The sequence below is a fragment of the Cognatishimia activa genome (genome assembly GCF_017798205.1).
GTDB classification, from domain to species: Bacteria; Pseudomonadota; Alphaproteobacteria; order Rhodobacterales; family Rhodobacteraceae; genus Cognatishimia; species Cognatishimia activa_A.
Genome location: NZ_CP060010.1, coordinates 284,356 through 340,386 on the forward strand (window position 1 = coordinate 284,356; position 56,031 = coordinate 340,386).

Annotated in this window: 54 protein-coding genes and 2 tRNA genes (2 of these 56 cut by a window edge); 24 read left to right on the forward strand and 32 right to left on the reverse strand. The window is 54.5% G+C overall.

Going from position 1 to position 56,031, the window contains the following annotated elements; genetic code table 11:
* Positions 1 to 1,062, forward strand: partial view of a cation:proton antiporter gene (locus tag HZ995_RS01365; RefSeq protein ID WP_209356906.1) — the 3' portion only. Its footprint begins 804 nt before the window's first position; only the last 1,062 of its 1,866 coding nucleotides appear in the window; its start codon lies off the left edge, out of view; the stop codon is at positions 1,060 to 1,062.
* On the opposite strand, the gene cobT is transcribed toward HZ995_RS01365, so the two are convergent.
* On the reverse strand, positions 1,059 to 2,069 hold the full coding sequence (cobT, locus tag HZ995_RS01370) for a nicotinate-nucleotide--dimethylbenzimidazole phosphoribosyltransferase (RefSeq protein ID WP_209356907.1): 1,011 nt from the start codon (positions 2,067 to 2,069) through the stop codon (positions 1,059 to 1,061). The two genes, HZ995_RS01365 and cobT, sit on opposite strands and share 4 nt — an antisense overlap.
* A 95-nt stretch (positions 2,070 to 2,164) precedes the next feature.
* Here cobT and HZ995_RS01375 point away from each other — a divergent pair, with 95 nt between their 5' ends.
* Positions 2,165 to 2,896, forward strand: coding sequence for an adenosylcobinamide-GDP ribazoletransferase (locus HZ995_RS01375; protein ID WP_209356908.1), 732 nt, complete (start codon positions 2,165 to 2,167; stop codon positions 2,894 to 2,896).
* A gap of 94 nt (positions 2,897 to 2,990) precedes the next feature.
* Here HZ995_RS01375 and HZ995_RS01380 read toward each other — a convergent pair whose 3' ends face one another.
* From HZ995_RS01380 to HZ995_RS01400, 5 genes are all read right to left on the reverse strand, one after another.
* Positions 2,991 to 3,497 carry a CarD family transcriptional regulator gene (locus HZ995_RS01380; RefSeq protein ID WP_209356909.1) on the reverse strand — a complete coding sequence of 169 codons (507 nt, stop codon included), beginning with the start codon at positions 3,495 to 3,497 and terminating at the stop codon, positions 2,991 to 2,993.
* A gap of 295 nt (positions 3,498 to 3,792) precedes the next feature.
* Positions 3,793 to 4,131, reverse strand: coding sequence for a ferredoxin FdxA (gene fdxA / locus HZ995_RS01385; protein WP_209356910.1), 339 nt, complete (start codon positions 4,129 to 4,131; stop codon positions 3,793 to 3,795).
* A 45-nt stretch (positions 4,132 to 4,176) separates the two neighbouring features.
* Complete coding sequence (locus tag HZ995_RS01390; protein WP_209356911.1) at positions 4,177 to 4,554, reverse strand: RNA-binding S4 domain-containing protein; 378 nt, start codon at positions 4,552 to 4,554, stop codon at positions 4,177 to 4,179.
* Positions 4,555 to 4,598: 44 nt separating this feature from the next.
* A complete protein-coding gene (locus tag HZ995_RS01395; protein WP_209356912.1) occupies positions 4,599 to 7,334 on the reverse strand; it encodes a helicase-related protein in 2,736 nt (911 codons plus the stop codon).
* Positions 7,335 to 7,349: 15 nt separating this feature from the next.
* Positions 7,350 to 7,859, reverse strand: coding sequence for a tetratricopeptide repeat protein (locus tag HZ995_RS01400; protein ID WP_209356913.1), 510 nt, complete (start codon positions 7,857 to 7,859; stop codon positions 7,350 to 7,352).
* A gap of 118 nt (positions 7,860 to 7,977) precedes the next feature.
* On the opposite strand from HZ995_RS01400, the gene HZ995_RS01405 reads away from it, so the two are divergent.
* From HZ995_RS01405 to HZ995_RS01420, 4 genes are all read left to right on the forward strand, one after another.
* Complete coding sequence (locus HZ995_RS01405) at positions 7,978 to 8,268, forward strand: SCP2 sterol-binding domain-containing protein (RefSeq protein WP_209356914.1); 291 nt, start codon at positions 7,978 to 7,980, stop codon at positions 8,266 to 8,268.
* Positions 8,268 to 9,206, forward strand: a complete 939-nt coding sequence (locus tag HZ995_RS01410) for an alpha/beta hydrolase (RefSeq protein ID WP_245168702.1) — start codon at positions 8,268 to 8,270, stop codon at positions 9,204 to 9,206. The genes HZ995_RS01405 and HZ995_RS01410 overlap by 1 nt, the downstream gene beginning before the upstream one ends.
* A gap of 74 nt (positions 9,207 to 9,280) precedes the next feature.
* Complete coding sequence (locus HZ995_RS01415) at positions 9,281 to 11,113, forward strand: M3 family oligoendopeptidase (RefSeq protein WP_209356915.1); 1,833 nt, start codon at positions 9,281 to 9,283, stop codon at positions 11,111 to 11,113.
* The gene (locus HZ995_RS01420) at positions 11,110 to 11,586 is read left to right on the forward strand and encodes a GNAT family N-acetyltransferase (RefSeq protein ID WP_209356916.1); all 477 of its coding nucleotides are present in this window, start codon (positions 11,110 to 11,112) and stop codon (positions 11,584 to 11,586) included. Before HZ995_RS01415 ends, HZ995_RS01420 begins: the two co-directional genes overlap by 4 nt.
* A 31-nt stretch (positions 11,587 to 11,617) precedes the next feature.
* Here the strand turns inward: HZ995_RS01420 and HZ995_RS01425 are convergent, their stop codons facing one another.
* The 4 genes from HZ995_RS01425 to HZ995_RS01440 all read right to left on the reverse strand — a co-directional run bounded on the left by HZ995_RS01425 (position 11,618) and on the right by HZ995_RS01440 (position 15,248).
* Positions 11,618 to 12,601, reverse strand: coding sequence for a Gfo/Idh/MocA family protein (locus HZ995_RS01425; RefSeq protein WP_209356917.1), 984 nt, complete (start codon positions 12,599 to 12,601; stop codon positions 11,618 to 11,620).
* A gap of 69 nt (positions 12,602 to 12,670) precedes the next feature.
* Complete coding sequence (locus HZ995_RS01430) at positions 12,671 to 12,958, reverse strand: DUF4389 domain-containing protein (protein ID WP_209356918.1); 288 nt, start codon at positions 12,956 to 12,958, stop codon at positions 12,671 to 12,673.
* A 90-nt stretch (positions 12,959 to 13,048) separates the two neighbouring features.
* Positions 13,049 to 13,945 (reverse strand): RNA polymerase sigma factor RpoH, encoded by an 897-nt coding sequence (gene rpoH / locus HZ995_RS01435; protein ID WP_209356919.1) that lies wholly within the window; start codon positions 13,943 to 13,945, stop codon positions 13,049 to 13,051.
* A gap of 268 nt (positions 13,946 to 14,213) precedes the next feature.
* Positions 14,214 to 15,248, reverse strand: coding sequence for an RluA family pseudouridine synthase (locus tag HZ995_RS01440; RefSeq protein ID WP_209356920.1), 1,035 nt, complete (start codon positions 15,246 to 15,248; stop codon positions 14,214 to 14,216).
* Between HZ995_RS01440 and HZ995_RS01445 the strand changes: the two genes are divergently transcribed.
* Positions 15,247 to 15,540 carry a DUF6476 family protein gene (locus tag HZ995_RS01445; RefSeq protein WP_209356921.1) on the forward strand — a complete coding sequence of 98 codons (294 nt, stop codon included), beginning with the start codon at positions 15,247 to 15,249 and terminating at the stop codon, positions 15,538 to 15,540. The genes HZ995_RS01440 and HZ995_RS01445 overlap by 2 nt on opposite strands.
* 137 nt (positions 15,541 to 15,677) lie before the next feature.
* On the opposite strand, the gene HZ995_RS01450 is transcribed toward HZ995_RS01445, so the two are convergent.
* The 3 genes from HZ995_RS01450 to HZ995_RS01460 form a co-directional block, all read right to left on the reverse strand.
* Positions 15,678 to 15,754 (reverse strand) — tRNA-His (locus tag HZ995_RS01450).
* 56 nt (positions 15,755 to 15,810) lie between these two features.
* A complete protein-coding gene (locus HZ995_RS01455; protein WP_209356922.1) occupies positions 15,811 to 16,056 on the reverse strand; it encodes a hypothetical protein in 246 nt (81 codons plus the stop codon).
* Positions 16,057 to 16,099: 43 nt separating this feature from the next.
* Complete coding sequence (locus HZ995_RS01460) at positions 16,100 to 16,318, reverse strand: hypothetical protein (RefSeq protein ID WP_209356923.1); 219 nt, start codon at positions 16,316 to 16,318, stop codon at positions 16,100 to 16,102.
* Positions 16,319 to 16,705: 387 nt separating this feature from the next.
* Here HZ995_RS01460 and HZ995_RS01465 point away from each other — a divergent pair, with 387 nt between their 5' ends.
* Positions 16,706 to 16,894 (forward strand): DUF6324 family protein, encoded by a 189-nt coding sequence (locus HZ995_RS01465; protein WP_209356924.1) that lies wholly within the window; start codon positions 16,706 to 16,708, stop codon positions 16,892 to 16,894.
* Here HZ995_RS01465 and HZ995_RS01470 read toward each other — a convergent pair whose 3' ends face one another.
* On the reverse strand, positions 16,895 to 17,359 hold the full coding sequence (locus tag HZ995_RS01470) for an MmcB family DNA repair protein (RefSeq protein WP_209356925.1): 465 nt from the start codon (positions 17,357 to 17,359) through the stop codon (positions 16,895 to 16,897).
* Positions 17,360 to 17,781: 422 nt separating this feature from the next.
* Between HZ995_RS01470 and HZ995_RS01475 the strand changes: the two genes are divergently transcribed.
* The 3 genes from HZ995_RS01475 to HZ995_RS01485 all read left to right on the forward strand — a co-directional run bounded on the left by HZ995_RS01475 (position 17,782) and on the right by HZ995_RS01485 (position 23,696).
* On the forward strand, positions 17,782 to 19,350 hold the full coding sequence (locus HZ995_RS01475; RefSeq protein WP_209356926.1) for an amidohydrolase: 1,569 nt from the start codon (positions 17,782 to 17,784) through the stop codon (positions 19,348 to 19,350).
* A 136-nt stretch (positions 19,351 to 19,486) separates the two neighbouring features.
* Complete coding sequence (locus HZ995_RS01480; protein WP_209356927.1) at positions 19,487 to 22,387, forward strand: valine--tRNA ligase; 2,901 nt, start codon at positions 19,487 to 19,489, stop codon at positions 22,385 to 22,387.
* A 121-nt stretch (positions 22,388 to 22,508) separates the two neighbouring features.
* Entirely contained in the window at positions 22,509 to 23,696 is a 1,188-nt protein-coding gene (locus HZ995_RS01485) for an MFS transporter (RefSeq protein ID WP_209356928.1), read from the forward strand.
* Between the two features lie 64 nt (positions 23,697 to 23,760).
* Here the strand turns inward: HZ995_RS01485 and HZ995_RS01490 are convergent, their stop codons facing one another.
* Complete coding sequence (locus tag HZ995_RS01490) at positions 23,761 to 24,546, reverse strand: crotonase/enoyl-CoA hydratase family protein (RefSeq protein ID WP_209356929.1); 786 nt, start codon at positions 24,544 to 24,546, stop codon at positions 23,761 to 23,763.
* 108 nt (positions 24,547 to 24,654) lie between these two features.
* Here HZ995_RS01490 and HZ995_RS01495 point away from each other — a divergent pair, with 108 nt between their 5' ends.
* Together HZ995_RS01495 and HZ995_RS01500 are read left to right on the forward strand one after the other, a co-directional pair.
* Positions 24,655 to 25,758: a pyridoxal phosphate-dependent aminotransferase gene (locus tag HZ995_RS01495; protein WP_209356930.1), complete on the forward strand. Its 1,104-nt coding sequence runs from the start codon at positions 24,655 to 24,657 to the stop codon at positions 25,756 to 25,758.
* Between the two features lie 78 nt (positions 25,759 to 25,836).
* Complete coding sequence (locus HZ995_RS01500; RefSeq protein WP_245168703.1) at positions 25,837 to 26,040, forward strand: hypothetical protein; 204 nt, start codon at positions 25,837 to 25,839, stop codon at positions 26,038 to 26,040.
* On the opposite strand, the gene HZ995_RS01505 is transcribed toward HZ995_RS01500, so the two are convergent.
* Positions 26,037 to 27,236 (reverse strand): pyridoxal-phosphate-dependent aminotransferase family protein, encoded by a 1,200-nt coding sequence (locus tag HZ995_RS01505; RefSeq protein ID WP_209356931.1) that lies wholly within the window; start codon positions 27,234 to 27,236, stop codon positions 26,037 to 26,039. The two genes, HZ995_RS01500 and HZ995_RS01505, sit on opposite strands and share 4 nt — an antisense overlap.
* 251 nt (positions 27,237 to 27,487) lie before the next feature.
* On the opposite strand from HZ995_RS01505, the gene HZ995_RS01510 reads away from it, so the two are divergent.
* The gene (locus HZ995_RS01510) at positions 27,488 to 29,380 is read left to right on the forward strand and encodes an ABC transporter ATP-binding protein (protein ID WP_245168704.1); all 1,893 of its coding nucleotides are present in this window, start codon (positions 27,488 to 27,490) and stop codon (positions 29,378 to 29,380) included.
* A gap of 1 nt (position 29,381) precedes the next feature.
* Here the strand turns inward: HZ995_RS01510 and HZ995_RS01515 are convergent, their stop codons facing one another.
* Complete coding sequence (locus HZ995_RS01515) at positions 29,382 to 30,059, reverse strand: TIGR04283 family arsenosugar biosynthesis glycosyltransferase (RefSeq protein ID WP_209356933.1); 678 nt, start codon at positions 30,057 to 30,059, stop codon at positions 29,382 to 29,384.
* Positions 30,060 to 30,125: 66 nt separating this feature from the next.
* Between HZ995_RS01515 and HZ995_RS01520 the strand changes: the two genes are divergently transcribed.
* Positions 30,126 to 30,863 (forward strand): YgfZ/GcvT domain-containing protein, encoded by a 738-nt coding sequence (locus HZ995_RS01520; protein WP_209356934.1) that lies wholly within the window; start codon positions 30,126 to 30,128, stop codon positions 30,861 to 30,863.
* A gap of 78 nt (positions 30,864 to 30,941) precedes the next feature.
* Here HZ995_RS01520 and efp read toward each other — a convergent pair whose 3' ends face one another.
* The gene (efp, locus tag HZ995_RS01525; RefSeq protein ID WP_209356935.1) at positions 30,942 to 31,505 is read right to left on the reverse strand and encodes an elongation factor P; all 564 of its coding nucleotides are present in this window, start codon (positions 31,503 to 31,505) and stop codon (positions 30,942 to 30,944) included.
* A 207-nt stretch (positions 31,506 to 31,712) separates the two neighbouring features.
* Between efp and HZ995_RS01530 the strand changes: the two genes are divergently transcribed.
* A complete protein-coding gene (locus HZ995_RS01530) occupies positions 31,713 to 32,033 on the forward strand; it encodes a DUF6280 family protein (protein ID WP_209356936.1) in 321 nt (106 codons plus the stop codon).
* 58 nt (positions 32,034 to 32,091) lie between these two features.
* Here HZ995_RS01530 and HZ995_RS01535 read toward each other — a convergent pair whose 3' ends face one another.
* The 4 genes from HZ995_RS01535 to HZ995_RS01550 form a co-directional block, all read right to left on the reverse strand.
* Positions 32,092 to 32,655: a cobalamin biosynthesis protein CobQ gene (locus HZ995_RS01535; RefSeq protein WP_209356937.1), complete on the reverse strand. Its 564-nt coding sequence runs from the start codon at positions 32,653 to 32,655 to the stop codon at positions 32,092 to 32,094.
* A 33-nt stretch (positions 32,656 to 32,688) separates the two neighbouring features.
* Complete coding sequence (locus tag HZ995_RS01540) at positions 32,689 to 33,534, reverse strand: hypothetical protein (protein ID WP_209356938.1); 846 nt, start codon at positions 33,532 to 33,534, stop codon at positions 32,689 to 32,691.
* Between the two features lie 71 nt (positions 33,535 to 33,605).
* Entirely contained in the window at positions 33,606 to 34,952 is a 1,347-nt protein-coding gene (locus HZ995_RS01545) for a TolC family outer membrane protein (protein WP_209356939.1), read from the reverse strand.
* A 97-nt stretch (positions 34,953 to 35,049) separates the two neighbouring features.
* Complete coding sequence (locus HZ995_RS01550) at positions 35,050 to 35,703, reverse strand: protein-L-isoaspartate O-methyltransferase family protein (protein ID WP_209356940.1); 654 nt, start codon at positions 35,701 to 35,703, stop codon at positions 35,050 to 35,052.
* A 139-nt stretch (positions 35,704 to 35,842) separates the two neighbouring features.
* Here HZ995_RS01550 and HZ995_RS01555 point away from each other — a divergent pair.
* A tRNA-Cys gene (locus tag HZ995_RS01555) sits at positions 35,843 to 35,916 on the forward strand.
* Positions 35,917 to 36,090: 174 nt separating this feature from the next.
* Here HZ995_RS01555 and HZ995_RS01560 read toward each other — a convergent pair.
* On the reverse strand, positions 36,091 to 36,675 hold the full coding sequence (locus HZ995_RS01560; RefSeq protein ID WP_209356941.1) for a tyrosine-type recombinase/integrase: 585 nt from the start codon (positions 36,673 to 36,675) through the stop codon (positions 36,091 to 36,093).
* A 258-nt stretch (positions 36,676 to 36,933) separates the two neighbouring features.
* On the opposite strand from HZ995_RS01560, the gene HZ995_RS01565 reads away from it, so the two are divergent.
* Both HZ995_RS01565 and HZ995_RS01570 read left to right on the forward strand, forming a co-directional pair.
* Positions 36,934 to 37,407: a hypothetical protein gene (locus tag HZ995_RS01565; RefSeq protein ID WP_209356942.1), complete on the forward strand. Its 474-nt coding sequence runs from the start codon at positions 36,934 to 36,936 to the stop codon at positions 37,405 to 37,407.
* A gap of 11 nt (positions 37,408 to 37,418) precedes the next feature.
* Positions 37,419 to 38,195, forward strand: coding sequence for a hypothetical protein (locus HZ995_RS01570; RefSeq protein ID WP_209356943.1), 777 nt, complete (start codon positions 37,419 to 37,421; stop codon positions 38,193 to 38,195).
* On the opposite strand, the gene HZ995_RS01575 is transcribed toward HZ995_RS01570, so the two are convergent.
* Together HZ995_RS01575 and HZ995_RS01580 are read right to left on the reverse strand one after the other, a co-directional pair.
* Positions 38,192 to 39,352 carry a type IV secretory system conjugative DNA transfer family protein gene (locus HZ995_RS01575; protein ID WP_245168705.1) on the reverse strand — a complete coding sequence of 387 codons (1,161 nt, stop codon included), beginning with the start codon at positions 39,350 to 39,352 and terminating at the stop codon, positions 38,192 to 38,194. The two genes, HZ995_RS01570 and HZ995_RS01575, sit on opposite strands and share 4 nt — an antisense overlap.
* Positions 39,353 to 39,369: 17 nt before the next feature.
* Entirely contained in the window at positions 39,370 to 40,980 is a 1,611-nt protein-coding gene (locus HZ995_RS01580) for a recombinase family protein (RefSeq protein ID WP_209356945.1), read from the reverse strand.
* Between the two features lie 598 nt (positions 40,981 to 41,578).
* Between HZ995_RS01580 and HZ995_RS01585 the strand changes: the two genes are divergently transcribed.
* From HZ995_RS01585 to HZ995_RS01605, 5 genes are all read left to right on the forward strand, one after another.
* Entirely contained in the window at positions 41,579 to 41,854 is a 276-nt protein-coding gene (locus tag HZ995_RS01585) for a helix-turn-helix domain-containing protein (protein WP_245168706.1), read from the forward strand.
* 10 nt (positions 41,855 to 41,864) lie between these two features.
* Positions 41,865 to 42,290, forward strand: coding sequence for a hypothetical protein (locus HZ995_RS01590; protein WP_209356947.1), 426 nt, complete (start codon positions 41,865 to 41,867; stop codon positions 42,288 to 42,290).
* A 76-nt stretch (positions 42,291 to 42,366) separates the two neighbouring features.
* Positions 42,367 to 42,708, forward strand: a complete 342-nt coding sequence (locus HZ995_RS01595; protein WP_245168707.1) for a DUF3768 domain-containing protein — start codon at positions 42,367 to 42,369, stop codon at positions 42,706 to 42,708.
* A gap of 3 nt (positions 42,709 to 42,711) precedes the next feature.
* On the forward strand, positions 42,712 to 43,080 hold the full coding sequence (locus HZ995_RS01600; RefSeq protein ID WP_209356948.1) for a hypothetical protein: 369 nt from the start codon (positions 42,712 to 42,714) through the stop codon (positions 43,078 to 43,080).
* Between the two features lie 200 nt (positions 43,081 to 43,280).
* Positions 43,281 to 43,469, forward strand: coding sequence for a zincin-like metallopeptidase domain-containing protein (locus tag HZ995_RS01605; RefSeq protein WP_245168708.1), 189 nt, complete (start codon positions 43,281 to 43,283; stop codon positions 43,467 to 43,469).
* Positions 43,470 to 43,920: 451 nt separating this feature from the next.
* On the opposite strand, the gene HZ995_RS01610 is transcribed toward HZ995_RS01605, so the two are convergent.
* From HZ995_RS01610 to HZ995_RS01640, 7 genes are all read right to left on the reverse strand, one after another.
* Positions 43,921 to 45,264 (reverse strand): DUF2779 domain-containing protein, encoded by a 1,344-nt coding sequence (locus tag HZ995_RS01610; protein ID WP_245168709.1) that lies wholly within the window; start codon positions 45,262 to 45,264, stop codon positions 43,921 to 43,923.
* Between the two features lie 138 nt (positions 45,265 to 45,402).
* Positions 45,403 to 48,396, reverse strand: a complete 2,994-nt coding sequence (locus tag HZ995_RS01615) for a type III restriction-modification system endonuclease (protein ID WP_245168710.1) — start codon at positions 48,394 to 48,396, stop codon at positions 45,403 to 45,405.
* 11 nt (positions 48,397 to 48,407) lie between these two features.
* On the reverse strand, positions 48,408 to 50,303 hold the full coding sequence (locus HZ995_RS01620; RefSeq protein WP_209356950.1) for a site-specific DNA-methyltransferase: 1,896 nt from the start codon (positions 50,301 to 50,303) through the stop codon (positions 48,408 to 48,410).
* Between the two features lie 37 nt (positions 50,304 to 50,340).
* Positions 50,341 to 51,096 carry a DUF4391 domain-containing protein gene (locus HZ995_RS01625; RefSeq protein WP_209356951.1) on the reverse strand — a complete coding sequence of 252 codons (756 nt, stop codon included), beginning with the start codon at positions 51,094 to 51,096 and terminating at the stop codon, positions 50,341 to 50,343.
* Entirely contained in the window at positions 51,093 to 54,278 is a 3,186-nt protein-coding gene (locus HZ995_RS01630) for a helicase-related protein (RefSeq protein ID WP_209356952.1), read from the reverse strand. The genes HZ995_RS01625 and HZ995_RS01630 overlap by 4 nt, the downstream gene beginning before the upstream one ends.
* 116 nt (positions 54,279 to 54,394) lie before the next feature.
* Positions 54,395 to 55,195: a replication-relaxation family protein gene (locus HZ995_RS01635; RefSeq protein ID WP_209356953.1), complete on the reverse strand. Its 801-nt coding sequence runs from the start codon at positions 55,193 to 55,195 to the stop codon at positions 54,395 to 54,397.
* On the reverse strand, positions 55,195 to 56,031 hold the end of the coding sequence (locus HZ995_RS01640; protein ID WP_209356954.1) for a type IV secretory system conjugative DNA transfer family protein. The gene runs 1,221 nt beyond the window's last position; 837 of the gene's 2,058 nt are visible here — the last part of the coding sequence; the start codon falls outside the window, past its right edge — the gene reads right to left on this strand; it ends in the stop codon at positions 55,195 to 55,197. The genes HZ995_RS01635 and HZ995_RS01640 overlap by 1 nt, the downstream gene beginning before the upstream one ends.

Genomic DNA, 56,031 nt, shown 5'->3' on the forward strand with positions numbered 1-56,031 from the left:
TTCCTTGCAGGTGTGGTCCTCGCTAATTCGGAATTCCGCCACGAACTGGAAAGCGACCTTGAGCCCTTTAAGGGCCTGCTCTTGGGGATCTTTTTCATCACTGTCGGCGCGCAGATCGATTTCCCGACATTGTTTCAGGATCCTCTGAATATCCTCGGGCTGACGCTCTCGGTCATCGCGATCAAAATGGTGATCCTGTTTATCCTGGGCCGCGCCTTTGGCCTGAGGGGGCGCGATCAATGGCTCTTTGCCTTGGCACTCGCACAGGCCGGAGAATTTGGCTTCGTGCTGATTTCCTTCGCCCTGCAAACCAATGTGCTGCCAACAGACCTGTCAGAGACACTCTTGCTGGTCGTCGCCCTGTCGATGCTGATCACGCCGCTTTTGTTCATCCTATATGAGCTGCTCTCAGCGCGCATGCAGGATACAGACGAGGACCACGAGCCTGACGAAATTGACGAGCTCGGCCCTGTGATCATCGCTGGGATCGGTCGGTTCGGCCAGATCGTAAACCGCCTTGTGCGCGCCTCGGGCTTCAAGACAGTGGTCCTTGATCGCAACCTCGAGACCATCGAAACCATGCGCCGGTTCGGCGTCCGCGCCTATGTCGGAGACCCGACCCGCCCTGACCTTCTGCGCGCGGCGGGTCTTAAGGATGCAAAAGTTCTGGTGATTGCGCTCGATGACCCGGCCTCGGCGCTGCGCCTTGTGAAACACGCCCGCAAGGAACGGCCCGACCTGCATATCATCGCCCGCGCGACGGATCGTCCGACCGTGTTTAAACTGTTCCAAGCCGGGGCCAATGACATCGTCCGCGAAATGTTTGACAGCAGCTTGCGTGCGGGACGCTATGTGCTCGAAAACATGGGCCTCACAGAATATGAGGCCGCCATGGCCGAAGAAGCCTTCTATCACCACGACCGCGACGCTGTACGGGAACTCGCGCTTCTGTGGCGCGAGGACATCCCGGGGTCGCAAAACAAACCCTATATCGACAAAGCGATGGAGCTTGAGGCCGAGCTCCAGACCGTCCTCACAGCCCAGATCGGCAAGGACCCTTAGCCTGCAGACACGCCCGCTTCGGCAAAGGTCGCCATACCCGAGTGACAGGCGACCGCGGATTTCACGATATTGATCGCCAGCGCGCCACCAGAGGCCTCGCCCAGACGCATGTTCATCGCCAAAAGCGGCTCTTTGCCGAGGTTCTTCAGCACATTGAAATGCGCCGCCTCGGCACTGACGTGACCGGCCACACAGTGATCGAGCGCGCTACCCTCTTCGGCCGCCAAAGTCGCCGCTGCCGCAGAACAGATGAACCCGTCCAGAACCACCGGAATACGCGCAACCCGAGCCTTGGCAATCGCGCCCGCCATCGCGGCCAGCTCACGACCACCCAGACAGCGCAGCACTTCCAGACCGCTGCGATCCGCGTTCATCGCAACGCCTTCGCGCACAACCCGCGCTTTGGTTGCGAGGCCCGCATCATCAACACCGGTGCCGCGACCAACCCAATCCTCAGCCTCTCCGCCATAAAGCGCATGAGCAATCGCCGCTGCCGAGGTCGTATTACCGATCCCCATTTCGCCAACAACCAAAAGGTCGGTGCCGTCAGCAACCGCGTTCCAACCGGTCAAAAGGGCCTCAACCACCTCGGCTTCGCTCATCGCGGGGCCTTGGGTGAAATCTGCTGTCGGATTGTCCAAATCCAAAGCATGCACGTCCAGCGTCGCGCCTGCCGCCTTAGACAGCTGATTGATCGCCGCGCCGCCGTGCTGAAAGTTCATGACCATCTGCACGGTCACTTCGGCTGGAAAAGCAGACACGCCCTGCGCCGTGACACCGTGATTTCCGGCAAAAACAATCACCTGAGGCGCCTCAATCGAAGGCTTCGCATCCCCGCGCCAGCCCGCGTACCAAACGGCGATTTCCTCAAGACGCCCCAAGGATCCCGGAGGCTTCGTCAGCTGGCCATTACGCTCCTCAGCTGCGCCATAGGCCGCGCCATCAGAGGCCGGCGCGCCCGCCAAAAGGCTGCGGAATTCAGCGAGTGTTGAAAAAGCCTGAGTCATGGTCGTCCCTCTATCCCCCGTAAGTTGACAAGTTCTTTAGCGCAGTGTCAGGTGATCACAAGTCCATAAGGGACATTCAGGTGGAAAGTCACGACATGTCAGCCCCGCAATTCAAAGATGTCGCAACGGCACTGGCGCTGTTGACTAGGTTTCCGGTGAAAGCAGAGTTTGATCGTACTGCACAGGCAAGCTGGGCCTATCCGTTTGCAGGCACCGTTTTGGGCACTTGCGCGGCGCTTATGACGGCCATCGCGATGTGGCTGGGCGTCGATCCGATGCTGGCGGCTGGGATTTATTTGGCGGCGACGGCTTTCATGTCCGGCGCCATGCACGAAGACGGTCTCGCCGATACGGCTGATGGTTTCTGGGGCGGCTGGGATCCAGCGCGCCGTCTTGAGATCATGAAAGACAGCGCCATTGGAGCCTATGGTGTCATCGCCCTGATCCTCAGCCTGATCACCCGCTGGGCCGCAGTCTGGCTGTTGATCGACGGCGGCTGGTGGTTCTTTCCCCTGATCGCCATCGAAACCCTGTCCCGCAGCGCGATGCCTGCCCTAATGCACGCTCTGCCAAACGCGCGCGAGAGTGGCCTCAGCCAATCCCAAGGCCGCCCGGATATGGCAACCGCGGGCCTTGCTATCGCGAGCGCCTCTGTCCTGTCGCTTTTGCTGATCGGTCTCACCACGATCCCGCTGTTGATCTTCGGAGCCCTTGCCGCGACCGGCATAGCCCTCCTCGCCAAGGCGAAAATCGGCGGCCAAACCGGCGACGTGCTCGGCGCGACGCAACAGATCACGGCAATCGTTTTGTTGATGGTGCTCGCCTAAGCTTTCATCTTGCCAAAAATACTCACCGCAAGACCGCGCAACGAAAAACCGCGCCCGAAAGGACGCGGTTCCTCAATTCTTGCGATTGAAAGCTTTATGCCGCGCGCGCGGTCAGAACCTCATCAACCTGCTTGGCCGCCAGCACTTCGTCGCCGCCAGACACAGCTGCAACTTCGCGGGTCAGACGCTCCAGAGCCGCTTCATAGAGCTGACGCTCAGAATAGCTCTGCTCGCGCTGATCGTCGGTGCGGTGCAAATCGCGCACAACCTCGGCAATCGCGATCAGATCACCCGAGTTGATCTTTTGCTCATATTCCTGAGCCCGGCGCGACCACATCGCGCGCTTGACCTTGGCTTTGCCCTTCAGCGTCTTCATTGCCTGGCTGATCACGTCAGGAGAGCTGAGGCCACGCATGCCAATCGCGGTCGCCTTATGGGTCGGCACCCGCAGAGTCATCTTGTCTTTCTCAAAGGAAATCACAAAGAGTTCCAGGTCGATGCCCGCGATCTCTTGTTCCTCGATGGAAACGATCTGACCCACGCCATGCGCAGGGTAAACGACAAAGTCGTTCGGGCGGAATTCGTTCTTTTTCTTGCTCATTCAGTACTTCTTCCTACAAGAGCCAAAACCACGCAGCGAAAGAAACACATGTGCGGAAATCGGCATTCCGCCCAGGGCTTCATTTTGGCGCAAAAAACCATCCGATGGCTCAGGGCCTAAGGGATGGTATCAGGTGGTCCTATTCATATGTCATAAAAACATAGCATAAAAACTGACCAGTTCAAAGCACCCGCAGCATGATTGCCGGTTTATCGGAATACAATCAGGGGGTTAGCTAGATGATTTTTGCCAGAATCATGCCGCTGCGCAGCGAATCGAGGCTGAGAATCAATTCTTAGCCGCCTTCGCCGGGCGCCTCAGAGAAGTATTTCTCCATCTTGCCCTCTTCGCCATCACGCTCTTCATAACCCGGCATCGGGTCTTTCTTAGAGATGATGACCGGCCAGATTTCCGCGTATTTGCGGTTGAACTCGACCCATTTTTCCATGTCAGGCTCGGTATCTGGCGAGATCGCTTCTGCGGGGCACTCAGGTTCGCAGACGCCACAGTCGATGCATTCATCCGGATGGATCACCAGCGTGTTCTCACCCTCATAGAAGCAATCCACAGGACAGACTTCCACACAGTCGGTGTATTTACAGGCGATGCAGTTTTCGGTGACGACATAGGTCATGGGCGTAATTCCTGAGCTTTCGCGCTCTAGCTAATTCAAAGCGGCCTATTCTTCAAGCGGCCGGGATTTCATAAGATCGAGATTGCGTCGATCGCGTTTGGTCGGGCGACCTTTTCCCTCAAAACTCACCCCTGTCGGAGTTTTCTTCTCAGGTTCGGTCATATCAAAATAGAGCGCCTGAGCCTCAGAAGCAGGTCCGCGACGCGTCCCCAAAGCCTCAATACGCGCAACGCGGATACGCTTGGCCTGTGGAAAGGTCAAGACATCGCCAATGGCAACCGAATGACTTGGCTTGCTGATTTTCTGTCCGTTGATGCGAACGTGACCGCCAGAGACGATTTTGGCCGCGAGGGTCCGCGTCTTGAAGAACCGCGCGTGCCAGAGCCATTTATCAATGCGAAGTTTGGCGGGAGCGTCGGTCATCCTGCTGTCCTGAAAGTGGCGCGCCCGAAAGCGCGCCGGTCAGATTAGCTCTTTTCCTTAAGCGCCATAAGCGCTGCGAAAGGATTGTCGGGATCGATGGCTTTTTCTCTCTTGGGTGGACGCGCCTGGAAGCTTTTGGCTTTGTCCTGACGCGGCTTGCCGCCTTGTTTGCCACCGGGCTTGCCTTGACGACGCCCTTTGGGGGCTCCGCCGTCGCGGCGCGTCTTTTGGCCCTGGCCGCTGCGGTTTTGCTGACGCGCGCCGCGGTTGCCACCCCAAGTGAAGGTATAAAACACGTCGAGTTCTGGCTCTGCAGGTGCATCGGCCGCGGCCTCCGCCGGTGCCTCATCCGCCGCTGGCGCTGGGACGTCTTCGGATGCAGCCTCAGCACTCGCCTCAGGCTTCACCTTCGGACGTTCGCCGCGCTCGGCGTTATAGCCCAGACCCTTCATCAGATCCGCGAATTGTTCCAGCGTCATACCGGTGATCGAAAGCATATCCGGATTGGCCTCAAAGCCACCACGGCTGTCCTCGGTACGAAGCATATCGGCAAGCCGTTCCAGCATGTCGATGCGGATCGCCCGCTCGCCTGCCGCTCGGTAGCCCGCCATCGCGTGATACCCTTGCGGCGCGCCCTCACCCGCTGGCACAGTGACCAGGCCCGGGGGCGGTGCTTCTGGGAACTCGCCCAGACCCTTGGACAAAGACCACAACACCAAACGCAGACGCGTTGGCGCAGGTTTCAGCATCAGCGGCATAAAGATCGTGAACTGACCGAACCGGATGCCATGCTTGCGCAGCACGCCGCGGGCGTCCTGATCCAATGCCTTGACGTCGTCGGCCACATCTCCACGCGGCAGAACGCCAAGCGCTTCTACCATCTGGAACGCAAAACCGCGCGCAAGGCCAGACAGCTCTTCATCACGCGACAGGTTCAACAGAGGCTCAAACAGAGCCGCGATCTTGCGGTCGATGAAATGCTGCAGGCGGCGTTGCACTTTCTGTGCCACATCCGGCCCGGCTTCGTCATCGACAAAAACCTCAACCATCGGCTTCAGAGGCTCTGCCCCTGCGACCAGTTTCCCGACCGCATATTCGCCCCACATGAGGCCGCCCTGTTCGGTGAAATCAATTTCCGTATCAGGCGCATTGTAAAAGCGATCTGCCCGCAGATGAAATTGCGGTGCGAGCGCCGCAAGACTGGCCTGACGAAGCGTTTTGCCTTCGGCTCCTTGCGCAGACTTGTCAGCTTGAAATCTAAATCCTTCGAGACGACCGACGAATTCCCCCTCGACGGTCACATCTCCATTTTCATTTACTTCGGCCAAAAGGGCCTCCTTCTGTTTGAGCCGCCGGAGCAGAACCGAGGTTCGGCGGTCCACAAATTTTTCGGTCAATCTTGCGTGTAGTGCATCTGACAGGCGATCTTCTACAGCGCGAGTCTCGTCCCGCCAATAATTTTCGTCGTCAATCCAACCATTTCGCTGCGCGACGTAGGTCCATGTACGTATAAATGCAACTCTTTTGGACAGGGTATCGATGTTCCCGTCCACGCGGTCGATTCGCTTGACCTGACGTAAGAACCAGTCGTTGGGGATCGAGCCGCGTTCATGCAGGTGTGTGTAGATGCCCTCGAGGAGGCTTGCGTGTTCATTATGGCTGATGCCGCGGAAGTCCGGCACACGGCAGACATCCCACAACAAGCGCACGGATTTTGCGTCACTGGCGCGGGCGCGAATCTCGGCCTCGCGGGCCAGAGTTTTCAACGCCATAAGGTCATCCGCTTCGCGCGCCTTGACCAATCGCTCGTCGCTGGTGGGCTCCTCAAGGCTGTTGATCAAGGCATCGATGTGGCCGAACCTAAGATCCGCATTTCGCCAGACCAGTTTGCGTACCGGCGCGAAGCGATGCTCCATGATGGCTTCGGCCACAGGCTCATCCAAGGGCCGCGCTTCGCCCGTTACCCCAAAGGTGCCATGACTCATGCCCCGCCCCGCGCGACCTGCGATCTGGGCCAGTTCATTCGGCATCAAATCGCGCATCCGGCGGCCGTCAAACTTGTTGGTGCCCGCAAAAGCAACGTGGTCGATGTCCAGATTGAGCCCCATGCCAATCGCATCGGTGGCCACCAGAAAATCCACATCGCCATTTTGATAGAGCGCCACCTGGGCATTTCTGGTCCGCGGGCTCAGCGCGCCCATGACCACTGCAGCACCGCCCTTTTGACGCTTCATCAGCTCGGCAATCGCATAGAGGTTATCGACCGAGAAACTCACAATCGCAGAGCGTGGCTGCATCCGCGAGATCTTGCGGCTGCCGGAATAACTGAGCGTCGACATACGCTCACGGCGGATGAACTGCGCCTCTGGGATCAGATCGGCAATGACCCCGCGCATGGAATCCGAGCCCAGAAACATCGTCTCGTGCAGCCCCCGCGCACGCAGCAGACGGTCCGTAAACACATGCCCCCGCTCGGGATCCGCACAGAGCTGGATTTCGTCTACGGCGAGGAAGTCACAGCCCATGCCCTCGGGCATCGCCTCGACCGTACAGACCCAATATTGAGCACGCGGCGGTAGAATACGTTCCTCGCCCGTCACCAAGGCCACCACCGATGGCCCCCGGGCGGCAACGATCTTGTCATAAACCTCGCGCGCCAAAAGGCGTAAAGGCAGGCCAATCACACCGGTGCGATGGCCCAGCATACGTTCAATCGCCAAATGGGTTTTACCCGTATTGGTCGGTCCCAAGACCGCGGTCACCCGCCCCTGCTGCGCCATCGTGTTGCCTTTGAATTAGAGGGTCTGACCCTTTGCGAGCGGCTCAAGCCGCGCCATGGTCTCAGATAGGTCGGGATAGTGGGGATGTATAGTCTGCAAAAGCTCCATCGCCTCAAAGGCATCCGCAGGGCGGCCAATGGTTTCTAGGATCACGCCTAACCCATAGATCGCCTCATAGTGCTGCGGATTGATCGCCAAAGCATGTTCCAGATCCGACAGAGCCATGCCGTAATAGCCCATACGCACAAACGCCCCCGCCCGACTGACCCAGCCCTCGGCGAATTCCGGCGCATGATCGGTGAGGGCCGAAAGGTGATCGACCGCTGCCTCAACCTCGCCGCGCTCCAAAGCATCTAGGCCGCGCTTGAGCAGAAAATCTGCCGACGCAGACCCGGATTTCCGCCACAAAAGCTCGATTTCCCCAGAGATCCGCTGCGCCGCCGTCGCATCCGCCTCACGCAACTCTTGCATCAAGCCCTCTAAACGGTCTTGCGCTGCCGCAACACCAGCAAGTAAGGCAAACATAACTGCCGCCACGGCAAGTTTAAGATTATGTGGTAAGCGAAGCATATCAGTCATAAATGTAACCTGAACGGAGGGATTTACCAGCCTTCTGTGGATCACATCTAAGAAAGGTTGGACCATGAGCGATATCGTGACCAAGGCCGTAGAGGCTCTGACTGAAAAACTGGGCGGCGACGCGTTCGACGGCTCTGCGAAATTTGAAATTGAAGGCGAAGGCGCGATTGTCATCGACAGCGACGGCGTGCGCGCAAGCGATGATGACACCGACGTGACCCTGACGGCAGATGCCGACACCTTCCAGGAAATCCTCGAAGGCGAGCTGAACCCGACCGCAGCCTTCATGGGCGGCCGCCTGTCTGTCGACGGCGACATGGGCATGGCGATGAAACTGGGAAGCGTTCTCGGCTAATGAACCTGTCATCCGCACCCTACCACGCAACAATCCCTGATGAGCCTCATGCCGAGGCCTATTGGGTGAAGACTGCGGATGACATCCGACTGCGCGTCGCGCATTGGGCGGTTCCCAAAGCAAAGGGAACCGTTCTGCTGTTTCCCGGGCGCACGGAATATATCGAGAAATACGCGGTAACAGCCGCGGATTTCGCAGAGCACGGCTATGGCGTCTATGCGCTTGACTGGCGCGGCCAGGGCCTTGCTGATCGTGTGGCGGAGGATCATCGCGTCGGCCACGTAGATGACTTCGCTGACTACCAAATCGACATGGACGCGGCGATTGCAGCTGCCGAGGCTCTGGAGCTGCCAAAACCTTGGTATCTGCTTGGGCACTCTATGGGCGGCTGCATCGGATTACGCGCGCTCTATCGCGGACTGGATGTAAAGGCCGCCGCGTTTTCAGGCCCCATGTGGGGGCTGGGATCCACGGCGCTGGTGCGCACTTTCGGCAAGATGCTTGGCGGTGCGGCAACCAAAACCGGCTTTGGGGAACATTTCGCCCCGGGCGGCAGCAAAGAGATCTATGTGCTGCACGACACATTCCCCGACAACGGCCTGACAACCGACAGCGCTATGTATGTCCGCATGCAGGACCAAGCCCGCGCCAATCCCGAACTGGTGGTCGCAGGGTTTTCCTACCAATGGGTTTATGAGGCCTTCAAAGAAACCGAAGCCTTGGAAAAGATCCCCTCCCCTAGCCTGCCTTGCCTGACCATCGTCGGATCAGACGAAGACATCGTGAACCCTGCGGGGATTGAAAACCGCATGGCGCGCTGGCCCAAAGGCGAACTCATGCTGATCCCGCGCGGCAAGCATGAAGTCCTGATGGATAGCAAAGCCATGCGCGGCCCAGCCATCGCAGCCATGGCAGATCTCTTTTCACAACATTGCTAAGTTGCAGCCCTTGCACCTTAGCCCCCCCTCTGCCTATCTGTGATCCAAGAGCAATTCACAGATGAGGCCCACCGATGTTCACCCTGCCCTTCCCGCTGCCGACTGCAGTGCGTGACGCAAATGCCAGCTCTGGCAGCGAGAACCTTGGCGATCTGCCGGAATGGGATCTGAGCGACCTCTATACCTCTCCTGACGCCCCAGAACTTGAAGCGGATCTGGCGTTCCTGGAAAAAGAATGTTCGGCCTTTGCCGCCGACTACGAAGGCAAACTGGCCGATCTGAGCGCAGATGACATGCTCACTTGCATTGAGCGCAACGAAAAGATCAGCCAGATCTCGGGCCGCATCATGTCTTATGCAGGCCTGCGCTATTACCAGATGACCGTGGACGCGGAACGCGCGCAATTCATGGCGAATTGTCAGGAACAGCTGACCGACTTCTCGACGCCACTGGTGTTCTTCACGCTGGAGCTGAACCGGCTTGAAGACGACCACCTCGCAGGCCTCATGGCCGCAAACGTAGGCCTCGCCCGCTATAAGCCCGTCCTTGATCGCATCCGCGCGATGAAACCGCACCAACTCTCTGACGAGATGGAGAAATTCCTGCATGATCTCGGCGTGGTCGGCGACGCCTGGGAGCGGCTTTTTGACGAAACCATCGCGGGGCTCGAGTTCGACATGGAGGGCGAGACCCTCAATATCGAGGCCACGCTGAACTTCCTGACCGACCCGGACCGCAGCAAGCGCGAAGCAGCCGCCCGCGAAGTTGCCCGTGTGCTTGGCGCCAACATCAAAACTTTTGCCCGCGTCCACAACACGCAGGCCAAAGAAAAAGAGGTCATGGACCGCTGGCGCAATATGCCGACGGCGCAAACGGGGCGGCACCTGTCCAACCACGTGGAACCCGAAGTGGTCGAAGCGCTCCGCAACGCAGTCGTCGCGGCCTATCCCAAACTGAGCCACCGCTACTATGAGCTGAAACGCAAATGGCTCGGCTTGGATACAATGCAGGTCTGGGACCGCAACGCGCCCCTGCCGATGGACGACCCGCGCATCGTGGATTGGGACGAGGCACGCAAAACCGTCTCTGACGCCTATGCCGCCTTTGATCCGCGCATGGCCGAAATCGCAGAACCCTTCTTTACCGATGGCTGGATTGATGCGGGCGTAAAACCCGGCAAAGCTCCCGGCGCCTTCGCGCACCCCACCGTGACCAACGTCCACCCCTATGTGATGCTGAACTATCTGGGCAAACCGCGCGATGTGATGACCCTCGCGCATGAGCTCGGCCACGGCGTTCACCAAGTTCTTGCGGCCGAGCAAGGCGAGATGCTGTCATCCACCCCGCTGACTTTGGCGGAAACCGCATCTGTGTTCGGCGAAATGCTCACTTTCCGAAAAATGCTTGATGCGGCGGAAACCCAGGAACAACGCAAAGTGCTCTTGGCGGGTAAAGTCGAAGATATGATCAACACGGTCGTGCGTCAGATCGCCTTCTACGATTTCGAATGCAAACTCCACGCCGCCCGCCGCGAAAGCGAGCTGACACCCGAGGATATCAACGCGCTCTGGATGTCGGTACAGGCCGAGAGCCTCGGCCCGGCGTTTGAGTTCATGGAAGGCTACGAGACCTTCTGGGCCTATATCCCCCACTTCGTGCATTCGCCCTTCTACGTCTACGCCTATGCCTTTGGCGACGGCTTGGTAAATGCGCTCTATGCGGTTTATGCCGAGGGTGATGCGGGCTTTGAAGAGAAATACTTCGACATGCTCAAAGCTGGCGGTTCTAAGCACCACAAAGAGCTGCTTGCTCCCTTCGGGCTAGATGCGTCCGATCCGAAATTCTGGGACAAGGGCCTGTCGATGATCTCTGACATGATCGACGAGCTTGAGGCGATGGAGGCGTGATTTCACTTGCGCCTCTGTCACGGGATGCATTTGAAACAGTTTCTCATATCGCTTTGCGCAAGGATCAACTCAAGTTCGCCGGCACGGTAGCCGAGGCCTTTGCCGAGCCGGCGGAGCGGTTCGATTTGCACCAAATCCTAAATGGCAAAAGCCCCATTGGGATTTTCAAGATAGACCGCTTCTACGCGCGCGATTATTCTTTCGCACAAGTCGGCGACGTTGGCCTGCGCGCCTTGATTTTGGACGAGCGCGTGCAGGGCAAGGGATATGGTTCTCTCGCTATGAAAGCTTTGGGGACCTATCTTTCGAGCCACTACCCGTCTTCCAAAACCGTTTGGTTAACAGTGAACCTAACAAACCCTATTGCTCGGCGGACTTATATCTCAGCTGGCTTTGAAGACACTGGCACACAATGGCCGCATGGGAATGCAGGTCCGCAAAACATCTTAAGGCTACGGCTGAACCAAGCCTGAACTCGCCCGTTTTGGGCAGCCAGACAGATGCTTAAGTGTTTGTTGCGACCTCAAAGACTTTGTCGATCATCGCCTGCGTCCCGCGAGAAAACTCGAGTGGCACGGGGTAGTCGCCTCCCTCACGCACCACCCGACCAAAGGCCTCGACCTGCAGCTTGTAGTGATCATCTGCAGGGAACCGCTGTGTAGACACCGTGCCTCCACCGGTATGCCCCACCGTGTGTAACTCGACCCGTGCTTCACCAAAAACCCGCGCATTGAAGGGTGCGGTCAGGCGGATCACGCCCTTCTCGCCATGAAACACCATCTCTTGATAGGGATGCATGCGCGTGCTGACATAAGCCGTATACAGCGCATCGCCAAAGCGGCCCTGCACGTCAGCCACCACATCCACCCCGTTCTCGTACCGCACCCGCGCCGAGATTTCGCTGGCTTCAAGCCCCGTCACAAACCGCGCGGACCCAAAGACATAGACCCCGATATCCCGTAGCCCACCGCCGCCAGTTTCGGGCCGATTGCGGATGTTTCCGGTATCTTTGCGATTGTCAAAAGAGAACTTGCCACTGACATGCGTGAGCTTGCCAATCATGCCCTGCTGGACCAGATCACGCGTCAGATGCCACTGCGGATGATGCAGGATCATATAGGCCTCTGCCGCCAGCAAACCCGATTTATCGCGCGCGGCGATCAGCTGATCGAACTCTGCCTCCTGCATGGCAATCGGCTTTTCACAAAGCACATGTTTGCCCGCCTCAAGCGCTTTGATCGTCCAGTCCACATGCATGTGATTGGGCAAAGGAATATAAATCGCGTCGATCTCGGAATCGGCCAGCAGATCATCATAGGACAGATGTACGCGCAGGTTTGGGCAAAAGGCCTGAAACGGTGCTGCTTTGTCCATCGAGGAAGTCGCGAGCGCGGCAAACTCTGCGCCCTCAGCCGCGTGAATGGCCGGCGCCATATAGTTCAACGCAAATTTTGACGCGCCTAATACGCCCCATTTGACTGGTGTCATCTCAGCCCCTCCCAAGATTTGTTAGCGCAATCACACTACACGGGACGGGGCTGAGGTAAAGGCTTTGTCTTATTGGGTGGATTTATCCCAGGGGAAAGGGCGCACCTCGGTGTTGCCGGTTTGGAAATCGACCACATCCTTCATCCAGACGCTAAGGTCTCGACCGATGTCGGCGATCAATTCGTTGCGGCGACCCGCAAAGAGATACCAGAAGAACTGCAGGATCGCGCCAAGGGCCAAAAGCGATTCCGCGACGCCGAAAAGGATCAAAAAGATCAGCATGTGCAGGCCGCGTTTCCACGCACCACCTTTGGGTTTTTCAGTCTCAGAATAGCTGTGTTGATGCGTGTCCGTCATGGCATCCTCCGATGTCAAAGAAACAAGGCTTCTGGCGAGCCGGATTATCTCCGGCTCGTCAAACTTTCTAAATGTACGAAATGCAGTCTCTTAGGCCGAGACCAGCATGCCCTTGTTTTGCGCCAGCTCGCGCATGCGCAGCTGCAGCTTTTCAAAGGCACGGACCTCGATTTGACGGATCCGCTCACGACTGACGTCGTACTGACCGGACAGGTCTTCGAGCGTCACAGCCTGATCTTGCAGACGACGCTGGATCAAAATGTCCTTTTCGCGTTCATTCAGCACATCCATCGCTTCGGCCAAGAGCTCGCGACGGGCCTCAAGCTCGTCCCGCGCCTCATAGTCAGCCGCCTGATCCGCATCTTCGTCCTCAAGCCAATCCTGCCATTGCATGGTGCCTTCGCCCTCAGAGCCGACGGTCGCGTTCAAAGACGCATCACCGCCAGAGAGGCGTCGGTTCATGGAAATGACCTCGTCTTCCGTCACGCCAAGATCATGAGCGATCTGCGCGACGTTCTCGGGACGCATGTCGCCTTCTTCCAACGCGCCAATACGGGCTTTCGCCTTGCGCAGGTTGAAGAACAGCTTCTTCTGCGCGGATGTCGTGCCCAGCTTCACCAAGGACCACGAACGCAGGATATATTCCTGAATGCTCGCGCGGATCCACCACATAGCATAGGTCGCCAAACGGAAGCCCTTTTCAGGGTCAAACCGCTTAACAGCCTGCATAAGGCCTACATTGGCCTCCGAAATCACTTCGGCCTGAGGCAATCCATAGCCGCGATAGCCCATGGCGATTTTCGCTGCGAGACGCAGGTGGCTTGTGACCATTTTATGCGCTGCAGCCGTGTCTTCTTTCTCGACCCAGGCTTTGGCCAGCATATACTCTTCTTCCGGCTCCAAGAGCGGGAATTTGCGGATTTCCTGCATATACCGGTTGAGACCGCCTTCCGGCGTCGGCGCTGGCAAGTTTGCGTAGTTGCTCATGTCCTGTCCCCTTCAATGTTTAAACGCTTAACATCCAGATAGGTACGGCTGTCACACGTTTCAAGCGGGTTAGAGTGAAATTCTTTAGAGAGTATGAACGCACGGCTGGTTAACTTGGAAGTCACGGGCGTGTGTGCTCACACAGACGTGCAATTTGTGTCATTTGGGGGCGCATAAGGGAAGCGAAACTTCCATGCATTAACGCATATCGCTTGTGCGCATTTTACACATCATCAGATTTTGTAAGCCGGCATACGGGCGGAATGTTTCAAGCTTTGGGTTGGGCCAGAGCCTTGATCAGAGCGTTCATATCTTCGGGAATGGGTGCCTCAAAGCGCATCGCATCGCCCGTGACCGGATGCTCAAACCCCAAAACGGCCGCATGTAGCGCCTGACGGTCAAAGCTGCACGCCGCCTGGATGCCCTGTTGGCTCAGCGCCTTTTCCGAGAGCTTGCGCTTGCCGCCATAGGTCGGGTCTCCGATCAGAGAATGACCTGCGTGGGTCAGATGCACACGGATCTGATGCGTGCGACCGGTTTCCAGCCAGCATTCCACCATCGAGGCAACTTCGGGCGTGCCATAGATCTCGACGATCCGAGACCGAGTCACCGCGTGACGCCCGCCCTCAAAGAGCACCGCCTGTTTCTGACGATCTGTTTTGTGACGCGCGAGCTGGGTCGTGATCTTCATGATATTGCCAGACTCAAAATTTACACCGCGCACGCCGCGCAGGCGCGGATCATTTGCGTCAGGCACTCCATAGACGACCGCGCGGTAATACCGCTCGACGGTGTGTTTCTCAAATTGCTTAGCGAGCCCATGATGCGCGCGATCCGATTTCGCGACCACCAGAAGCCCCGAGGTCTCTTTGTCGATCCGGTGCACGATGCCCGGACGCTTTTCGCCACCGACGCCTGACAATGTATCCCCGCAATGATGCAAGAGCGCATTCACCAAGGTCCCGCTCGGTGTACCGGGCGCTGGATGCACCACCATGCCAGCGGGTTTGTCGATGACGATGAGGTCGTCATCTTCAAAGATGACCTCAAGCGGGATGTCCTCTGGACCAATGTGGCTCTCATCCGCAACCGGCACCGTGATTTCCACCTCAGCACCCTCGGCAATCTTACCCTTGGGATCTGTCGCCACCACGCCATTTACCAGCACAGCCCCCTGCTCCATAAGTCGCGCCAAACGCGTCCGGCTCAGCGCAGCTTCTGCTGGCACATCGCGCGCCAAGGCCTTATCAAGACGCGCAGGCGGATTTTCCGCGATCTGAAATGTAACGCGAGCAGACGACATGGATGACACTCCTGAACCGGTCGAACCGGCCAACCTGCGGTTTCTGCGCCAGCTGATCACAGTGCTGACAGTGGTAATGATTGGCGGGCTTGTAGTCGTGGTCGGCCTGCTTGTCACCCGTTTCTACAGTTCGGGCCCCGAGATGCCAGCCAGCATCGAGCTGCCGGATGGGTCAGAGGCGACGGCCTTCACGCGAGGCGACACCTGGTTTGCTGTGGTGACAGCGGACAATCAGATCTTGATCTTTGACGCTATGACAGGGCAGCTCAAGCAAACAATCGACATCAAGTAGGGGCTTTGCCCCTCGGCCTAGCGGCCTTCAGCCCAGAGTATTTTTCGCAAGATGAATGCGGTATTTCTCTTGCCACAAATATCCCCGCCGGAGGCATTTCACCTTTCGACAGGCGCAACGTTCAATTTTGAGAGAAATGGTACCGCCTCCCCGGCTCGAACGGGGGACCTCTTGATCCACAATCAAGCGCTCTAACCTACTGAGCTAAGGCGGCACGTTGGTGACGGCTGACTTAGGCTGTTCGCTTAAGAGCGTCAAGCCGCATTTAGATCATTCTCTGCGGTTTTTTACCACGACGATCAGTGCCAGCCCCAATCCCACGGCCGCAAGGACCTGTGGGGTGATGACATTCACCAGAACTGAAATATTGGCGATGACAGAGATCACGAAATCGCCGGATTGCTCTCCCAACAGCAGATAGACCAAAACCACGAAGCCCAGAAAAACGAATCCCGTCTCGGTGACCTGTCGAAAGACGCGTTGCACAGAGTTGAGAAAGTCGGAAAATCTGGTCATGGCATTGGCCCTTTTTGGTGGGTGCTATTGGGAGAGCGAGAGGTCAGCCTCTGAACAGCCAGAGCACAACACCCAGCGAGATCAGACCCGCCAGACCAGCACTACCGAGCTGTGAGACCAGTGCGGTGATATTGCCAACGACATCCCCCAGGAATGCCATGTTGGATGGGCCAACCAAAAGCGACGCCACGATCGCCAGCGCCAAAAGCGCGATGCCGATCTCTGTTAAGGCGCCAATGGCCTTCTTCGCATTATCTAACATTGTTAGTCCCTCTTTTGTTTTCCGCGGCAGCAAGTTTGGTCACGCATTGCAGCGGAGGTTCCGTGTGACCGCGTCAAATTGTCATAGGCGGATTTCCGCTGGGTCAACAAAATATTGGGGTATTCGCCTATATTTTGTGCAATTTGAAATTTTATCGGCATATTTTGCGGTATTTCGGAAGAAAATTACGCTGCAGTCGCAAAATCTCGAGAGTTATCCACAAGCACGAATCGTTCGCAGATGACCCACGCGTCAGCTTTTACTCCCTCAAAAAGGCGAGTATCGCTGCCTCGCGACCCCAGAAACTCGGCGTAGCGCTATTGAAGCGACGGTGTGAATGCACGATAGTGCGGCGCGCAGCGACGATCGAAAAGGACTTTGCACCCGATGGGCATCAACACAGAACGCGACATGGAAGCAAACCTCCAAATCGGTCCAACCGATCAAGGCTTCGTGCGGATATTCATCGAAGCAGGTGGCGTGGAGATCCCAATGGATTTTGAACCCGAAGAGGCCGAAGAAATCGCTGAAGAGATCCGGGCAGCCGCCGAAACCGCGCGCAAACTTTCAAAATAATCAGCTGTCGTCTGGCAAAGGCGCCAGGCGCGGATCGCGATAGCGTTGCAATCTGCGCGCAGAATCCATCGCGAATTTCTGGATGACTTTCTTGCGGCGTGCAGGGGCAAGTTTGTCTTCGGGCGCCATGCGAACGATTTCCGCGTCATAGGCATCAGCAATAATCAAGCCAGTTTCCGCAGGCAGTAAGTCGGTGGGAAACTCAGTATCCACCGCCCAGAAATAGCGATCACACCACTCCAGATAGCCTTCCCATTTGCTGTCACTCTGAAAATCTGCGCGGCTGGATTTACACTCGATCACCCAAAGCTCGCCCTTTGGGCCAAGTGCCATGACATCCACGCGCTTGCCGCGTTCTGGCACAAACTCCTCAAGCCCCACAAAGCCCAGCGCCCGCAGATGCCGCGACACGCCGCGTGCCAAAAGCTGCCCTGGTTGCAGATCTGTGTCGGTCAGAATACCCATTTCGCGAATGTGAACAATTCGTGAACAAAAATCAACCCACCTTGCGCAGCTCAGCGCAACACCCTAGGTAGACGCTTGGCGGGTTCTGCCCTTCTCGTGATACGGTTGCATTCCGGTGGCCTTAAGCAATTCCGAGGGAGCTGGCTCTGTTTGGATCCTGGTCCACTTACCTGGCGCCCACCTGTATATACAGGTCCTCGGGAATGAGATAACCCCACGGCTGCGATTGCGGGCCCGCCACTCTTGCTTTGCACATGCTGGCATGGTCATCTGCACAAAGACATGACCACATTTCTCACACTTACAGTCGCAACATCTCTCCTTTTTCTGGCAGGCTGCGGCGTCCCATTGGTGCCCGGCATCTAAGCTTGCGCACCAAAGCCGCCTCCTCCTAAGCTCGTCGCGTGTTCAGGAGGCAGCCCATGACCGACATCAAAGACTTTGCCCGCGCCGACGTCCTTGCGCGGATGCCGGAGTATTCCAAATGGTGCCGCCAAATCTGGGACTATGGCGAAACCGCCTGGCGCGAGTATCAATCTGCGGCTTTCTACGTGGACCTCCTGCGGCGCGAAGGCTTTGACGTTGAAGAGGCGAGCGCCGGCATGCCAACGGCCTTCTGCGCCACATGGTCAAACGGCGACGGCCCCACAATCGGGGGCTACGCCGAATACGACGGCATCCCCGGCAATTGCCAAGCGGCAGAGCCGCAAAAAGCCCCCCGCGCAGGTCTGTCTGAGCATGCCGGAGGCCATACAGATCCCCACTCCGCCCTAGGCATCTCGTCGCTTGCAGGCTTTCTTGCCACCAAAGCTGCGATGGAAAAACACAATATCCCAGGCCGGCTCAAGTTTTTCGGAGAACCTGCCGAGAAACTCCGGGGTTCCAAACCGCTCCATGCCGCAGCGGGCTACTACGACGACCTCGACGCGGCGCTGTCCTTCCACCCATTCTATATGGCCCCGCTCTGCAACACCGTGCGCTGGGACACACATTGCGGTGCAGCCTATGGGGTGATCTATGAATTCACCTGCGAAGAACCGGAAACCTGGATGGCCAGCGACGACGGCTCCCCCATCCCTGCCAGCCACGCCTCGGCCCGAGCTCCGGGCGCGACGGATGCGATGGTGCAGATGTACACCAACGCCAAAGCCCTGCGCGAGCACATCATGGCCGCGGGTCAGAGCTGGTCAATGAATGAGACCATTCTCACCCACGGCCAGGCGACGGCGGATAATATCCCCGCCCAGATCGCACAGATCCAATATTTCATCCGCATCTCGGAAATCAGCGACGCCGATCACATCATCGCAGGCCTCGACCATATCGCCGAACAGGCAGCGCAACTCTGCCACTGCACATGGCGCAAACACTGGGTCGCAAAATCGCGCCCAGGTCTCGCGAACCACGCCCTTGCCCAAGCCACCTACGCCAACCTCGAAACCGTCGGCGCGCCGCAATGGGGAGAGGAGGCCAAAGCCTTTGCCCGCCAGATCCAGTCAAACCTTGGCATGGAGCCCATGGCCGAGCCCTTCTCGCCGATGATATCTACTCTCACGCCCCCTCAAGAAGCCGAGGCCAAACTCCGCGAGATCTTGCCGCCTAGTCAGAAAAACTTCACCTCAGACGACTATACCGAATACTGCTGGCACGCTCCGACAGTGCGCCTCTACATCGGTCGCCCTGCGCTTGCCGCCCCCAAAGGCACAGCCTATCCCGCCTGGGCCATGAACGCCCTTGGCGGAGACCCCGCCTGCATCGACCCCATGATCGAATGCGCGGCCCAAACGCTCGCCATGACCGCGCTGGATTGCCTCACCGACCCAAACCTACTCTCCAAAGCCACCGAGGAATTCAAACACCGCACCGGCGGCGGCATTGGCGGCACTGATTGGATCGCGCCCCTTGCGGATTACGCGCCGCCCATCAACTTCAAATGGCCCGAATATGTCACCACAGACCGCGGCCGCGACTGGGTGATCCCTACCCGCTGATCCCCCAGTTTCATCATGCCAAAAATACTCAAATCCCACGTTCCGCCCCACAGGACACACTCGCTGCTTTCCCTCACCCAAAGCATCCGCTAAACACGCGTCGATACACGACACGACCGTATGCAGGATCATCATCATGGCGATGGAAAAAACCTTTAACGCAGCCGAGGCCGAAAGCCGCCTGTTCACCGCTTGGGAAGAGGCCGGGTGCTTCAAAGCGGGCGCGAACGCAAAGCCCCAGGCCTCCACCTATTGCATCATGATCCCGCCGCCCAATGTCACCGGCGTTCTGCACATGGGGCATGCGTTCAACAACACGCTGCAAGACATCCTGATCCGCTGGAAGCGCATGCAGGGCTTTGACACGCTCTGGCAGCCCGGCACCGACCACGCGGGCATCGCCACGCAGATGGTTGTGGAACGCCAACTTGCCGAAGCAGGCAACGCGGGTCGCCGTGAACTCGGCCGCGAAAAGTTCCTCGACAAGGTCTGGGAGTGGAAAGCCCAATCCGGTGGCACCATCATCAACCAACTCAAACGCCTTGGCGCGAGCTGTGATTTCGACCGCACCGCCTTCACCATGTCCGGCGCCCCGGGCGCCCCTTCCGATGAAGCCGACGGCAATTTCCATGACGCGGTCATCAAGGTCTTTGTCGAGATGTACAACAAGGGCCTGATCTATCGCGGCAAACGCCTTGTGAACTGGGACCCGCATTTTGAAACCGCGATCTCGGACCTCGAAGTCGAGAACATCGAGACCCCGGGCCATATGTGGCACTTCAAATACCCGCTCGCGGGCGGCGCGACCTATACCTACGTCGAGAAAGACGAAGACGGGAACGTCACGCTAGAGGAAGAGCGCGACTATATCTCCATCGCCACCACGCGCCCTGAAACCATGCTGGGTGATGGTGCCGTCGCGGTGCACCCAAGCGACGAACGTTATGCGCCTATCGTGGGCAAACTCTGCGAAATCCCCGTCGGCCCCAAAGAGCACCGACGCTTGATCCCGATCATCACAGATGAATACCCGGATCCAGACTTTGGCTCAGGTGCCGTGAAAATCACCGGCGCGCATGATTTCAACGACTATCAGGTCGCCAAGCGCGGCGGCATCCCGATGTATCGCCTGATGGACACCAAAGGCGCGATGCGAGCCGATGGCGCGCCTTATTCTGACGAGGCCGTCAAAGCGCAGGCCCACGCGAAAGGTGCCGAGTTCACCGAAAACGAAGTCGACGCGATCAATCTTGTGCCGGACGACATCCGTGGCCTCGACCGTTTTGAGGCCCGCAAACTGGTGGTGCAGCAAATCACCGACGAAGGCCTCGCGGTGATGACCACCGAGACCTCAACCGATGAAGACGGCAACGAAGTCACCACCTCCGTGCCCATGGTCGAAAACAAACCGATCATGCAGCCCTTTGGCGACCGCTCTAAAGTCGTTATCGAGCCTATGCTGACGGACCAATGGTTCGTGGACGCCGAAAAAGTCGTAGGCCCGGCGCTGGATGCGGTTAAGGGCGGCAAGGTTAAAATCCTGCCGGAAAGCGGCGAGAAGACCTATTACCACTGGCTGGAGAATATCGAGCCTTGGTGTATCTCGCGCCAGCTTTGGTGGGGGCATCAGATTCCGGTTTGGTTTGACGCCGAAGGCAACCAATATTGCGCAGCGACAGAGGCTGAGGCTCAGGCGCAAGCCGGCGAAGGTGTCGTTCTGACCCGCGACCCCGACGTCCTAGACACCTGGTTCTCCTCCGGTCTCTGGCCCATCGGCACGCTCGGCTGGCCGAATTGGTCCGAGGACACCTCGAAATACTTCCCGACCTCCACGCTGGTCACTGGCCAAGACATCCTCTTCTTCTGGGTCGCCCGCATGATGATGATGCAGCTCGCGGTCGTGGATGACATTCCCTTTGACACCGTCTACCTCCACGGCCTCGTGCGCGATGCCAAGGGCAAGAAGATGTCCAAATCCACCGGCAACGTCATGGATCCGCTGGATATCATCGACGAATACGGCGCCGATGCCCTGCGCTTCAGTTCTGCCGCCATGGCCGCGCTTGGTGGCGTTCTGAAACTAGACATGAAGCGCATCGAAGGCTACCGGAACTTCGGCACCAAGCTTTGGAATGCCGTCCGCTTTGCCGAGATGAATGAGGTCTACGCAAATGGCGCGCCAAGCCGTGAGATCCCGCAGGCCAGCGCGACCGTCAACCAATGGATCATCGGCGAAGTCGCCAAGACCCGCGAGACCGTGGACGCAGCGCTTGAAGGCTTCCGGTTTAATGACGCGGCCAACGCGCTCTATGCCTTCACATGGGGCAAGGTCTGCGACTGGTATGTCGAGTTCGCGAAACCTCTGTTGAACTCTGATGATGACGCGATCAAAGCCGAGACCCGCGCAACGATGGGCTGGGTTCTGGATCAATGTATGATCCTGCTTCACCCCATCATGCCTTTCATCACCGAGGAACTCTGGGGCCAGACCGCCAAGCGCGACGGCATGCTGGTGCATGAAGACTGGCCGACCTATGGCACAGACCTCGTGAACGCCGATGCTGACCGCGAGATGAACTGGGTCATCCAAACCATCGAGGCCACCCGCTCCACCCGCGCGCAGATGAACGTGCCCGCAGGCGCGAAAATCCCGATGGTCGTCACCGAGATAACCGAAACCAACGATGCGGCTTTCACCGCCAACGAAGCGCTGATCTTTAAACTGGCCCGCGTCGAAAGCCTCACCAAAGTCGACGCCTTCCCCAAAGGCACCGCCACCATCGCTGTGGACGGCGCGACCTTCGGTCTGCCGCTCGAAGGCGTCATCGACGTGGCCGCCGAAAAGGCGCGCCTTGAAAAGTCGCTTGGCAAGCTGGCCAAAGAACTCGGAGGCCTGCGAGGGCGTCTAAACAACCCGAAATTCGTGGCCTCTGCCCCCGAAGAGGTTGTCACCGAAGCCAAAGCCAACCTACAGGCCCGCGAAGAAGAAGAGAGCAAACTCAAAGACGCTCTCAGCCGCCTCGCCGAACTCGACTAACTCAGAAACGCCCGCCTCACCGCGGGCGTTTTTGCATTTCTGCACAGATCGCCCTGCGTGAGCGCCATTTGCATTGCTGACGCCAGCCGATAGACCTTCGCCAAGATGAAAGGCGCTCTTTATGGCAAAATCTCCGTTTCTCAGCACCCGCGCGACGATCTATCTGGGTGGCGTCACCGCGATCTCGGCGATTGCGACTGACATATTTCTGCCCGCCACAGGCGTCATCGCCCGCGACTATCAGGTTGCTGATTCACAAGGCGCCTTGCTGATCGGGGCGTACCTGCTGGCCTATGGCGTCGGCCAACTCTTCTGGGGTCTTTTCTCGGACGCCTATGGCCGCAAATTCGCACTGCAACTGTCATTGGTTGCCTTTGCGATCACCAGCTTCGCCTGTGCCCTTGCGCCAAGCTTCACCTGGCTCGTGGTCCTACGCACGCTGCAAGGCCTCTCTGCAGGAGCCCCCGTCATCTGCCGCGCCATGGTGCGCGACGCGGCGACCGGAAATCGCGCCGGACGCATCCTCGCGGTCTTGGGCGCAGTCCTTACCGTCTCGACCATGATCGCGCCAATCATCGGATCAGGTCTTCTAATCCTCTTTGCCTGGCCCGCGATCTTCTATGCGCTTGCGCTGTTTTCGCTGGGCTACATCCTCTATACCGCGCGTTACATCCCCGACACGGATGCCGAACGCCGCCCGGAACGCCTGAGCCTCTCATTCATCATTCCCAACGCCCGTCGTCTTTTTGGTATGCGCGCCTTTTCAATCCCGATGATCCAGGGCGGCTTTGTATTCGCGGGCTATGCCGGCATGCTTTCTATGGGCGCGATCCTCACCGAGGCCGCCTATGGCGTAGACCCCGAAGCCTTTGGCGCACTCTTTGCCTTTGCGGCCCTCGCCAATACCGCCGGAGCTCTGCTTACGCGTCGCTTACTTGGCAACCATGACTTGGCCCGCGTAAACCGCCTTGCCATCGCCATGACTGGGATCGCGGCTTTGGCTTGCTTTGCGCTCGTCTTTGTCACGCCCACTCTCGCAGTGTTCTGGGTTGTGATCTGCCTCTATGTCTTTGCCTTTGGTATGATCCTTCCCACGTCAAACACGATGGCAATGGATCCGGCCGGAGACATGCCAGGCTTTGCAGCCTCTTTGATCGGATCCGTTCAGGTGTCACTTGGTGCCGTCGGATCTGCCATTGCGGCCATCATCTTCACAGGAAGCCACCAAACGATCCCGATCCTTATGGCCGCCTTCGGAGCTCTTGCCGTCGCCACAAGCCTACTTCCTGCACAACCGGAAAAGAGCTAATTCATCTTGCCCAAAATACTCTGGGGGAATTGGCCGACAGGCCAAGGGGGCCAAGCCCCGTCCCTCAGAACTTCGGCGCGCGTTTCTGCATATTGGCCATGACGACTTCCATCTGCTCAGGCTTGCCAATCAAGCTGGCCTGAGCGCGGCTTTCTTCCAGCAAAACCTCACCCTCAGAGGCCCCACTCTCTGCGAATGCCACCAAAGCCTTCGCAGTGCGGATCGCTGTTGGGCTTTTCCCTGCGATCTCGCCTGCCAATTCCATAGCCCGCGCCAGTGGGTCGGCGGTGACCTCTGTCACCAACCCCATGCGTTGTGCGTCTTCGGCCTCGATGGGCGCTGCCGTATAAATCAGTTTCCGCATCTCATCAGAGCGCATCAGCTTGGGCAGGATCGCCATGCCGCCCATGTCGGGAACCAAGCCCCATTTCATCTCCATCACCGCAAGTTTCGTTGCAGGCGCCGCAATGCGCATATCCGCGCCCAAAGCGATTTGCATACCACCCCCAAAACAGACCCCATGAAGCGCAGCGATCACCGGCACCTCAATGTCGCGCCAGACCGTACAGACCCGTTGAAACAAGTTGGACTGCCCAAACTCTCGTGGCACCAAAAGGGCCTCGGGGTCTTTGCCCGCAAAGCCTGCAAAGCTCATGACGTCAAGCCCCGCGCAAAAGGCATCGCCTTCGCCTAACAGCACGACACACCGCACGTCGCGATTTCCGATCAGCCCTTCACCGGCCTCAACAATCGCCTCTAGCATCGCCTGATCCAACGCGTTCATCTTGTCGCCGCGGGTCAGGGTGACATGAGCGATATGATCAGAAATTTCGACAGAAACGCGGGACATGGGAACCTCCTAAAGCTCAGGCAACTATCTGAGGATTTTTTCCGCAAGACTAGGCAAACGTCGCGGCAAGCCCTTGTCCATTGCTCCGCAATCCGCTTTTCTCGCGGCATGAGTAGACCACGCTATACCGACCTCGTCGCAAGCCTTCCCGCGACTGTGCCCTTTGTTGGCCCTGAAACGCAAGAACGCGCCATGGGCCGTCCTTTCGCTGCGCGTCTTGGCGCAAACGAGAATATTTTCGGGCCCAGCCCCAAGGCCATCGCGGCCATGGCGAACGCCGCGCAAGAGATCTGGATGTATGGCGATCCCGAAAACCACGATTTGCGTCATGCCTTGGCAGCTTTTCACACGGTCTCGCCCGACAACATAGTGGTCGGCGAAGGTATCGACGGGCTGCTCGGATATCTTGTACGCCTGTTGATTGGTCAAGGCGATGCTGTGGTGACATCCCTCGGTGCCTATCCGACGTTCAATTATCACGTCGCAGGATTTGGCGGCACGCTGCATACCGTGCCCTACCTGAACGACCACGAAGACCTGCCCGCCCTGATCGCCAAAGCGCAAGAAACGCAGGCCAAACTGATCTATTTTGCCAATCCCGACAACCCAATGGGCACATGGCAGAAGGGCGAAGACATTGCAGCCCAGCTTGACCAGATCCCCGACGGCTGCCTTTTGGTTTTGGACGAAGCCTATGTCGAACTTGCCCCCGAAGGCACCGAAGCCGTCTATGATGTGGAGCACCCAAAAGTTATCCGCATGCGCACCTTTTCAAAGGGCTATGGGATGGCAGGCGCCCGCGTTGGCTATGCCATGGGCGCGCAGGAACTGATCGAGAGCTTTGACAAGATCCGCAATCACTTCGGCATGAACCGCGCCAGTCAAGCAGCGGCTCTTGCGGCGTTGGACGATCAGGACTGGCTGTCTCAGACCCGCCAAAAAGTGACCGAAGCACGCGCCACAATCGCAGAGATCGCACGTGCAAACGGGCTGACTGCCCTGCCCTCGGCCACGAATTTCGTTGCCATCGACTGCCACCGCGACGGAGACTACGCCAAGGCGCTTCTCGCGGCGCTCGTGGCGCGCGGTATCTTTGTGCGGATGCCGTTTGTCTCCCCTCAGGACCGGTGCATCCGCCTCAGCTGTGGGCGCCCCGAGGATTTGGCACATGTCGCCAAAGCCCTGCCCGAGGCGATTAAGTCACTCTCTTAGGGCTCACGAAAAGGTGGTCTCGCATTAAGGCAAAACTGAGCTACACTTTACCTTAAGAGGAAAAGCTAAGGATTGCCCATGAAGGGCCCGATGACATCAGCTCCGGATTATCGCGTCGCCTGCCTGTGGATGGGCTTTGTGAATTTGCTCATGGTCTTTGTGACCATCTGGGCGGTCTGGGGTCTGGTCGCGGTAGGCATGCTCGCCTATGCGATCAACCTGTGCATCACCCGCCTCGCGTGGCGCAAAGCCCAGCGCGAAGCAGTCTATGTGAAACGCTAAGCGCCCTCAGCCACGACCCGCGCCGCAGCCGAAAGCCCGCCCGCGCCATGCGGTATGCCCAAAGCAATCATGCCGGCCTCGACCGTGCCCAGCATACCCAGCACCATATGCGCATTGAGATGTCCCATGTGGCCAAAGCGGAAAAAGCCCTCGCCTTTGGGGTCTTCTTCGGTCGACATGCCTAAGCCAATGCCAAGCGTCACGCCGGCTTTTTCCTCAAGCCACGCCCGCAGCTCCGCACCAGCAGGCGCGCCAATATGTGCCGCTGTCACCGCGCAGGACCGATGGGCAGGATCTTTGATATTCAAAGCCATTGGTCCTGCATCGCCCCAGGCATCCACAGCCGCCCAAATCGCGCGCGCGAGAACTTCATGGCGATGCCAAACCGCCTCCATGCCTTCTTCCAGCAACATATCCAAAGCTTCGCGCAGCCCATAAAGATGATGGGTCGGGGCCGTGCCGCCGAAATATTGATAAAACGCCTCTGGATTTGCCCGTGGTTTCCAATCCCAATAGCCGCTCACATGCGCGACCTTCTCCCGCACGGCCGCCGCACGGTCGTTAAAAAACACAAAGCCCACACCCGGTGGCACCATCATGCCCTTTTGGCTGGCGGCAATCATCAGATCCACACCCATGGCGTCCATCTCAAAGCGGTCACACCCCAAAGAGGCAATGCAATCCACCCCCAAAAGCGCAGGGTGATCGCAGGCATCCAAGACGTCGCGCAAGGCGCGCGGGTCTGTCTTGATCGAGCTTGAGGTATCCACATGCGTGATCAGCACCGCTTTGATCTGGTGGTCTTTGTCCGCCTCTAGTCGCGTCTTGATCCGCTCCATGTCCATGGGTTCAAGATGCGGAAAGGGCATCAACTCAACCTCGGCCCCAATACTCTTTGCCATCTCTGCCCAGCCTTCGCCAAAACGGCCCACAGAGGGCACAAGAACCTTGTCTCCAGCGCCCAGAAGGTTACGCAGAGCCGCTTCCCAGACGCCGTGACCATTGGCGATATAAATCGCGGCATGGTGCTGGGTCCCGGCGACAACTTTCAAGTCACGTACGATGGTCTCAGTAATCTCAACCAACTCACCCGCATAAATGTTGGGCGCAGCGCGGTGCATCGCGCGCAACACGCGATCCGGCATCACCGAGGGGCCAGGAATGGCCAAATACGACCGGCCGTTGGACAGACTCATGAAGGGACCTCTTAATCTTATGGGGCGACACTACGCCCTTGCCCTGAAAGGTCAATCTCTTGTCAGCAGGGGCAAGACTCTCTACATCACATCGCAATCAGGCCTTGCGTGGGCCGTCCCTGAAAGAGAACCCATGTCACTGACGCCACCTGAATTTGGCAATCCGAAATCGCATTTGAAGAATGGATCGCAAGCGCATACGATCATCAGGCGCTCCAGACAGCGTTCAACAACGGGGCCTCGATCACCGCGTGACTGACACGACCGACAAGACCGCAGGATCTGCGCCCGAAGAAGGCGAGAGCAGCCGCGTCCTTTTGGGCTGGCTTTGGCGCAATTTCCTCCGCAAACACTTTATTTTTCTGCTTTTGGCGCTGGTCTTCATGATCATCGAAGGCTCTATGCTAGGGGCATTGGCCCGCATGATGCAGCCAATGTTTGATAACGTCTTTGTTGCGGGCGACACCGAGGCTCTCAGTTGGGTCGGACTTGTTATTATGGGCGTTTTTGTCGCCCGCGCGCTCTCATCTATTGGTCAGAAAGTCCTGCTTACCCTGATATCGCAACGGACAGCCGCAGATCTACGCACCCGGCTTCTAGATAAGCTCATGCGTCAGGACATGTCTTTTCACCAACAGCATCCACCTGGCTATCTGATCCAGAGACTGCAGACAGACGTCATGCAGATCAATACTGTCTGGAATACAGTTCTAACCGGTGCTGGACGTGATTTCATTGGTCTTTTGGTCCTCTTGGGCGTTGCCGTCAGTGTGGACTGGCGTTGGACGCTCGTCGCTTGCATCGGTACGCCGGTTTTGGTTCTTCCCTCCGCTTTGGTGCAGAGATTCGTGCGCCGCCGCGCCCGCGAGGCACGCGATCTTGGTGCACGCCTGGCCACGCGTCTGGACGAGATCTTTCACGGTATCATTCCGGTCAAACTGAACCGCCTCGAAGACTACCAGTCCCGTCAGTTCCGAGAGCTCACCGGGTCTCTGGTCACCACCGAAGTCCGTTCGGCCACAGGGGCCGCGACCATTCCAGGCCTGATCGACATCATGGCAGGCCTGGGTTTTCTTGGCGTTCTCTTCTACGGCGGCTCTGAAATCATCGCCGGTGAAAAGACCATCGGCGAGTTCATGACCTTTTTCACAGCCCTAGGCTTTGCCTTTGAACCCTTACGCCGCCTCGGCGCGATCAGCGGGCAATGGCAGGTCGCCGCCGCCTCAATCGAACGGTTGCGCGAGTTGCTTGAGGCCGAGCCGACGTTGAAATCACCGCCCAAACCCCTGAAAACCCCAACCAAAGACCTCGCCATCCAATTTGACGACGTCTACCTGTCTTATGGCGACGCCAAAGTTCTAAACGGCACCAGCTTCACCGCCGAAGCCGGCAAAACCACCGCCATCGTCGGCGCATCTGGCGCTGGCAAATCCACGCTCTTTAACGTGCTGACCCGCCTTGTGGACCCAACCAAGGGTACCGCCCAGATCGGCGGCGTTGCCACCGCGACCATGAGCCTCTCTGGCCTGCGCGACCTTTTTTCGGTCGTGAGCCAAGACGCCATGCTCTTTGACGAAACCCTGCGCGAAAACATTCTACTCGGGCGCAGCAACGTTACAGAACGCCAGCTGGCGCAGGTGCTGGATGCCGCCCATGTCAGTGACTTCGTCAAGAAAATGCCGGATGGCCTCGACACCCGCGTCGGCCCTCGTGGCTCGGGCCTCTCTGGAGGTCAACGCCAACGCGTCGTCATCGCCCGCGCGCTTTTGCGCAATACGCCGATCCTTTTGCTGGACGAGGCCACCTCGGCGCTCGACGCGCAATCTGAGGTTCTTGTTCAGGAAGCGCTTGATAAGCTGTCCAAAGGGCGCACAACTCTGGTCATTGCACACCGCCTCTCCACAGTGCGCGAAGCTGACAAGATCGTAGTCATGGACAAAGGCCGTGTCGTCGAGGAAGGCACACACGAAGACCTGCTGGCCCAAAACGGTGTCTATGCGGAACTTCATGCGTTGCAATTTGCCTCGGATGGCCCAACCGCAGAAGAACGCGCCCGTCAAGGTGCAAGTCGCGGCGAGATCACAAACCCCGAGGTGAAACAGGGCTTTATCGCGCGTCTCTTGTCGCGCCTGCCAAAGCTTTAGGTTATTTGCGGTAGCTTTCCGCCAAATGGTCCGGCGAAGCCCCCAGAAAATAGCGCAAAAGCGTCATCAGGTTGCGCCCGCCACGCTTTAGCCAACCGGCTCGCTCATAGCGCTCCCAGCTGGTCACGGCTTCGCAGGGAATGCCGCGCAACTGACCACGCAGCGCCCGCGCAATCGCCACGTCTTCCATCAAAGGAATCTCGGGATAGCCCCCAGCCGCGCGATAGGCGCTGAGCGGCACCAAAAGACCCTGATCCCCATAGGGCAAGCCAAAGACCTTCGAGCGTAAGTTCGCCCAGCCCGCGACCCATCTCGGGCCAAACCCAGTGGCATCAAACCGCAATCGAAAATATCCGGCCTGCCCTGTTCTCAAATGCGCAGAAACCTTGGCGGACCACCCTGCCTCAAGCAGCGTATCTGCGTGCAGGAACAACAGCCACTCCCCCCGAGCGGCCTCTGCCCCGCGCGCCAATTGCCCGCCCCGCGATGCTTTGCCAGAGACGATCACACAGCCCGCCTCATCAGCAATATCCAGCGTCCGGTCACCAGAGCCACCGTCGCTGACAATCACCTCGCGGATCAGTCCAGCCGACAGCCCTTCCATCAACGCCTCAAGCGTTGCGGCCAGTCCTGCCTCGGCATTCAGCGTCGGAATGATGATTGATAACGGAGCGCGCACGTTTCCCTCTTTTGCACGGGCAGGCACTCTCTATATTAACTTAACGAAAAAGAACAGGATCAAGACATGGCAGACGCGCGACATATCCTTCGGATCTCTGGAAACGACGCGAAATCCTTCCTGCAGGGCCTTGTGACTAATGATGTCGACAAGACAAGCGACGGGCTGGTCTATGCGGCTTTGCTGACGCCGCAGGGCAAGTATCTGGCTGATTTCTTTATGCTTGCTGACGGCGAGGATATCCTCATCGACGTAGACGCGAGCCTTGCCGCGCCCCTGAAAATGCGCCTGTCGATGTATAAACTGCGCGCTGATGTTGCGATCACCGATGCGGACCTCTATGTCCATCGCGGCCTCTCTGATGCGCCTGAGGATGGGCATCTGGACCCACGTGATCCAACCCTCGGATGGCGCGCCTTCCGCGATGTAGCGCAAACGGATGACACTACAGACTGGACCTCACTCTATGTAACCGCCGAGGTCCCCCAGACGGGCGTTGAGCTGCACTCAGACAGCTACATCTTGGAAATGGGTTTTGAGCGCCTGAACGGCGTCGATTTCCGTAAAGGCTGTTACGTCGGCCAAGAAGTCACGGCGCGGATGAAACACAAAACCGAGCTGCGGAAAGGTCTGGCCAAAGTCACGGTATCGGGCGCAGCGGACCCCGGCGATGAGATCACAGCCAACGGCAAACCCGTCGGCACGCTACACAGCCGCGCAGGGAACCAGGCACTGGCCTATCTGCGCTTTGACCGCGCCACCGGAGAGATGCAGGCAGGCGACGCGAAACTAATGCGCCCTTAGTTTCATCTTGCCAAAAATACTCATGAAAAAACCTCCGACGCACGCGCCGGAGGTTTTATTGTTCACCGAAGCCGCGAATTAAGCGCGTTCAGAGTATTCCATAGCGATCGTATCGACCACGATCATCTCGTCCTGCCCCACAAACGGTGGCACCATGACTTTGACGCCATTGTCCAAGATCGCAGGTTTGAAAGAGTTCGCTGCGGTCTGGCCTTTGACAACCGGCTCGGTCTCGACAATCTTGCAGGTCACTTTTTGCGGCACAGTGGCGTTCAACGCCTCAGACTCATAGAACTCGACCACGATGGTCATTCCGTCCTGCAAAAACGGGCGGCGGTCGCCCAGAAGATCGGCTGGCAGCTGGATCTGTTCGTATGTCTCAGTGTCCATAAAGATCAACATACCGTCGTCTTCATACAGGAACTGCTGGTCCTTCTGCTCCAGACGCACGCGTTCGACTTTGTCGGCAGAACGGAAGCGTTCATTCAGCTTGGATCCATTGCGCAGATTTTTCAGTTCGACCTGCGCAAATGCGCCGCCTTTGCCAGGCTTGACGTGGTCGACTTTAACGGCAGCCCAGAGGCCATCGTTGTGTTCCAGGACATTCCCTGGACGGATTTCATTTCCGTTGATTTTAGGCATGTGACAAAACCATGACGAAAGGGTTGATCGGATGTTCGCAGCACCTATATCTCGCCCTGAAAGACGTGACAAGCACGCGTATATCGTTCCGAGCCATGCACCCAACGCATAGAAGCTATGCAACTTTGGGGTACACGAATCGAGTTCGATACGCCATAAGACGCCTCACGCCAAAAACACAAGACCAATAAAACAAAGGACGACGAGATGATCGATTTCGTTGATGGCACTGCTTTTAATAACGAACAGGGCAACCGCTCTCGCAAGCTGTTTGCCGCTGTCGTACTTGCTGCCCTGGATGACGCAATTGCGGATGACAAGAAATACGGGAATGGGCCCGACCAAATCGCCCGTTGGGCGCGCTCTCGCGACGGACGCGAAGTGCTGTCTTGCGCGGGTATTGACCCGAACGAACGCGTGGTCAGCGGCCTGATGGAATTTGTTGGCAAAGGTGTGCGCACCTCTGTCGCTCTGTCCCGCGAAGAAAGCGAACGTCGCAACGCGGCGCTCGAGGCCGAAGCGGCTTAAGTAGCCTTAAAAAGAACTCAGTGTCAGCGTCTCCTTCGGGGGGCGCTTTTTTCTTGGTCTATCCGAAAAGCACGACGGCCCCAAAAAGCTCTAGCCCAACCAGAGCCACCACGAAAACCGTCCGCCAGCGCCGCCAATCATCTTTGATAATCGCAAACCCACTGACCGTCGCAAGTGCCGCCGCCGCAGGCGCGACATAGCCCGCGTGATGGGCGCGATCCCAATAGCTGATCGGACTTTCGTAGATCCAATTGCTCAACGGCCAGAAATGCGCACGGCCGTCGTCGTGATGCAGCGGCAGATCTAAAACCAGATGCAAGATCGCAGCAGCACATAGCGCAATCCCAGCCGCGCTTTGTCGATAAGCGGCAATGCCCAGCAAAATCCCCCAAACAATAAAGGAGTTGTCGATCGAAAAGATCGTTTGCCAAGTCGAACTAAAATACAGTTCTCCGAAGACGACACTTGGCGGGATGTTCAACAGGAACAAAGACGTCCCGGCCATCATATACAGCGAGAGATCCGGCGCCAGACCTCCGAGAACGGCAGAGGCCACCACACGCGCATCGCCCTTGCGGGCAAAGGCGGCCCAGCCGATCAGGATATGAGCGGGTGTATTCATCGGCAGCCATCCCTCAATACGGCTGCCATGGGATTAGTCCATCTGGCGCGATGCAAGCGCGCGATTGATCTCACGGCGCACCAGTTTGCGGACATTGCGTGTGATGCGTTCACCCAGCGGGCCCTGCAGTTCCTGACGCACAATTTCACCGACCAGATCCCGCAGCATCTCTTCGTCCAGAACAGCCTCATAGGGTGCGTCGTCCTGTTTTGGTGCTGACACGACCTCTGCGTCGATCACAGCTTCAGACGCAGGCTCTTCTGGTTGCCCCTCAGCCTCTGGTGCGGAGCGCGCGGTGTCCACGTTCTGACCCCACTCAAGCGCCTCAACTTCGGTGCCGGCATAATCCCCGTCACCCGCGGCTTCGGGATCAAACTCCATCTCGGAATAGCTGCGGACAGATTGCCATTCCACAGCAGGCATGACTTGCGCGTCTTCGACAGCTTCGGCAGTTACCTCAGGCTCTGGCGCCTCTTCGGAAGCGGCCTCTGGCGCGTCCTCAACGACCTCTTCAACCTCAGGGGCACTGCCCCGCAGCGCTTCCGCCGAGATCGTAGCGCCCTGCGTTGGCGCAGCGGTATCTGCTCCGGTTTTGGAAAGCGTCAGAACACGCGGCCCTTGTTCTGGCTCAGCCGTCGCTTTCGCCATTTCCTGCGCGACCAGATCCTCCATCGAAAGGCCAGACGCCTCAGGCGTTTTGGCCTCTTCCTCGACCCGCAAAGACGGGGTCAGGACCAGCTTGTCCGCCGCCTCTTGCACAGGCTTTTCAGCCGGAGCAACCGCTTCGGGTTCCGCCATTGTGCGCACATCTTCGGACACAAGCCTGCGAATCGAGGACAGAACGTCCTCTATTTCGTCTTTTTTCAAAGGGTCTGACATTATTGTACCACTCTTGCCTTAGCGGCCAGTGTAGCGCCAGACGCCCTGTGAAACAACAAGAGCCTGTCCGATTATTCCTTGCCGAGCGCCTTGAGCACCTTATCAAGCTGCGCGCCCTGCTTGCTGCGCGACACCGGCGCGGATTTCACAAGGTTGTAATAGGCCTCTGGATCATAGCGCTGCACGCGCAGATTCAGGTGATCCACGGTCAAAAGACCCATAGACGCCAAGAGACTGTAAGTCGCTGTATATTCAGCACTTTGTGCGGAAACTGCATTTGCTTTCGCATTCAGCAACTCTTGCTCGGCATTCAGCACATCCAGTGTGGTCCGAGATCCCAAGGACGCCTCTTCGCGCACACCCTCAAAGGCCACTTCTGCGGCTTTGATTTGTTCCTGGCTTGCCGCGGTCTGAGCGCGTGCAGACAGGACCTGAGCCCAGGCAATGCCGACACCCTGCCGGATGTTGTGACGGGTGGCATGCAGCCCACCGCGTGCGGCATCACGTTGCGCCATCGCCTGTCTCAGACGCGAGCTGATGAGGCCACCTTGATAAATGGGGCCCGATGCCGTCACGGACAGAGACCGCGTGTTCGTCGTGGTCGTGCCACGCAAGTCATCGGTGAAACCAAGGTTCGCACTCAGCGAGGTCGACGGACGCATCGCAGCCCGCGCTTGGGCAATCCCTGCCTCCGCAGCGGCAACCTGATATTGCGCGGCCAACATGTCCGGATGGCTGCGAACAGCCAACGAGCTTGCCGCCGATGCAGATGTTGCGGTTGCAGGGAAAGCACCCGGCGCAGCCAGAGTGCCCGGACGCTTGCCGACCACCGCAGCGTAGATCTCTTGAGACATCATTAAAGTACCGCGTGCTGCAGCCAGCTCAGCCCGCGCACCGGCAAGACGCGCTTCGGCAGTCGCGACATCGGTACGGGTGATCTCGCCCACCTCGAAACGGTCATTGGCCGCGCGCAATTCGCGCGTGATGACACGCAGGTTGTTTTCGCGCAGCGCCACGATTTCCGTATCACGACGCAGGTTCATATAGGCATCAACCGCCGCCAAGAGCACATTCTGCTCGATCGAAATCAATTGCTGACGCGTCGCCAGAACGGTCTGCTTTTGCGCCTCGATACCCGCCTGAGACGCGCCCCAGTCATGCAGAAGCTGCGAAAGGCTTAGGGTGATTGTCGCCGTATTCGACGTCACATTTGTCGTCGAGTTATAGCTATGCGCCGCGGTCGCTGCATAGTTCAGGATCGGTCGCAGAGCCGCATTGGCCTGCGCCACACCTTCGTCAGCGGCCCGCAGCAAAGCGCGGTTTTGATCCAACAGACCCGAGTGGCTATAGGCCCCGGCCATCGCATCGGCCAGCGTATCCGCCTTGGCCATGGAAAACGCCATACTTGCAACAAGCATGCCTGTCGCCGCTTTACCGAAAATACCTTTTACACGCATGAGCGCGTTCCTTCTGCTCGTGTCAATTGCGACCACCCGCCAAAGGCCAATCGCTTTGTTAAAGTGCAAACGCCTTTGCGCGCACAAAATCGCTTAGAACCGGCGCGCCCGCGTTAAAGATAGACCGCCAGGTGATGTCTCCATCCAGCTTGTGTCCGATCTGAACGTCGCCCAAAGCGCCGGTCATCCTTACACATGCGATGCGTCCGCCATCTTTCAACTGGTCGAGTAAAGAATTCGGCAATTCTTCGACACCGCCCTGCACCAAAATCACGTCATATGGCCCGTGTTCTGCCGCGCCCTCACCCAGAGGGCCCGCCTGCATCACCACATTGTCTACGTTGTGTTCGGACAAAATCGTCTGGGCTTCGTCCACACGCGCCTCAGAATCCTCAACCGAGATCACCGCCTCTGCCATGCGCGCTATGACCGCCGAGGAGTACCCCAGGCCTGCTGCCACATCCAAGACCAGCTCATTTTTCTGAATATCCAACGCATCCAGCATCTTAGCCAAGGTGCGTGGTTCCAGCAGAACCCGTCCATCCCGCATATCGAGGTTCTTGCCCATATAGGCCGCCTCGCGCATGTCCATCGGCACAAAAGCCTCGCGCGGAACGGTCAACATTGCTTCAATAATCGGGAACTTGGTGACATCGGAAGGCCGGATCTGGGTATCGACCATTGCAGTGCGACGCGTGGCGTAGTCTGACATTCTAAACTCATCGGTTCATTTCCGTTATCCCCTCTTGCCACATTAAAACTGAGGTCGCAACGACTAGCGCAACAAAAGGCGCGTCTTCGCTCTTGCGGGCGCCTCAGAGTTCAGTTATTGCCCACGACACACCACGGATGGCGAGTTGGCGGAGTGGTGACGCAGCGGATTGCAAATCCGTGTACACCGGTTCGATTCCGGTACTCGCCTCCAAATAAAAACAAAGGGTTAGCAGGTATCTGCTAACCCTTTGTTTGTTTTTAGGCTCATTTTAGGCTCAAAAATGTTTAGGCTCTGGGGTGGTGTTAAATGTTCAGCAATGAGTGATTTGCATTGAGCAAGTCAGCTTGAGGTCTTGCGTTCGCCAAATGACCCAACCGAAATTTGTCACCACATCCTGTCCGCAATCTCGAGCTCTTCCCTGCCCACTGCATTTGCGTAGATGGCAGTTGTCGAGATACTCGCATGACCCATCCATTTTTGCAGCATGTTGAGTTGAACGCCTGAACGAACGGCGTGGATGCCGTATCCGTGGCGCAAGCCTTTGGCAGTGGCTTGTGGGCCGTGGATGTCTGCCTTGACCATCACCCGTTTCACCCAGCGGTACGCTGAGACACGACTGACCTTTTGACCGTCCACTGTCCAAATCGGCTGGCCCAGATGTCGTGGTAGCTTGTCGAGCGCTTCAATCAGCTCTTGCGGTACAGGGATTTCACGGATGTGATGTTGGTTGCGTTTCTTGAGGGAACGGAAGGATATGAGCCGTGCTTTGGGCTGGATGGATGAGAAACGGAGTTCTCGAGCTTCGGACAATCGGCAACCAGTGTAGAACAAAGTCAGACAGAAAGCACGAATGTCATCGCTTTCTGAGTTTAGAGCTTCAAGAAAACGTTCTCGTTCATCCGCATTGATATACAGTCGTTCTGACTTGTCGTTGTATAGGCGCATTCTGGTGCTTGGTGTCTCATACATAGCCTCTGGGATTGGTTCAAATCAGAGGCATGAGGGCAGTGAAACACTATTGGTAATTCTGTTTCACGCTAAGCTAAACCATTGAAAATACGTTATTTTACGCCATGTATTTTGAGTCTAGACTGTTAGATTCTGCCAATCAAGCCCCTTAAACCTTTGATTTTCCATATTGTACAAAATTACCAATAGTGTTTCACCTTAGCTCTGTGGAAAACACGTTAATTTGCGCCCCCAATTTCTGCTTTGGAGGGCAAATACATGAAAAATATTGGACTGACTTCTTTCTCACACAAGCCGTTTCGTGCGGCCTTGGGATTGGTTACAGTTGGCCTCGTACTAACGGCTTGCAACACAACAACTCAAACGGCCTCGAACATCCCATCACCCGCCGTTGAACAAAAAACTGACCTCAGTTCGCTTACTAAACGCTGGTGTGGCCCTGCTGCTGACCCTGATGGGGGCTACAACGTGATTTGCTTCACCTTCAAAGAAAAGCGTGGTGGTGCTGCACTCTCAACACGCCTTGAACTGCAAACCAATGGCCGCACGGCGACCAAAGGCGGTGTTAACAGTAGCCTGACCATAGCAGGTAACAAAGCCACCATCATCCCTGACCCCAAGGTGATGAGCTGGCAAGGCAAGCAATATGTCCTGACACATGTATTGGGCACAAACACCATGACAATGAAGGATGCGATTAGCGGCGAAACCCATTCATTTGTGGCGAAGTGATAGGGGTTGAAATGATGAAGCGACACATATTGTCCGTTTGTGCGATAGCTGTTTTGGGTGTGACCCCAGCCCTCGCAGAGGAAGAACTGTCTCAAGGCAACGCCACAACCTGCATTGAAATGCTGGATTTCGGCATTGAGGGCATTGACCCAGAAAGCTGTGAGCCCATCTTTGATGCGATGTTGGCGGATGAGACAACCAATCCTCATTTCCGCAAACTGATTGAAGCTGACAGAGCGCGCAAATCACAGCCCATGTATGGCCATGTCGATGTGATTGCATGGCCAGAGAAATTCTACCCTGTCGATGGCCCTGATATTCACCAGACCTTGGAGTACATTTCCCAAATCACTGTTCCATCACGCATTCACCACTATATCGGCGGTGTCTCTGATACCGTCACCATCGACTACAAGCTGGATAGATGCACGTTTTACTATGAAGAACGATATATGTGTGGGGATAGCGTTCGTGAACTTGTGCAACACGGCTTTGATTTGACGAATGTTAACCTCAACGCCACAGGACTGCATCAAGGACGTGCGCATTTACGGTCGATCAACGGTGACTATTACAACAGAAGAAGTACCGTCTATGGGCAGTGTGACCGTTCAAAGAATATGTCTGCCTATAGTCAGCCCAGAGTTTCAGACAACCACGACCTATTCCTCATCTTTGACCATATGATTAAAGACCAGCGGGCAGATTATGCCATGCAGATGCAAAAGTCCTTGCACCAGCTGGCGCGGATGTGTGGGTCTGGGCAAGAAACGCTGCTCTTTGATTAATGTGACATTGTCCGCGCACTGAACGCTTTGGTCTGAGTGCCGTTCACCATGATTTTGGTGAACATGCGATAGTTGGGCAGATTGATGAGGCTGTCTTGGTCAATCTGCCCCAACTGCTTTGAAAGTGCAGGTGCGTCCGTTGCCCCGCATCTGAAAATGCATAGGTTCCCAACATTCCCGAATATCGCATCACGTATGGGTGGTTCGATGGCAGAGAGATATTGCCCTGCCAGTACAACCCCCACGCGGTATTTGCGTAGCTCACTGAGCATACCTGCAATGGTTTCAGTCGTGAAACTTGCAAACTCATCCACATATACGAAATACGGCCTGCGGCGATATTCTGGGATAGTGTCGCGGGTCATGGCAGCGTTGGTAATCATAGAGAGCATGAGGCCTCCCAGAACCTCGGAAATATCGCTCCCCAATCTTCCTTTGGACAGATTGATGACAAGCGGTGTGCCTTCGTCTATCAGCTTGCGAAAACGGATGGGCTGTTTCGGTTCGCACAAAACCTTTCGCACCACGGGATGTGAGAGAAACACACCCAACTTGTTGGCAATTGGGGCCACCCCATCCATTGCATTTTTGTAGTTCATATTCGCATATTCATCATGCCAGAATTTAAGCACTTCTTCATCGGTCACATGCTTTAACACCTGCGCCCGAAATGAGCGTTTGGTGAACATGGGCACGATGTCTTTGAGCATTGAATGTGGCCGCGCCAACAGCGCTAAAATCGCATAGCGCAGACAGTGCTCCATCCTGACACCCCATGCGTCAGCCCACTGGGATTTAAGTGCGTCAATGATGCCAGAGGCGACCAATGGTCTGTATTCCTCGGCCACATATGTCAGCGGATTGTAGCCATAGGTGTTTTCTGGGTCGGCAACGTCCCAATATATTGCATTGTTTGGAAACTCATCCTGAACCGACTGCGCCAAATCCCCATGCGGGTCGATGAGACAGAAGCCTTCGCCGCGTCTTATATCCTGTGCAATCATATTGCGCATCAATGTCGATTTACCTGTTCCCGTCTGACCAAGGATGAACTGGTGAAACAAGCGGTCTGAACGATAAATACCGAACGTGAAGTTGCCACGTCGATTGAGGGCTTCACCGATGGTGGTGACGGGTTGAGAGAATGGATTGGACATCACGCGATTGTCGCGCGTTAAGCGGCTTGGCGATAGTTAGCGGCATTTGGGGTTTCTGGTAACTTAGCACAGCCACAATCAGCGTTGATATTTTCGACTATTCGCAAAAATTCTTGCAATTCGGGTGTTGAACCAAGTCTTTGGATGTTCTCAATTGGGATTGCCCGCAACTCTGATACCCTTCGAGTTTCACCCCCTATCGGGCAGCTGATAGGGTCAACCATGGTGTTGACCACCTCTTGAAGCCATTCGCGTGGTGTTAATTCAATGGTTTTTGCGGCGACAATGCGGTTCGAGAAACATAGTTCCAGCATCTGGCGCTTTTCAGCAGGTTTTGCGTATTCGTAAAGCCCAGTAAGGGTTTTCGCCAGTTCGAGAAAACGCTTCATGTTGCCATACATTTGCGCTCGATCTTGTTGCTTTTGCGCCTGCTCTTTGGCCTTCATCAACTCAAGCTCAAGATCAGAGCGCAGTGAGGTATAGGTTTCGTCTGCAATCACACCAGATATCAGTTTATCTGCCAGCCTATCCAGTTTTTCTTGTGCTTTTCTAACACTCGCAGCTTGGTTCACCTGAGTTGGGCGTTCTGATAATTCGGTACTCCATTGCAATGCCCAATCTCCAAATTCTCGCACCGCTTCCTCGGTCATTTCTAGCGCCCCAAACGCCTCATGAACGGCAGCATCAATATATCGCTCCGCAATACAGTTTGTGGGACATTTTTTGGTATGGCAGCGATAATATACGATGCCTTTTTGCCGTTCGCCGATCATCGAATTTGTGCACTCACGGCATTTGAACAACCCGCGCAAGAGATGCGAATGTTTGGTTTTCTTTTTTCGGGTTCGGCTATCTTTCGCTTTTTGTACTCGCGCAAATAACTCAGCTGACACGATAGGTTCATGCTGCCCTTTATATTGCTGCCCTGTTTTTGGATCGGTGACGATGCCGATGTAGTATCGGTTGGCCAAAAGCGTTTCTATTTTGGACTTGGGCACCTTGCGGCCAGACTTACTTCTAAAACCCTGTTCAAAGAGTTTGTCGGTCAAGCTCGTTATTGAAAACTGTCCCGTTGCATATAGTTCGAAGGCGAGTTTGACGTATTTCTTACGTTCAGGATCAACAGACTTGGGTTTTCCACGCCCTGTATCAAGATAACCTATCGGCGCTTTGTTCGGAAATAGTCCTTGTCGGTAACGGCCTTGGATGCCCTTACGCGTTTCCTCTTTCAGGTTCCGAATATAGTCCGCTGCAATCACCGCCTGAATGTCTGCGGTGAGCCTTCCGCCCCTTGAGGTGAAATCCACGCTCTCAGCCGCAAAATGCACGTCTAAGCCTGCGTCAGACAAATCTCCGACAGTTGCCCAGTCTCGCAGGTTACGTGCTGAGCGGTCGATTTTATGCATGATCACACCTTTAGCTTTTCCAGCTTTCAGTGCTTTGATCATTTCGGTGAATAAAGGGCGGCCTTGTTTAGCGGCTGTTTCTTTTTCTTCAAACCATCGCGAAATGCCCAGACCTTGGTTTAGGGCGTAGCGTTCAATGGCTTCCTTCTGGGCTTCCAGTGACACACCTTCACCCTGTTTGACCGTTGAGACGCGGATATACGCAAAGTATTGATTGTTCATAGTATGTTATTGATTATCTTCGGACTCTAACAAATCTTCGCTAAGAGTCGAATCTTGCTCATCGGCCCAAGGCCATGATCCTTCCCGCTCCATACGTTCATACATGCGCTGACAGAGTGCTAAATATTGTTCTAAATCTTTGTTCATAGGCTGGGCATTGTAGAGGTGCGATGCCAGCTGAAATAGCTGCCTCGAGTTGCGGAAGGTGCAAATGCACTTTGAGCCCGTAGACCTCAAATATCGAAGGGGTCGAAGTGCATTTGGGTTTGAATCTAAGGATATCTATGCAGGTGGATTTGAGCGCGTAATATACTGCTTCAAAGGGGTATATCAGGCTCTGTATCAGGTGGCGTTAGCCACTTTTTGATTGCCTGACGCATATCTGATGCTGTGCCTGATATGCAACTAGGTGCAGGGATGAGAAACGCCAGTTGCAAAAACTGCAACTGGCGTAGTCGTTACGGGGTTCCAAATATTCGTATACTGCGTAGTGGATTATTAGTTAATCAAATCAATCCACATGAACATAAAAGAAGTAGCGGCAGACCTTCGGTATTGTCGCAGGGAAAGTGGCTTATCTGGCGCGGATGTCGCTCATTTGCTGCATATCACCAAATCACGCCTTTCGCGCATTGAGACGGGTGCCTCATCGCCCAAGCCAAGTGAACTGTGCGGGTTCGCCCTCATCTATGGGAAAGACTTATTCTCGATGTTGCCAGATGTCTCTGGCCGTATTGCCAAGGAAGTGCACGGGCGGCTTTCGAACATCCCCGATGCGCCGAGCCACTGGAAAGCCAGCAAAACGCGGTTTCATTTTCTCAAAGACCTTTATCAGCGCCTCGATCACTTAGTCCATCATCATGAGGATACCTAAGCCCAAGACAATGGCAATCGCTATTGCATCGGGCAAAGTCGGCTATGTGTTGATGCGCGGGGATCACCTGATCGACTGGAAGATTTCAAGGGCAGCGGCTGAAACGCCAGAAAAAATGCGTGATGTGGTTACCCATTGGCTGACTCAAAACTGCCCCGAGCTGGTCGTCACCGAACGTATCAATGCCTATTCGCGCAAGTCTGACAGCACCCATGCACTGATTGCGGCTGCACAAGATGCAATTGAGTGCGCAGGGCTCAAACATACAGCCAAGCTTAGGCGGCAATCACACGCCAACAAATATGACGAGATCGCTCATCTAGCCGAACGCTTCCCTGCCATCGCGCCTTGGGCACCTGAACGCAGAAAGTTCTACGATCCAGAACCACTTAATACCATCCTGTTTGAGGCTCTGAGCCTTGCCGTACAGGATTAGAGAGCGCCACAACCGTCCTTCGGTTTGTGGATGCGCATCAATGGTGGTGCGCATCTTGAAACTTTGGAGGACAGCAATGTCACAAACACAAACCATTTGTTCTTTGAATGATCGTTTTCGCCAAGGGGATATGAATATCCAAGGCAAAATACTGATCACCAGAGGTCTCAATCACCTTTTGGCTGAACAAGACCGCGAAGCGTCTGAATTGCTCAAAAAGGTGCAGGATTATACTGACTTCGATGAAGACAATGATCCCCACGGCGAACATGATTTCGGCGCGTTTCTGTTTCTTGGCGAGAAATGCTTTTGGAAAATTGACTACTACTCGCCTGATTTGCAGTGGGAGTCAGAAGACCCGTCTGATGCGAAAAACACCATGCGTGTTCTGACCATCATGTTGGCTCGGGAGTATTGAGCTATGGGATTAGATCAATGCGCCTATACCCGCCCTGATGACCAAGAGCCAAGCGAAGCGCCAGCCAAATTCATCTGGCGCAAACACGCCAAGCTGCAAGAGTTTATGGAACAGCTCTATGTTGAGCGCACGGGCCATCCCGCTGATGAGCTTAATTGCGGCGAGTTGGAGCTGCTGACAGAAGATATCGAATGGCTAAAACAGCTTGTTGAAAAAGGCGAGCTACCAACAAGCGCTGGCGGGTTCTTCTACGGGCATCAGTTCCAAGACGAAAGTGCGGCGGAATATTGCGACCAAGACCTTGAGTTTTGCGCGTGGGCGTTGGGCACAATCAAAGCTGGCGACAGGGTGTATTTCTCTTGTTGGTGGTAATTAGAAAGCCACTAGTTCTCTAGTGGCTTTTGATTTTTGATAACCTTGCCAATCTTCTCCATCGAATACATCGCCTTGAGCATCCTCATCTTCATGGGGCGCTGTGTCTAGTCCCCTATTTCAGGGTCACAAAATTTCGTTTTCTCTAATAAGGCTACTGGCACTGTAGGCCTCTTGCCAAGCGCGTGGTGGGGCCTGATGTGATTGTATTCCTTGGTGCCCAGATTGGCGTTGTGCCGGAATTCGACCAAAGCGCCGCATATGTTGAAGGGTGGTTGAACGCGCTCAAAGAAGACAAAGGAGAGATTTTCCGCGCGGCGTCTGAGGCGCATAAGGCAGCCGATTTTGCCCTAGCAGCCGCAGGTCAATGGAAAGCTGCCGCGGCATGAGCGGCCCCGCAATCCTACCTCCGATGACGTGCCGCAAATGCGGCGTGTCAAGCAGTCCTAGCTAATTTTCTCATGTGGCCATTTGTATGACGAGTAAAGGAAAGGGCGGCTGCCTTCTTTATCAGTCTCAACAACGTCAAGTCGGACCTTTGTACCCAAAGGGTATTTTCGAATTTCCCTCGAGCACTCAACTTTCATCGTACTGGGGAACGCTTCACCCTCGCACGGACGAACGCCGTTTCGACCTTTCTCACGGTCATAAAACACCTCAGCCAAAATCGAGACGTATTCAGATGGATCACGTCTACCTCCATACCCCATATCACTCTCCACAAACTCATTGTGCCCGCAGTTTAAGTTTTGTGGGTCGATTTTCCAAGGTCCGGCTAGCGTGAGCAGCGTGGCGATTGGAGCGCAAAAGTTGCTCAAAACAAGAAGATATCCAGAATGGTCACAATAGCTCTTCCACAAACTGGAACACTTTGACCATCGCTAGGGTGTCCAGCTTGCAATACGCTAGGAGATCATCACGAAGCTTGTTCTTTTTCGCTGAATTTTCTTCAACGATAAATTCTGCCCAGCCTGCCATGGCTTCTGTGCCTCCTGCAATATCTAGCCCCTCATATGTGAGGTCTGGTGCGATCACTGGCAGGACCTTTTTGATTGAGGTTGAGCCGCCAAAGGCTATATCTACATATCCTGTTTTGAAAACATCTTCCAAATCAACTGTGCGGTCTATGATGTCATTTAGAAAATCTGATTTGGATGGATATATGGCGGCCATGTCTTGGTTGCGGCTGTTCTCATAGGTTTTGTGCCAAGTGATGACAGAGCCTGTTGGACCGATGAAACGCTCTAGGGCTTCAATTAGTTTGATGGGTAGCCCCATCTGTTCAGCCAGATATTCATGATGAGTGAGCACGCCATCTTCTGATAGTACATGAAGAGAAAACTGAAACGGCAGATGTGCATGAGGCTTTAAACCATCCGTCGGTGGAATGGCTGAACCATAGGCTTCATAGTCTAGAAAATAGAGCGGATATTTGAGAGTGCTGAAAAAATTGGTAATGTCTGCGCTGTCGATATATTGCCCGCCATTTTGATGCGCTTCTAGGACGAACTTTTGTTGGCCAGTAACTTCACTCAAATCAATATCATCCAATGAAAATCTTCCATCGGCTAAGAATTTAGCAAGCTTGCTTCCGCTAATGCGCGGCAAATTGTAGATAGATGGCGTAGGAATGTTGGGATTGAAATATTCAAAACTGTTGCAGTGCCGCGCCCTCCCTACCGTAAGACAAGAGCATGAGCTTTCATCGATTTCTTCGCGGGCCAATAATTCGACCGCTTCTGACACCTTGTCGCTGATCTCGCGCATTGTGGACCTAACGCGAATTGTTTCATCAGAAATTGCCACGAGCTTATGAGGCTCAACATCACCGTCGCGGACATAATCCTTGTTGAGATGAACGACGAATATCTTGCCTACGCTAACGCCCCCTTGTTCTGCTACAAGGGCTTGGAAAGCCGCATCTTGTAGCTGCTCTTTTTTGACTGATGTGGAGGATTTAATCTCGTAAATATCGATTGATCCGTCGTCGCGATGTTTGGCGAGATCGAGACGTGCATAAAGATGATCAGTCTCAAATACAGCCTGATAATCAAATGATGCAGCATCTTGCCAAGACGCAATCAGCTGTTTGACATAGCCTTCAAATACATAACCCTCTTCGATTAGTTTTTGATCGAATAGATTTGGCTCATCAAATTTATAGTGCTCGGCCTTGTTGAGCATCAGCCATAGTGATTTTGGGCAATTCAGATATTGGACGAAGTCGGTTTTCGTAAGCCTCATATCTATTAAATTACCATTTTCTCACCACATCACCAATTCGCGTAGAAAACACGAAAATTGGTTCATTGTCATGTGTGACTAAATATGATTCATCACATCCTCAACGGATGTAGCTTTGACAAACTTTGCAGGATTATCTTCGGCTCGAATGGCTTCAAAATGCTTTTCACCGCATTTGATCTTCGCGCCTTCCAAGTGTCGTAAATCGTCCCACCAGCCGCTGCTTTTGGTCTCAACAACAAAGTACAACTTCTCTGATCCATCTTCCTCGATCAGCACCGCCCAGTCAGGATTATATGTGCCTAGCGGTGTTGGGATTTTGAACCAAGCTGGCAATTTTGCATATACCTTTACCGCTTCGTTCTTTTCCAAATCCTCTGCGAATGTGCGCTCTGTACCAGCGGAGTCATAGACCACATATTCATGCACGGATTTTTGAACCTGAAGCGTGTTTTTTAAGTACCCAGTGAGCTCTTCAGACGCGAATAGCTCTTGGGCGTAATAGTCTGCATCACCAAGTCGCTTGTAGCTAATTCCATCAACCAGCGCTAAGCGTTTGGTTCGATTGATGGCTTCTGCGGACTGGTCAATGAATTGCTGAGGATTGCGCTTGAAGTCTTCGATCCTGCGGCTTTCGCGCAAAATTTGAACAATACTTCCGCGTGTCAACTGCGTTTTATCCTGCAGGTCTGTGATGATATCAGGCAGCTCAATGTCGTTTTCTGAAATAGAGGTGAAACCTGAAACAGCGGTTTCTCTTCCTTCAACGCCGCCTTGACCGATTGCAATCTCAGCTTTCCTGAATTGAGCACGGGTTTTTGAAATGGGTGCGCTGTCTTGGATAGACTTCGCGCAATCCTCAATCAGCTTGTCGTTATCAAAAGCCACGCGATAGGTCGTTTTGTGCTTTATCCGATCCCACAAAGCCTTGAATGCTTCACCACCCAAAATAGCTTCGCGGGTTGCAATCGTGTGGCGTTCATCTGCGTTTTTAATATCGAGCTTTCCTGCTAGTTTCTTCAGGATGTCCGTCACATCATTTTGGTGAGCGGCAAACTCTTCAGGAACCGCAAAACTGCCATCTTTCAACACGGTACGAAGCGCGTCCTGAACTTTGCCCTTGTTGTCGATGTATTCATTGTCTTTCAAGAAGGCCCAGATCGCCTCGGATGCATCCACACCAAGCGCCTCCTGCTGGCCATTCTCACCCTCGATGCGAATGGCAGCAAACTGATCCTTGTCGACAACACCAAAGCGAATGCCAGTGTCTTTCTCGATCTCTTTTTGAAGTTTGTCGGCAAACTCTTCATAGCTCTCATTGGCGATTACTGTGAGGATATTGACGTTGTTGTCGCGAATACGTTGGCCATCTTGATTGACGCTCAGACGCAAGCCACGACCAATTGTCTGGCGGCGCTCGCGCTCTGTCCCAATGTCACGCAGGGTGCAAATTTGAAAGACGTTCGGATTGTCCCAACCTTCCTTCAGGGCTGAGTGCGAGAAGATGAATTTGAGCTTGGTGTCAAAGCTCAAAAGTTTCTCTTTATCCTTCATGATCAGGTTATAGGCGCGTTCTGCATTATCACGGTTGGCTTGATTGTTTTCAGCCGTGTCCTGCCATTTGCCCTTTTTATCGATTGAGAAATACCCCTCATGAACCTCTTGCGGCTCAACGCTTAAATCCACCTTTTCAAACAAGGTTTGATAGGCTGGCGATTTGGCGAGCTTGGCATATTCCTCTTCAAACATTTGGGCATATTTACCCTTTGTTTGGTTGCCGTCTTCGTCATAGGCGCGGTAATGTTCAACCGCATCGATGAAGAATAGGCTGAGCACCTTCACCTCAAGTCCTGCGGCCTTGAACCGCATCTCTTTATCCAGATGCTCTTTGATGGTGCGCTGGATCATCAGGCGTTTTTGTGCGTCTCCGCTCACACTTCCAACGGCTTCGCCAACGCGCAGGGTCTGATCGAGCTGTGGGCCTTTGACCTGCATGGTGTCGTCGCGCACATTGATCTCGCCGATGGACATGTTTTCGTAGATTGCGCGATTGGTGAGCTCTTCCAGATCATCACCGTCTTCAACGGTCAAAATCTCGCGCTTGATGTTCTTGCCGCGCTGCACGTCCAACTCGGACTTCGCGGTGATCACATTCTTGCGGTTGGATGTCTCGATCAACTTCACATAAGGCTTGTTGTGGCCACCTTCGACCTCAAGCGATGCGACTTCGATCTGTTTCACCAAACCGCGCTCATACGCATCCACCGCGTCCAGACGATAGACCATATGGTGCTTGGCAACATGGGTTGCGGAATATCGCAGGGTGCAAAGCGGGGCCATAGCATCCAATGCCTCGCGGCCTTTTCCTTTTCCAAGCGCACCATCAACGGATTGAGGCTCATCCACGATGATGATCGGATTGGTAGCTTTGATAAGGTCAATCGGCTTCTCGCCGCCTGTGTTTTCATTCTCTTTATAAAGGTTGTTCACGTCCTTTTTGTTGATCGCCCCAACGGTCGTAACCATGATCTGAATGTTCGAGCTGGTCGCGAAATTCCGCACTTGGCCCAGCTTGGATGAATCATAGAGAAAATATTCATAACCTTTGGCTTTGGGGTAAAGCGCCTCAAAATGCTCGCGCGTAATCTCAAGTGTTTTGTAGGTTCCTTCCTTGATCGCCACAGATGGCACGACAATCACGAACTTGGTGAACCCATATTCGCGGTGCAGCTCAAACATGGTGCGCAGATACACATAGGTCTTCCCCGTTCCCGTCTCCATTTCGACCGTAAAGTCGCCAGAGGCCAAGGTGCCAGAGGGTGCCAGCCCGTTATCGAGCTGCACGGATTTGAGGTTGTCGTGAATATCTTCGTCGATCAGTTGTAGCTTGTTCCCCACGCCGCGTTCGTTTTCGACCAAGCCCAAAGAAGCTTGAGGGCCGCTTTCAGGTTGATAGGTAACGGTGAATTCAGAGCGTGAAATTTCTTGCCCCTTGAACAGATCAACCACGGATTTGATGGCGCGGAGCTGATAGTCAAGATCGTCTTCAAAATGGAGTTTCATCTTTGGCATAGTGTCACGTCTTATAGGCTGCGCACATGGGTGATGCCGTTCTGTTCCAGAATGGCGACCATGTTTGTCTTGGCGACATTGTCATCGTGAAAGGCGCTATCGCGGAAAAAGACATGGGTGTCTGCTTCTGGATCAAGCTCTTTTTGCCACGCCAGAATACCTTCCGCCACGGGCTCGATCTCATCGGTGTTCAGCGATGGATCAAGGCAGGCAAACAATACACCAGCCCCGATGGAGTAGATGGTTTTGCCAGCAACTTCGCGGGTTTCAATCGGCACGGCCAAATCCACCCCGCGCTTGAGCAAGAGCTCATAAAGTAAGTCTTGTTCGGTGCGGCCTTCGATCAAATGTTCTTGATGGCTCAGCAGCGTTTCTTCCAAATCCGTACGATCAGGGTTCCATGCGCGGATGTTGGATTCAGCAAGTTTGAAGACTTTGAAGCCAGTGTCCCCATTGAAACCAACTTCACTTGAGTTTAACCGCCTACCTGCAAGCTTGATCCTAGCTTTTGAAATTTCAGAAATACTTAAAAATCCAGCCTTTTTGGCCTCAGACTTTTCTGGTGTTGGCTCCGGCAATTGAACAGAAATACATGCCCTCTTGCCACCATCTCGTGCGTTCAAACGCATTACAGCATCAGCTGTAGTTCCTGATCCTGCAAAAAAGTCCAAAACCAGAGCGTCTTTATCGATATGAAGGTCAACTAGCGTCTCGATCAATGAAACATTCTTTGGGTTTTCAAAAGGCAAGTCAAAGTCTTTTCTAATTTGGGACACCTCAATATCAGTCCAATTAGATGTACGAAGCGTCGTTTCGGACGGTCCTATCCAATACTGAACACCACCGTTTTTTCCTTTTCCATCTTCAATTTTTCTTATGAATTTCAACTTTTCTCCATTTTGCTTCCAATATTCTTCGAGCGACATTTTATTAGAAAAGCCTTCCAAATAGGTTTGATAATTCCTTATAGCCTCATCTGCTTTTTCCTTGGACCAGCGCCATTGACCTGTTTCAGGAGTGAAACCAAGAATTTCATAGCGCATAGTGGGTCGGTCAGCTCCACTCCAAAAAACATTCCAAGAACCTTTAGTCGGCACCTCTTTCTTCTTGAAGCGCAGTGGGTTCAACAAAAGGTCTTTATTTTTTGAGTAAACAAGGACATATTCGAAACCCACATTAAGACTATGAAGGCCTTCTTCGGCAAATTGCACGTTCAGACTTTTAACGCGCCGACGAACAATTAAGCTGTTTCTAAAATTCTCTTCACCAAAAACGTCGTCACAAAGTCTTTTAAGCTGCGAATATTCGTTGTCGTCGATGGAAACCAAAACCATTCCATCTTGGGATAATAAATTCTTTGCAAGTATTAGCCTTGGAAACATCATGCTAAGCCATTTGGTATGCCTTCGACCAGCAGAATCTTGACTTGAGCTAACCTTTGAACCGTCCCTTTTCTTTTGACCTGTGGATATCAGGTAATGTTCTAAGCTGTCTTTATAATCGTCCGAATAAACAAAATCGTTCCCCGTATTGTACGGCGGGTCGATATAGATCAGCTTGACCTTATTGGCGTAGCTTTTTTGCAAAAGCTTAAGCACCTCAAGGTTGTCCCCTTCGATAAATAGGTTTTGGGTCGTATCCCAATCCACGCTTTCCTCTGGGCATGGCAGCAAGGTGCCCATGCTTGGGGTCAATGCGATTTGGCGCGCCTTTTTCTTGCCGTGCCAATTCAGGCCATATTTTTCTTCACCTTCATCCAAAACGCTCGCATCGCCCAAAAGCTGGCGCAACACATCAAAATCCAAGCCGTTCTCGCTGAATGCGTCTGGGAAAAGCTGTTTCATGTGCGCGATATTCTCGCCGATTAAATCTGCGCTTTGGCCGTCTTTTGTGGTGATGTTTTTCATAGTTCGTCTTTTTCTTATAATTTGAGGTACTGATAAATTATCGCATTAAGGATTCTAGTTTCATAATAGCATCTTTGCGCGTCTTAATCTCGGTATTAAGTGTGATTTGCTGTGCCATTTGTTTTGTCTTCTTTAGTTTCGCTTTGAGCTCACCAATCTCACGGGTCAGGCGGTCGATCTCGTGCAGATGTTCGATGTTGTTTTCAGTGCGCTCGGGCGTTGCCAACGTATAGCTGCCAGTGCGTGTCGCTGCAATCATAGCGATAGCGCGATCCCGCAATGCGCTGTAAAACGCCATAAAATTGGTGAACGGCAGGCCAGATATGTGACACTCCGCCATGAAGGCATTGGCTGCGGTGTCATCCATGCTAGGGTCGAACCATTGTGTCAGCCAGCTCTCTTCGACCACCCATTTGGATTTGTCCGCTTGGTTGATGCGTTTGTCGGCCACGCTGATGGCGATCTGCGGCCCATGCGCCATTACCAGAAGCGTTGGATATGGGATGGCCTTGTGGATGAAGCCAGCGATGCGTTTGGCGCGATCAGGTTTGGCAAGCTCAACGCTCAGGATTGCAACCTCAGCATATTCGCGGGTGCTGTCGGCAAAGGCTTCGATATTGATCGTGGATGGCTTGAGCGTATGCGTCCACTTGATTTTGATCACATCGTCCTTGAGCGCCTTTTTGTCGGTCACGTCCAGATCGACATTGTCAGACAGCATTTTCTTGAAGATGGTGCGATCCAACTCGCATGATTTGGGCAGGCCTAGATTGTCGAGAAATGTTGTGATCATGATGCGCCCTTAATGATGAAGAAGCTCACCACTTCGAAGTCATTTGCACCTTTGATCTGATCTTGGGCAATGGTTGTGCCGCCACGACTGAAGAGACTTTCAACGCCTTTCTCTTCGGACTTACCGACAATGCTTTCAATCGCCACATCCAGCAAGGCGCGATAGGCACTCATGTCTCGCCCGTTCTTGGTTTGTGCGTCAACCACAGCCACGGCTGCTTCATCGGGCGCGGTCTTAGCTGCGCCCAATTTTTTCATGATGTCGAGGCTTTTCTTGGCCTGAAGGTGGTTGAACACCACTTCGCCCGTCTCGCCCACATAGACGACAAAATATGGCGCGAGAGCGTAGCTTTCTGGGGTTTCAATCTTACCGTTTATGTCGCGTAGGCAAAAGATCGTGCCAGCCACGGCTTCGGGGATCTCGGGTTGAACGGATGCGTAATAGCCAGTGGGCGCATTTTCGAGGGTCGTCAAATTGTCCTTCATGAAGGATGACAAATCCATGCGGAAGTCATTGAGCGTCATATCAGTGATCGAAACACTTCCGTCCATATCCTCAAGGTCAATGACGCTGTCTTGCAACTGCTCCATCTGCTTGCGGCGATATTCCAGATCGTTCATCTGCTTCTTTTCGTCTTGTTCGATGACGTTCTCTTCACCAGTTGCAGAAATATCCAAAAGCACCATGCGGCCGCTCACCCGTGCTTCGAGATTGATATATTCATCCAGCTCCATGTTAGGCCAGAAGTTCGCCAACTGGATTTTGTCATTGGTTGAGCCAAGACGGTCAATACGACCAAAACGCTGGATGATCCGCACTGGGTTCCAGTGAATGTCGTAATTGATGAGCATGTCGCAATCCTGCAAGTTTTGACCTTCTGAAATACAGTCGGTTGCGATCAGGATATCAATCTCTTTGCTTGCTTCAGGGTCAACCTTGGCGCGTTCCTTTGAAGTCGGTGAGAAATTGGTCAGGATTGAGTTGAGGTCTTTTCGGATAGTACCAAGTGTTGATTTGCTACCTGATGAGCCCGTCACCAGTGCAGAATGCACTCCAAGATCGGCACACCATTGGTGAAGGCTGTTGTACAAATAGGTGGCGGTATCGGCGAAGGCCGTGAAGATGATGACCTTCTTATTGCCCTCATTGATTGGCGACTTGATTTTTGTCTCGATCACACGCTTAAGCTCAGCGAGCTTAGCGTCTTCTGCCGCTGAAATTTTCTTTGCCTCACGCAAAAGCTCGGCCAGTTGATCGCGGTCTTCTGAAAGCTCCTGCTTCCAGCGTATCAGGTCCAAATCTTGAATGAGGACTTTGACCTTATTCCCGATCAAGAAGTTTTCAAATTCGGGCGCATCAGTCTCGATGTCTTCGATATTGAGTTCTTCAAATTCACCATCTTCATGGGCTTCAATTTTGGTGAGTAGATTGTCGATTTGCCCGTGTATTTTCTCGACTGTCAGCGCAAACGAATGAATTGAGCTTTCCATACGCTTGAGCAAATTCACACGCATCAAATGAATAAGGCTGCGCTCACGATCGGTCTGCTTCAAGACAGACTTACCACCACTTACCTCTTGGTCATATTTGCGGCTGTATTCTTCTTTTTTGTCGCTGCGCACATATTCAAGAGGCGCGTAGGCCGCAAGGTTGAGCCTCTTGATGGCACGGTTCACTTCTTTGAGCGGCGGGAATGCACCTGACGTGTCTATGTCAGCTTTCACATTCATGGGCTTCAGACGTTCAGGAAATTTCCCGATGTCCGAAGTATCATAATACTTCTCGATATGTTTTCTTGAACGTGCGATTGTCAGCAAATCCAGTAGCTTGAAATATTCAAAGTTGATCGTTTCGAGCAGTGCTTCAGTCTTGCGTTCTTCGGCAGGTAACTTGAGCCAGTTGTTAAAATGGCGCTGTGCGCGGCGCAGGGTGTTGTCGAGGCTGCTTATGCCATTATCGCCAAGCGCTCGATCATTCCCTTCGGTAATGAACGCCACTTGGTTTTTCAGATCGTTCATTCGATTGTTCACAGGTGTAGCAGAAAGCATGAGCACTTTCGTTTTGACCCCTGCACGGATGATCTGATCCATCAGTCGCTGGTAGCGTGTGATCTTGTCCCGCTTGGTATCATTGTTACGGAAGTTATGAGATTCATCGATAACAACGAGATCGTAATTCCCCCAGTTCAGAGTCTCCAAATTTATCTCGCCCGATGTCCCCTTGGTACGGTTCAAGTCGGTATGATTGAGGACGTCATAATTGAAACGATCACCAGCCAAGAGATTGCGCTTGTCATTGATTGTGTAGACGGTCCAGTTCTCACGTAAACGCTTAGGCGCAAGAACCAAGACTCGGTCGTTGCGCAACTCGTAATACTTAATAACAGCAAGTGCTTCGAAGGTCTTACCCAAGCCGACACTGTCAGCGATGATGCAGCCATTGTGTCGCTCAAGCTTGTCGATTGCTCCAAGGACCCCGTCCTTTTGGAATTTGTAGAGTTTATTCCAGACAATCGTGTCTTTGAAGCCAGTCTTGGATCGAATGATGTTTTCTTCATCAATCTCTTCGATCATGTCTTTGAAGATGTTGAACAACGTAATAAAATACACCAACTGTGCGGGCTTTTCACTAGCGATTCTTGAAAGGTTTTCCAGAAGCTGGGCCTTCACATCCCGCAGCGCTTGGCGGTCGTTCCACAATGTATCAAACCATGAGACAAGCTGCTTGGTTGCTTCTGGCTCTTTTACCGCCATGTTCATCTCATAGGTTTGGGACTTTATTGCCCCCAAACCCGACGCAGTGAAAGTAGAGCTACCCTGAACAGCCAGTGGGGTGCTACCCTGAACGCAGAAGAGATTTTGCATTGCTGTGATCGGGGCATTCAATGCACGAACGTCAGCTTGTGACTCTAGCCACACTTTCATTTTGGCGGCCAACCATTTTTGATCGAGGGATGATTTGACTTTTTGCTCGGCCTCACCCCCAACGAGGTCCTTTAGAAGGCTGCCCGAAAAATTTGACAAAATCAGGCGACTGCGTTTGGAATTATTCAGTTCTTGTCTTAGAGCTGCATAACCAAAGACGGACATTGAACACGTTAAGATCGACAACATACAATCATTGTCGATAGCTTTCTTGAGCTCAGCTAAGACGTTACCTTGGCTTTTATTGTCTAGCAGCATGCTTGAAACAGTTTCCCCAAATATAGCTTTTTGATCTGCGTTAGATTTTTGCACTTCTTCATTATACTGAGGCACAGAAGAAAAGCACGTTTATATCTTTGTTCCCAAACGTTTATCTAGTACCTTGTATGCATATCCTGTCGATGCGCTTGCCTCAAAACCAGTGGTGCTCTCAGCCCTAACTGAGCTTTCAACTGGCTAAGCCCCACCTCATACATCGCCTCCATCCGCTCACCCGACTTGCGGTCCTGCTTGCTGGTTTTAGGATGCGTCCCACGCTCTGCTTCCAGTACCCAAAATTTGTAGCGTGGTCCATCATCCGTGAGATATTCAATCCCATAGATTTGGTCTGGTATCAGCGTCTTAGTGAGGGTTTTGCCCGTGCTGGGGTCTTTGAATGTGACGGGGCAGCGCAGACGCGTTTGAGCTCGCTCAAGCACTTTCCAACCTTGGATGTAATTACGGTCGGATGAACGGCGACAGTCAATTTCAATCTCAGCTGTGATTTGTGCAACCATGCGCTGGTGCCAGAAGGGGCCACCCGCTTTGTGCACCCAGTCTGACCAAAGCCCAGCATCTTTCAGTGCTTTCTCACCTGCTTTGCTGAGCCCATAGATGATCTGATTGTATCGTGCATCGATGTGCATAAACTGCTGTTCAGGGCGCGTAAGATATGGTTCTCCATGCGGCGTATCAATTTCGTTGAACAAATCTGTTAAACGGTTCTGAGCACGTCCCTTGTTTTGACCACCTTTCTCGGAAAAGGCCAAAAGCTCACTGGTCGAAAGGGACCCATGCTCATGGATTTTCTGCATCCACAAAAGGTCTCGATCAGTCAGGCGGATGCGCTTCCCCGTTGACTGCGGCTTCATCCGACTGCGCCGACCAAGGCTGTCTTTTGCTTTGCGTTCAACCATTACCAATAAGGCGTGGGTTCATCAGGGTCCTGATCATCCACGTCCTCTGTTCCTTTGGTCTCGCCGCCTTGCGCCAATTCTGAGTAATGTACAGCGTGATTGGCGCGCATCCGTTTTTGCAGGACTTGGCGCTCTGTGGCGGTCATCTGCGGCAGTTTCTCCATCAAGCCAAAGGGAAACTGCAATGGCACGGCCTGCTTGGTCACGCCGCGTATGTGAGACGCAAATGACCCTTTGCCTTGGCGCTCAATTAGTGAGGGTTCGCAATACATCTGTGCAGCCATCGTTCTTGCATCTTTGGCAGAGACCCCACCTGCAAATTTGATGGATGTGTTGGCGGCAAAACTGTCTGCCAAAGCTGGTGAGAGCTGGCCCATATATTGATGCGCCAGCACCATGCCCACATTGTATTTGCGTGCTTGGCTTAGGATGGTGGACACATTGGCGTCCAGATAGTCAGCGGCTTCGTCGATATACACAAATGTCGGGGTGCGAGCGTTGTTTGGCAATACAGCACGCTCTTGGGCTGCTTGGGCGATGAGTGCGATGAAGAAGCGACCAAAGATTTCTGTGCCGCTTTCTTTAAGCAAGTCTTTGGCGGTGTTGATGAGGATGACTTTGCCTGCGTTCATCTCGTGGAACAAATCAAGTTTGGACTGAGGATGTGAGAACATCCGTTCAAAGGTCTGGTTTTCAAGGATGCCCCATAGTCTGCGCAAAACTTGCCGCTTGGTTTGTTCAAATTCGCGGCTGGTAAATTCTGTTTCAAAGAAGTGCTTGGCGCTACCTGTAAGCTTGGCAATGTCATCTGCAAACTTGATGTGTGCGTCTGGTTC

What these genes read in the sequence shown, in the direction of transcription:
- HZ995_RS01470 (WP_209356925.1), bottom strand. Translation starts at nt 17,359, where the DNA reads ATGGGTATTCTGACCGACACAGATCTGCAACCAGGGCAGCTTTTGGCA.
- HZ995_RS01380 (WP_209356909.1), bottom strand. Translation starts at nt 3,497, where the DNA reads ATGAGCAAGAAAAAGAACGAATTCCGCCCGAACGACTTTGTCGTTTAC.
- HZ995_RS01390 (WP_209356911.1), bottom strand. Translation starts at nt 4,554, where the DNA reads ATGACCGACGCTCCCGCCAAACTTCGCATTGATAAATGGCTCTGGCAC.
- HZ995_RS01575 (WP_245168705.1), bottom strand. Translation starts at nt 39,352, where the DNA reads ATGTCCAATCCATTCTCTCAACCCGTCACCACCATCGGTGAAGCCCTC.
- fdxA (WP_209356910.1), bottom strand. Translation starts at nt 4,131, where the DNA reads ATGACCTATGTCGTCACCGAAAACTGCATCGCCTGTAAATACACCGAC.
- HZ995_RS01455 (WP_209356922.1), bottom strand. Translation starts at nt 16,056, where the DNA reads ATGACCAGATTTTCCGACTTTCTCAACTCTGTGCAACGCGTCTTTCGA.
- efp (WP_209356935.1), bottom strand. Translation starts at nt 31,505, where the DNA reads ATGCCTAAAATCAACGGAAATGAAATCCGTCCAGGGAATGTCCTGGAA.
- HZ995_RS01410 (WP_245168702.1), top strand. Translation starts at nt 8,268, where the DNA reads ATGAACCTGTCATCCGCACCCTACCACGCAACAATCCCTGATGAGCCT.
- HZ995_RS01430 (WP_209356918.1), bottom strand. Translation starts at nt 12,958, where the DNA reads ATGACGGACACGCATCAACACAGCTATTCTGAGACTGAAAAACCCAAA.
- HZ995_RS01520 (WP_209356934.1), top strand. Translation starts at nt 30,126, where the DNA reads ATGGCAGACGCGCGACATATCCTTCGGATCTCTGGAAACGACGCGAAA.
- HZ995_RS01490 (WP_209356929.1), bottom strand. Translation starts at nt 24,546, where the DNA reads ATGTCCCGCGTTTCTGTCGAAATTTCTGATCATATCGCTCATGTCACC.
- HZ995_RS01540 (WP_209356938.1), bottom strand. Translation starts at nt 33,534, where the DNA reads ATGTCAGACCCTTTGAAAAAAGACGAAATAGAGGACGTTCTGTCCTCG.
- HZ995_RS01635 (WP_209356953.1), bottom strand. Translation starts at nt 55,195, where the DNA reads ATGGTTGAACGCAAAGCAAAAGACAGCCTTGGTCGGCGCAGTCGGATG.
- HZ995_RS01570 (WP_209356943.1), top strand. Translation starts at nt 37,419, where the DNA reads ATGATGAAGCGACACATATTGTCCGTTTGTGCGATAGCTGTTTTGGGT.
- HZ995_RS01395 (WP_209356912.1), bottom strand. Translation starts at nt 7,334, where the DNA reads ATGGCGCAGCAGGGGCGGGTGACCGCGGTCTTGGGACCGACCAATACG.
- HZ995_RS01460 (WP_209356923.1), bottom strand. Translation starts at nt 16,318, where the DNA reads ATGTTAGATAATGCGAAGAAGGCCATTGGCGCCTTAACAGAGATCGGC.
- HZ995_RS01375 (WP_209356908.1), top strand. Translation starts at nt 2,165, where the DNA reads ATGTCAGCCCCGCAATTCAAAGATGTCGCAACGGCACTGGCGCTGTTG.
- HZ995_RS01480 (WP_209356927.1), top strand. Translation starts at nt 19,487, where the DNA reads ATGGCGATGGAAAAAACCTTTAACGCAGCCGAGGCCGAAAGCCGCCTG.
- cobT (WP_209356907.1), bottom strand. Translation starts at nt 2,069, where the DNA reads ATGACTCAGGCTTTTTCAACACTCGCTGAATTCCGCAGCCTTTTGGCG.
- HZ995_RS01565 (WP_209356942.1), top strand. Translation starts at nt 36,934, where the DNA reads ATGAAAAATATTGGACTGACTTCTTTCTCACACAAGCCGTTTCGTGCG.
- HZ995_RS01530 (WP_209356936.1), top strand. Translation starts at nt 31,713, where the DNA reads ATGATCGATTTCGTTGATGGCACTGCTTTTAATAACGAACAGGGCAAC.
- HZ995_RS01475 (WP_209356926.1), top strand. Translation starts at nt 17,782, where the DNA reads ATGACCGACATCAAAGACTTTGCCCGCGCCGACGTCCTTGCGCGGATG.
- HZ995_RS01425 (WP_209356917.1), bottom strand. Translation starts at nt 12,601, where the DNA reads ATGACACCAGTCAAATGGGGCGTATTAGGCGCGTCAAAATTTGCGTTG.
- HZ995_RS01440 (WP_209356920.1), bottom strand. Translation starts at nt 15,248, where the DNA reads ATGTCGTCTGCTCGCGTTACATTTCAGATCGCGGAAAATCCGCCTGCG.
- HZ995_RS01445 (WP_209356921.1), top strand. Translation starts at nt 15,247, where the DNA reads ATGGATGACACTCCTGAACCGGTCGAACCGGCCAACCTGCGGTTTCTG.
- HZ995_RS01610 (WP_245168709.1), bottom strand. Translation starts at nt 45,264, where the DNA reads ATGCTCAACAAGGCCGAGCACTATAAATTTGATGAGCCAAATCTATTC.
- HZ995_RS01545 (WP_209356939.1), bottom strand. Translation starts at nt 34,952, where the DNA reads ATGCTTGTTGCAAGTATGGCGTTTTCCATGGCCAAGGCGGATACGCTG.
- HZ995_RS01465 (WP_209356924.1), top strand. Translation starts at nt 16,706, where the DNA reads ATGGGCATCAACACAGAACGCGACATGGAAGCAAACCTCCAAATCGGT.
- HZ995_RS01550 (WP_209356940.1), bottom strand. Translation starts at nt 35,703, where the DNA reads ATGTCAGACTACGCCACGCGTCGCACTGCAATGGTCGATACCCAGATC.
- HZ995_RS01485 (WP_209356928.1), top strand. Translation starts at nt 22,509, where the DNA reads ATGGCAAAATCTCCGTTTCTCAGCACCCGCGCGACGATCTATCTGGGT.
- HZ995_RS01600 (WP_209356948.1), top strand. Translation starts at nt 42,712, where the DNA reads ATGGGATTAGATCAATGCGCCTATACCCGCCCTGATGACCAAGAGCCA.
- HZ995_RS01415 (WP_209356915.1), top strand. Translation starts at nt 9,281, where the DNA reads ATGTTCACCCTGCCCTTCCCGCTGCCGACTGCAGTGCGTGACGCAAAT.
- HZ995_RS01615 (WP_245168710.1), bottom strand. Translation starts at nt 48,396, where the DNA reads ATGCCAAAGATGAAACTCCATTTTGAAGACGATCTTGACTATCAGCTC.
- HZ995_RS01580 (WP_209356945.1), bottom strand. Translation starts at nt 40,980, where the DNA reads ATGAACAATCAATACTTTGCGTATATCCGCGTCTCAACGGTCAAACAG.
- HZ995_RS01630 (WP_209356952.1), bottom strand. Translation starts at nt 54,278, where the DNA reads ATGCTGCTAGACAATAAAAGCCAAGGTAACGTCTTAGCTGAGCTCAAG.
- HZ995_RS01560 (WP_209356941.1), bottom strand. Translation starts at nt 36,675, where the DNA reads ATGTATGAGACACCAAGCACCAGAATGCGCCTATACAACGACAAGTCA.
- rpoH (WP_209356919.1), bottom strand. Translation starts at nt 13,945, where the DNA reads ATGAGCAACTACGCAAACTTGCCAGCGCCGACGCCGGAAGGCGGTCTC.
- HZ995_RS01590 (WP_209356947.1), top strand. Translation starts at nt 41,865, where the DNA reads ATGGCAATCGCTATTGCATCGGGCAAAGTCGGCTATGTGTTGATGCGC.
- HZ995_RS01595 (WP_245168707.1), top strand. Translation starts at nt 42,367, where the DNA reads ATGTCACAAACACAAACCATTTGTTCTTTGAATGATCGTTTTCGCCAA.
- HZ995_RS01620 (WP_209356950.1), bottom strand. Translation starts at nt 50,303, where the DNA reads ATGAAAAACATCACCACAAAAGACGGCCAAAGCGCAGATTTAATCGGC.
- HZ995_RS01500 (WP_245168703.1), top strand. Translation starts at nt 25,837, where the DNA reads ATGAAGGGCCCGATGACATCAGCTCCGGATTATCGCGTCGCCTGCCTG.
- HZ995_RS01405 (WP_209356914.1), top strand. Translation starts at nt 7,978, where the DNA reads ATGAGCGATATCGTGACCAAGGCCGTAGAGGCTCTGACTGAAAAACTG.
- HZ995_RS01505 (WP_209356931.1), bottom strand. Translation starts at nt 27,236, where the DNA reads ATGAGTCTGTCCAACGGCCGGTCGTATTTGGCCATTCCTGGCCCCTCG.
- HZ995_RS01495 (WP_209356930.1), top strand. Translation starts at nt 24,655, where the DNA reads ATGAGTAGACCACGCTATACCGACCTCGTCGCAAGCCTTCCCGCGACT.
- HZ995_RS01625 (WP_209356951.1), bottom strand. Translation starts at nt 51,096, where the DNA reads ATGATCACAACATTTCTCGACAATCTAGGCCTGCCCAAATCATGCGAG.
- HZ995_RS01535 (WP_209356937.1), bottom strand. Translation starts at nt 32,655, where the DNA reads ATGAATACACCCGCTCATATCCTGATCGGCTGGGCCGCCTTTGCCCGC.
- HZ995_RS01400 (WP_209356913.1), bottom strand. Translation starts at nt 7,859, where the DNA reads ATGTTTGCCTTACTTGCTGGTGTTGCGGCAGCGCAAGACCGTTTAGAG.